Source organism: Paenibacillus sp. FSL H3-0333 (genome assembly GCF_038002805.1).
Lineage (GTDB): Bacteria > Bacillota > Bacilli > Paenibacillales > Paenibacillaceae > Paenibacillus_AQ > Paenibacillus_AQ silagei.
Window position 1 is genome coordinate 7599707 of the sequence record NZ_JBBODG010000001.1, and the last position, 57671, is coordinate 7657377.

The window sequence follows — 57671 nt, forward strand, 5'->3', positions numbered from 1 at the left end:
GATCAAACCATCTGGAGTGAACACCGGATCTTGGCCAGAAGCCTTCTACATCTATATTATCAAATACGATGTTCTGTGCTGCTGGAGTCCCATAGAGATGACCTACCGCTAAAGCGCGCCAGCATCGGTATACAAAAGAGTTTTTAACCACGATGCCATCCTGAAGCTGTTTCACTCCATCTCCAACCTTGAATGCTCCGCATCTGCTCCAAGCCAAAGCATCATCCACAACTACATTGGACTGGTTTTCAGGAGTTCCAGGCCAGTTGGCAGCTATATCCGTAGTTGCTACATCCCAGGTCTTAAAGGAGTAGGTGTCATCCTCCGATACTGCAACAGTGTGCTTGATGAGTACATTCTGGCTCTCTTGGATGTCTATTGCATCATTTTCATAATCAAGTTCATTGTTGTTGAAGTGCTTGGTATTCTGGAAGGTTACGTTATTGGATCTGGTAACGATTGTAGCCCAGCCACCGCTGTCTCTTATGGTTATGCCGTCAACCGTGAAGTTGCTGCACTGCAAGGGTACAAGAATATTGTTCAGATAATTGTTTGTATTTCTCATATAATGGCCATTACCGTCAATCGTTCCCCTGCCGTATATCTTAATATTGTTGGCATTGGTTTCGGTATAAATAAACCAGGTCCCATCCTTATTCAGAGAATTCTTATGAAAATGGGTGGTGTAATCGCTTGGATTTCCTGAACCCCTTATAACAGAACCACCCTCCAGATAAACCGAAACATTGCTTTTTAGAACAATGTTACCGCTCTTGTACACGCCGGCTGGAACGTATACGATACCGCCGCCTGCTGCGTTAGCCGCATTGATGGCATTCTGTATGGCAGGTGTAGCCAAAGTGGCACCGGTACTGTCAGCACCGTACCCGGTTTTAACATTGTATATCCCTGTACCGGATGACGCCGGAACATTGGTTTCAAGAGCATCTGCCGCGATAACCAGATCCTTCAGGTTATTAATTTTAACGATAAGATAGGTTGGTGATGAAAGTGCAAAGGTAAGTGTATTTCCGCTCTTTGTAGCCGTGATTCCCAAAGCTTTGGGAGAAATATTATAGGTATTGATGGGCTCGCTTGCTGTTATTGTGATTGTAGTCGTGCCTGAAAAAGAGAAATTACAATAATTATAGTTTACAAATACCGCCGAAGTGTCGATTACCGGTATATTCGTAGAGTCTGCTGTTACCGTGTATTGACTGGTCGTGTTATAGATCGACGGTAATGGATAGCTTACAATTGTACCCGCCGCGCTTGCTGTCAAAGGAAAGACAGGTAACAGATTGGCCATACAAAAAATTAATAATGCACTTAATAACTTTAACTTCCTTAACATAAATAAACACCTCTTTCATCTTTTTTAGAAAATACTATATATCCCTTCTGTATTCGCTTACAACCTGATTATAGTTTGATAGGCGTATCCGGATAAGGCGGGTAATCCCACATTAAGGGCAGATTTCTGCAGCAGCTTTATACAGAAAAGAGAGGCTGCTGAACAACATCATCACAGAATAGCAAGCAAAAGCGCAAAAATAAAGACGCTGCGGGGAGTAATTCCCGAGCGCCTTCTTGCTTTCTTTTATGTCGAATTATCACCTACTTCAGCTCCAGCACCGCCACACTTTCCACATGCACCGTATGCGGGAACATATCCACCGGCGTAACCTCCACCGTCCGGTAGCCCCCGTCCTCCAGCACCCGCAGGTCGCGGGCCAGGGTGGATGGGTTGCATGACACATACACGACACGCTCCGGCTGCATCAGCAGGATGGTCTCCAGCAGGCGCGGGTCGCAGCCCTTGCGCGGGGGATCGACGACGATGACGTCCGGGGTGATGCCCTGCTCTTTCCAGGCCGGGATGACATCCTCCGAAGCGCCGACTTCGAACTTCACGTTGTTCATGCCGTTCAGCTTCGCGTTGGCGCGGGCGTCCTCGATGGCTTCGGGCACGATTTCTACACCATACACCTGATCCGCATGCTGGGCAAGGAATAGGGAGATGGTACCAATGCCGCAATACGCATCAATCACAGTCTCTTTGCCGGTGAGGGCAGCGTATTCCAGAGTTCTGCCATAAAGCACCTCGGTCTGCGCCGGGTTCACCTGGTAAAAGGACCGTGCCGAGATCGCGAACTGCACCTCGCCAATGTAGTCGTAAATGACCTCGCTGCCCCACAATACGCGGGTATCGTTGCCGAAGATGACATTGGTGCGCTGGGTGTTGATGTTCTGGCAGATGCTGACCACTGCCGGAAGCTGCTCGCGGATACTGCCGAGCCAAGCGTCCAGATGCGGGATATCCCGGCCGTTCGTGACCAGCACCAGCATCATCTGGCCGGTGCGGAACGCCTTCTTCACCACTACATGGCGGAGCAGGCCGCGGCCGGTCTCTTCGTCATAGGCGGTGATGCCCAGCTCACGGCCGAGGCTCTTGACAGCAGCAACGACCTTGTCGTTGTCCTCATGCTGGATCAGACAAGTCTCCATGTCGATGATCCGGTGACTGCCTCGTGCATAGAAGCCGCCGACCAGACCGCCTTCGGTCACCCCGATAGGCACCTGGGCCTTATTGCGGTAGCGCCAGGGCTCGTCCATGCCGAGGGTGGGCAGCACGCGGATGCCTTCGCCTTGAGTCCCTGATGCACTTGCCGCATCTGCACCCGCCGCACCCGCCACTTCCAGCTTTCCGATCCGCTGCAGGTTGTCCACCACCAGCTGTCGCTTCCATGCGAGCTGCGCGGTGTAGTCCATATGCTGCAGCTGGCAGCCGCCACACTGATCATAGATCGGGCAGGGCGGCGCGATGCGGTCGCTGCTGGCCTGCACCAGCTCCAGCAGCTTGGCGTAGCCATACTGCTTCTTGGTCTTGAGCACTCTGGCCCGGACTCTCTCACCGGGAAGAGCGCCCTGCACAAATAGGGTAAAGCCCTCTACGCGGCCTACCCCTTCACCTTCATGGGTCATGCCGATAATATCGAGCAGGACCTCATCATTCTTATTCACCGGCAGTCCGGCGACAGGGGCCGCCCCTTGCTCCCGGCGGCTTGCGCTGCGCCTGCTGCGTTGTTTATTCATGTGTATAGGTTCACTTCTTTCATGTTCTTCACGATTAATTCTGCGCAAAAATCTGCAGATGCTGCGGCAGGATGCTGAAGTTGCCCGGCAAGGTGCCGCCCAGCTCGCCGTCCAGGTTCAGCTGTACGTAGCCGGGAGAGGTTACCTCCATGGCATCGGTGCGGAAATGGATAACCTTCTTGTCATTCAGGTGATCTCCGCGAATGGTTAGACGCACCAGCCGGATGAACTCGGCCAGGTTGCATTTCTTAACGGCAATAACATCGAGCAAGCCGTCATCGATGCGCGCACCCGGAGCCAGCTTCTCGAAGCCGCCGACCGAATTCGTATTGGCAATCAGGAAGAGCATGAACTCGTCATGGATCATCTCCTGGCCGTTCGCGCGGATGTACAGCTCTTGCGGAGCAAGGCTGGCCATCTTCTCGATCCCCTTCAGGTAATAGGCAAGCTGACCCATCATGGTCTTCAGCTTGCTGGGGACCTCATAGGTCAGCTCCGTCAGTTGTCCGCCGCCTGCTATATTAATGAAGTAACGGTCATTGGCTTTGCCGAGATCGATCAGGCGCGCTTCCTGACGCAGAATCAGGTCGCAGGCTTCCTCCCAATTCTTCGGAATGCCCATGGCCCGCGCGAAATCATTCGTCGTTCCCAGCGGCAATATGCCGAGCGGGGGAAGGTTCGGCTTCTCTGCCATCCCGTTAATCACTTCATTAAGCGTACCGTCGCCTCCGGCAGCTATGATCAGATCATAAGTGCCGCGTTCCACAGCTTGGGCTGCAGCCGCAGTAGCATCGCCCTCTCCCGTTGTTGCATGGCAGGTAGCTTCGATACCGCCCATATCCAGCCGGTCTAGAATATCGGCGAGTCTTCTTTTCATTTCTTCCCGACCAGAAGTGGGATTATAAATCAATCTCGCAGTTTTCATTACCGGAACGCCACCTGTTTATATAATGGATAACTTTACTGATTATACCCAATTCTGTACCCCACAAGCAATGTCAGGGGCCAGCTACATTACCCGCTTACGAATTAACGCTGACCCTCAAGACGCTGGAGCGCTGCTTCCACCTGCCGCTGAATCCAGCGCGGCAGCAGCGGATGCGGCAGCAGCGTCTGGCCGGAGTAGGCATAATCGAGCCCCTCCAGCCGCTGCGGAATAACCACTTTGGTGAAGTACCCCTCACTCAAAAAAAGCGGAGCCACCAGTACATCATAGCCCTGCTCCTGCCAATGCTCCACCCGGCTTCTTACACTGTCCGGGTTCAACAGCCCGTAATCAGCTGCAGCCAGCCCGCTTATCTCCCGTACCCGCGCGGCAAGTGAAGAGATGCCCTGCTCCCAGCGCTGCCGAAAGCCGTCATGCCTGCTGCCGTGTCCGACCAGCAGCACCATCTCCCGCCCGGGATGCTGCGACAGTTCCCGGAGCTTATCCCACAGCATCTGTGCAATATCGGGATCGTCATCGACCGGATATCCGTAATGAACCTTCGCGGCAACCCTGAACGGCGCAAGGTCGGTCTCCCGCTCAGGAACCGGCTTAGCGCCCAGCGCATACTCTATCTCATCGACATGCGTACTGCCGGAAGACACAAACAAGGGGATCACAATAATATCTGTGACCCCTGCATGTTCCAGCTTATCAATTCCATCTTGTATCAATCGTCCTTCTACCAGCTCAAGGAAAGCCACTGCCACCGGCAGCTCCTCCCGGAGCGTGAGATGGCTCACTGCCTCATCTACCATCGACACCCAGGCCTGATCACGGGAGCCGTGACTGATTAACAATACACCCGGAACCATAAATTATCGGCCCAAACGTTCCAGCGTAAGCTTATAACCGTCATTGCCGTAGTTCAGGCAGCGCTTCACACGGGAAATTGTGGCCGTACTGGCCCCCGTCTCGGCTTCGATCTGATTATATGTAGACCCCTTGCCCAGCATCCGCGCAACCTCAAGGCGCTGTGAGAGCGATTGAATTTCGTTCACTGTGCACAGATCATCAAAGAATACATAACATTCTTCCATATTTTTCAATGTTAAAATAGCCTCAAATAATTGATCGATACTTTTATCGTTTAGCTTCTTTAGCTGCATCGCCCTATCATCCCCTAAACATTAACTTAATGTGACTATCTTGCCTCTACTATATTGTACTGGAGCACATTTTTCAAGCATTAACGGTTTCACGCTGTAAAGAGTGAAATCGATGGACAAACGTCCACCCCAGGCGCACACCATAACCAGGGTTAACCCGTCTCTACTTCCGGCTCCCAGGTTAGACCGCCTTACTCATAGTACTACAAAACCGTGCGAAATCAAGCATGGACACGGTTTCTTCACTTCCGCCTGCCGCTCTATAGGCATCCGCCCTTTTCCGCTAGTATCCCGGTTACCCGGGCATTCGTCTATACCGTCTGTTCGCCCATGACATACAGTATAGCAAACCACTAACGAAGGAATGTGATCCTATGCCTCAGCATTACTATAATCATTCCCGCCAGCAAGGCCGTTCACTGGCTGAACCTTACAATCCGTCACCTTACCCGGGACTATCTGCTTATACACCTGCCCCGCTTCCCGGAGAACCTGAACTGCTGCCTGCTTACGGCGCTGAAGTCACCGATACGGCACTCGCGCTCCCTGCTGCAGAAGCCTCTACCGCGAAGGCCGGAGGCCTGCTTGGCGGACTCGGCAATCTTGGAAGTCTGGCGAATATGGAACAGATCAAGGGCATCGTTGACCGGATGGGCGGAATTGACGGAATCGTCAATACCATGGGCAAGGTGCAGAAGGTGATGCAGGGCTTCTCACAGATGGCTCCGATGGTGAAGCTTATGATGGGCGGGTTCGGCAAAGGCAAGGGAAGCGGAGCGGGAGAGCTCGCCGCCGCAGAGGATGCAGCCCTCTATAGCCCCAAACGGCGCAAAAAAAGACGCCCCGCCGCGAAGCGCCGCAATACCACCTCCAAGAAGCGTAAATCCGGTGGGCCTTCCTCCGTTAAGCGCCGCCGTTCCTAAGCGGCGGCGTTTAACGCGCTTTTCTTCTACTTAAACCAGCCGCTCCGCCGGAACCAGCCGAACATCCCGATCCCCAGCACCAACATAAGCAGCAGCACTGCGAAATAGCTGTATTTCCATTCCAGCTCCGGCATCACCCTGAAGTTCATTCCATAGATTCCGGCGATCAGCGTCAGCGGCATGAATACCGTGGTAATCACCGTGAGAGTCTTCATAATGGAGTTCATCCGGTTGGAGTTGAGCGAGATATAGCTGTCACGCAGGTCGGCGGTCATTTCCCGGTCAACTTCAATCATGTCGGTCAGCTTCAGCAGATGATCGTAGATATCGCCGAAGTAGACCCGCTCCTCGCCGTTACTCTGCACATGCTGCGAATTGACGATCCGGTACATCAGATCACGCATCGGCACAATCGTCCGCCGCAGCTTCAGCAGCCTTCCGCGCACATTGAAGACCTGGCTCATCAGCTCTTCCACCGATTCGTTGCCGCCCTGGCTCTCCAGATCCGCGAGTTCATCCTCCAGCGTATACAGGGACGGGAAATACCTGTCGACCAGCTTGTCCATCACGGTGTAAGCAGCAGCCATCGGCCCGCCTGACCAGCCCTTGCGGCTATGAATCTCAGCTTTGACCATCTGCCACGCTTCCTCCATCTCCGGCTTGTCCTGATGATGGTAGGAGACGAGAAATTTCGGGCTGAGGAACAGGTCGATCTCTTCGGCCTCCAATGTCCGCTCATTCAGCGAATGCAGCACGAAGAACTGCACATCCTCGTAATAATCCAGCTTCGGCCGCTGCAAAACATGCATACAGTCTTCAATCGCCAGCGGGTGAAAATGAAAATACGTGTCCAGCCTCAAGGTTTCTTCCTCCGTCGGCATAGCGAAATCCGCCCAGATCCAGGCATAATCATCCAGGACAATATCCTGAAGCAGCAGATCGGTCAGTATCTCGCCCGCATGCGTAACGGCAAGTGTTCGTATCATAATATAAGTCCTCCGCCCTATGTAGGCAATCCGCAGCAGAGCCGCGCTGTTCTAGTTGCTTCCTCCTATTGTACAGCATGTCTGCGCAAAAAAATAACCGCCAGCCCGCTGACCAGCGCTCCGGAGGTTTCTTGGTCTTGTCTTTATAGTTGACGGCGCCATTTACGGCGAACGGCCCGGTCCGATTTTCCAATATATATAGCTTATCGGCCCAAGCCCTCCAGCACCTCCAGATGCAGCACCTGCAGGAATTTCTTAATATTCACCTTCACCTTGCCGCTATCTCTGCCCTGTTCAATCTCCTTCATCTTCAGGCGCACCTCTTCGAAGTCGAAATACAGCGGCGCATAATGCTCGAACTTCGGATTCCCGTAATCCGTCAGACCAATGGACGCGAGACTTGTCAGACCTGCCGCCAGTGCGCGGCGCAGACGCTGTTCGATGGCCTTGACCTCTTTGGCTGCTTCCGCAGGCACCGGTCTGTACTTGGCAGCGGTCCGCTCGTACAGCTCCTTGAGGGATGGAAGACTTCCGCTGTTCCCTTCGGCTATCGCCAGCTCCATGATCGTGATAATATCACGGCTGCCATTCTCCGAGATCATGCCCATATTCATCAGAATTGGCTGGACAATCTCCTTGACGGTACGCTTGCCAGGCGGCAGCTGCGGCAGTCCGAACTGCAGACCCTCCAGCTTACCCAGCGTCAGCTTGATCTCATCCAGATAACGGCCCATGGCGTAACGTTCATTCACTTTATATAGTACAGATTCCACTTCAATCTTGTTGATCGGCTTGCGGATGAAGAATTCAATTCCGCTCTTGTAGGCGCGGCTCACCATGTCCCCGTTCTCAATCTGCGAGATCATTACGAATTTGGAGCGGCAGCCCTGTGCCTGAAGAGAGAGGATGGTCTCAATCCCGTCCTGGTCCGGCATCAGCAGATCCATCAGCACAATGTCCGGGGTCTCGCTCAGGATCAGGGCTATCCCCTCCTGTCCGCTCTCAGCAGTACCCGTCACCTCACCAAGCCCGCTGTCCTCAATAATATGCTGCAGCATTCTTCTCGCCGACGCGTCGTCATCTACAATACAGAATGATAGCGGCATCCTCTATTCCTCCTTCCGCAGCTTAATGCTCGGCACTGTAATCTGGAACATGGCTCCACCGATATGCGATACCGGCTGAACCGTAATGCTTCCCTCGAACATATTCACTATATCCCGTACATGAGAGAGCCCGATCCCTGTGGCAGCGATGCCCTCTTCATCGAATTTCGTGGTGAAGCCCGGCTCGAACAGCAGATCGAGGTCACGCTTCCCGATGCCTGTCCCGTTATCGTTCACTGTCAGAATCGTCATGCCGTCCTGCTCATAAGCGTTCAGATGGATACTGCCTGTCCCTTGGATGACTTCTACCGCATTGGCGGTGAGATTGTTAAGCAGGGTCAATAGAGGAATGTAGCTGTCGGTTGTGTAATCGGAGGTGATGTGAATATGGAATTTGATCTCTTTACCTAGCATTTCTGCATATTTGGCATTGCTCTTAACCGCGAACCGCAGAATATCCGATAACGGCATGTCCCCGTTCACCTCACGCTCCACCAGCTTCACCAGCCCTGCCAGAATCCGCTGCGAATCCTTCTTCACCTCATGGAGCTGCTGGGTGATATCCAGCACCTGCCGGCTGTAACGCCCCGTGCCTTCCCCGTCCTTCAGCTTGGTGTACAGCTCGAAGCTGTTCAGCGTTACCTGCTCCAGGGTGCCTATGGACTTCTTCAGATAGAACACTTCCCCGTACAGGCCGGAGCCGAATCCGAGCATCTGCTGGGTCCGCTCCTGCTGCTCTCGCTCCCGGATACGCAACTGGCTGACAGAGATACTGCTATATACCCCGGTGGTGAAATACGTACGCAGGACGGCAATCGCCATTAGGTACGTCCACTCGTTCAGCCGGAAGGTAGCCGAATCCAGTACGATCAGCCGGGTCAGCAGCTCCATTTCATTCGACAGGAGATCGATCAGCGCGGCAACCGCGCCCAGCACCAGCGGATGAAACGTATCGATCCGGCTCTTGATGACACGCATCAGTGCGCCGAACACCATGTAATAGATCATTGCCGAGCAGTGGCTGCTGAGGCTCTGCTCTACCGTCAGTCCGCTTCCCTCCACCATATCCATCGCAGTCCGGAACAGCAGCACGACCACCCCGGTAACACAGCCTGTGCGGATATACGGCAGCTGCCTCATTAACAGCAGGAAGAGGAGAAAGGCGCTGCTGCCCATGGCAATCCGGAAGATATCTCCGTCAAACGGGTTGATCTTGAATTCCCCGGCTACCGCAGTAACGGCGGCCACCAGCAGAATCTGTACCGCCTTCATTCTCAGAATCGATTGTCCCATCGCCACTGCTCCTGCCTAGAGAGGTTGACAACTATAGTATCATAGCCGCACTGGCTTGAATATGGCTTAATCCTCATTGCTCTTAGTTTATACCACTCTGTGCTCAAGCCTTCTGGACAGCAGCGACAGCAGGTAATTGACGACAAAATAAATCAAGGCAACCAGCGCCAGCGTAGGGATGGCATAGCTGTAGCTGTGACCGATGACAATGTTGGCATTATGCATCAGCTCCGGCAGGGAAATCACAACGGCGAGTGATGTATCCTTCAGCAGGGAGATGAACTGGCTGACCAGTGGCGGAACCATCCGCCGCAGGCCCTGGGGAAGCACGATATGCCATAAGGTCTGTACACTGCTGAGACCAGAGGAACGCGCCGCCTCAATCTGTCCCTTATCGATCGACATTAAGCCGCCGCGGACAATCTCGGCAATCATCGCCGCTTCGAAGATGGTTAGGGCTGCAATGGCTGCAGTAATCAGTCCGAGCTTGATCCCGACCTCCGGCAAGGCGAAGCGGATGAAGAAGATGATCAGCAGCAGCGGCAGATTACGGATCAGCTCCACCAGGTAGAACATGACCGGAGACAGCACCGGCACCTCCGAATAGCGGATGACGCCAATAACACAGCCGATAATGAAGCTCAGGAAGATCGATACAAAAGCAACGATCAGCGTCACATACAATCCGTCCAGCAGAAACTTCAGATTATCGGCAGAGTATGCACCTATGAAATCCATAATAGCCCTCCTTTAGCTTCAGATGTCCTTTTATGATGCTTCTTAATATTTGCGCTGCAGTCTGCGCTCCCAGATCCGCACGCCGTAGCTGAGCGGAAGCGTAAGCACCAGATAGAATACCGCTACGAAAATGTAGGTGTCGAAGGTACGGTAAGTCTCAGTAGAGATCCCGTCGGCGAAGTACATCAGATCAAGACCGGCCACCAGAGTCAGTACCGAGGAGTTCTTAATCAGGTTAATGAACTGGTTGCCAAGCGGCGGGATCACCAGCTTGATCGCCTGCGGCAGAATGATATGCAGCATCGTCTGTATGTAGCTGAGACCGGAGGAACGTGCCGCCTCCATCTGTCCCTTGGGCACGGCCATAATTCCGGCACGGATCGCTTCGGCGATGAAGGCCGAGGTATATACGGCGAGTCCGATCGTTCCTGCCTTGAAGCCGTCCAGCGTGAAGCCCAGGGCGGAAGGCCCGTAATAGAAAATATACACAACCAGCAGCAGCGGGATGTTGCGGATGAACTCCACATACAACGCGCCGAACCAGCGCAGACCCTTGACTGAAGTCATGCGGAAGACGGCAACGACCGCGCCGATCAGGAAGCTGCCGATCAGGGCCAGCACACTGGACAGCAGCGTACCGTAGAAGCCTTCCATATACAGTCCGAAGTATCTCGTTAATATTGAGAAATCCATCAATGTTCACCTGCCTTTACCTGTAGATGAGTTCGTTCCTGCCCGGCATGACCGCCGTTCCTACAAACAAGTAGAAACGGCGTTGCCCTCCTTGGAAAAGGCGGTACCGTTTCTACGAGAATTTCGTGTGAAACCCGTTTATACGTTCTTACCTTGAGGGAAGCAAGCTCTTGCTTGGAACAGGCTTATTTAGCCGGAGCTTTACCAATCCACTTCGTATAGATGGCATCATACTCCCCGTTCGCCTTCAGTTCAGCCAGTGTATCATTAATCGCCTTAACTACATCCGCGTTGCCTTTCTGGACCGCAATGCCGTAAGGCTCATCGGTGAATGGCTTCCCTACTACCTCAAATCCGGGGTCTTGTGAGGCCATTCCGTACAAAATTGCATCATCGGTAGTGAGCGCGTCGCCCTGACCCGCCTTGAGCGCACTGAAGGCATCCTGATAGTTATCGAATTCAAGCACGGTTACGCCCGGCACCTTCTCTTTGATATTCTTGATCGAGGTCGCCCCCTTGGAGCCGAGGATCTTCGTATCCTTCGTAACGCTCTCCAGGCCTGTAATCGCGCTGCCCTTCTTCACCAGCAGGGACTGGCCGGCCTGGAAATAGACGTCAGAGAAATCGACTTCCTTCTTGCGGTCCTCCGTAATGGTCATGGTAGCCACCACCATATCGATCTCGCCGTTATTCAGCATCGGAATACGTGTCTTGGAGGTGACCTCCTTCAGCTCGATGGCATTCTCGTCACCGAGAATTTTCTTAGCGATGGCCTTGGAGATATCGATGTCGAAGCCTTCCACATTGCCGGAGGCCGGGTCCTTCAGGCCGAACAGGCGGGTATCGAACTTCACGCCGACGAGCAGCTTGCCGCGCTCCTTGATCTTGGCAATGGCCGCAGAGTCAGCGGCTGCTCCTCCGGCAGCGTTGCCGCCTGCCGCATTGTCGTTCTTGCCCTTGTTGTTGCCGCACCCGGCAATGACCAGCATGGCCGCAATCATCAGCACACTTAACACCTTGAAGCTCTTGGACATTTTCATTTCGTTTCCTCCCCGGATTCCTATATATTTAGTTTAGTGGCTTAATACACGGCTGAGAAAAGTACGCGTCCGCTCTTCCTTCGGACTGGCGAAGAAGGCTTCCGGCTCCGCCTCTTCCACGATCTGCCCCTGATCCATGAAGATGACCCGGTCCGCCACCTCGCGGGCGAAGCCCATCTCATGGGTCACAACGACCATCGTCATGCCCTCGCGGGCCAGGGCGCGCATGACATCCAGCACCTCTCCGACCATCTCCGGGTCCAACGCCGAGGTCGGCTCGTCGAACAGCATAATCTTCGGCTTCATCGCCAGCCCCCGGGCAATCGCCACCCGCTGCTGCTGTCCGCCGGATAGCTGGGAAGGATAGGACTCTGCCTTGTCGGCAATGCCGACCTTCTCCAGATAATACATTGCGGTCTTCTCCGCTTCCGCTTTGCTTAAGCCCAGCACCTTGACCGGGGCCAGCGTGATATTATCTATGACTTTTTTGTGCGGGTAGAGGTTGAAGTGCTGGAAGACCATTCCGATCTCTTTGCGCAGGGTATTGATATCTGTCTTGCGTTCGTTTACAGTTATACCGTCCACGGTTAATCCGCCGCTCGTGATCGTCTCCAGACGGTTAATGCAGCGCAGCATCGTGCTCTTGCCGGAGCCGGAAGGACCGACTACAACAACGACTTCCCCTTCCTGAACATGCAGATCAATGCCCTTCAGTACATGGAATTGTCCGTAATGTTTGTCTACCTGATGAAAGTCGATCAATGGCTAGGCCTCCTTTGTCTATTCGGGTGTTTGTCAGCAATGGTAACACTTAAAACAAACCTTACTTCAGAGACTACCAAATCCTACATAATACTACGCAAAATTCATTTCTCATATGTTATTTTCTTTTAATTATGTGATGTATTTCATTTTCTTTTTATGCCTATTAACATTTTTTATCAGTTTCGTGTAGCCTTTTGTGACATTCCTCTCTTGAAAAATCAAATAACCTCCGCTTAGGCCGAGGCTTACCGCTGAACGCAAAAAAAGATGTCCTAAAGCCATCCATGGCTTCTGCGACATCTTGTCCAGGCAATCTATTCTATTCCAGCCCTAGAAGAAGAGCTTGAAGATCACTCCAGCCAGCAAGGCGCTGATCGGAATCGTAATGAACCAGGTAACCACGATCCGTCCGGCTACTCCCCATTTGACAGCAGAGAAGCGCTTGGCTGAACCTACACCGAGAATCGATGAGGTGATCGCGTGGGTTGTACTTACCGGCAGATGCAGCAGCGTAGCCGTGAAAATAACAGAGGCCGCCGAAATATCCGCTGCGAAGCCGTTGATCGGCTCGATTTTGAAAATCTTCGTGCCCATCGTCTTAATAATCTTCCAGCCGCCGATCGACGTTCCGAGTGCCATGGATGTAGCCGCTGCAATCTTAACCCAGAGCGGAACCTCCATCGTATCCAGCCGTCCCGAGGTGACGAGGGCAAAGGTAATGATCCCCATCGCCTTCTGCGCGTCATTCGTACCATGGGTGAAGGATTGCAGTGCGGCCGTCACGATCTGCATCGAACGGAAGCCCTTGTTGACCGTGTGCGGACTCTTCTTCGCGAAGATCCACTTCAGAATCGTCATCACAATATACCCGATTACAAAAGCGATCAGCGGGGAGAAAATCAGCCCCTCTACGATCTCAATGAACCCGCTCCATTTGATATGCTCTGTACCTGCCCCGACATAGACCGCCCCGGCTAACGCACCGATAAGCGCATGGGAGGAGGACGAAGGAATACCCAGCCACCAGGTCACAAGATTCCAGATAATTGCCGCAATGAGCGTCGCTGTGACAATGTCTATCCCGTTGTCCAGCAGGGTCGGATCGGTAATGCTGCCCCCGATCTTCTTCGCCACGCCGGTGAACATCAAGGCGCCGATAAAGTTCATCGAAGCGGCCAGCATGATGGCTGTACGCGGCTTCAGCGCACGGGTTGAGACAGAGGTAGCAATCGCATTGGCGGTATCATGAAAGCCGTTGATGAAGTCGAACGCCAGCGCAAGAAAGATAACAAAAGCTAGTACATATATAGATGTATCCATATTTGAGGCCCCTTATGAGTTACGCATGATGATCGATTCCAGCATGTTGGCTACGTCTTCACATTTATCCGTGGTGGTCTCGAGCCGCTCATACAATTCTTTGCGCTTAATCAGCTCAATCGGGTCCTTCACAGTCTCGAACAGGGCCTTGGTGCAGATACGCAGGACTTCGTCGCCCTGGTTCTCCAGATCATTCAGACGGATGGTGTATTCGCGGATCGCCAGCAGCTTCTTCTGGGAGAGCAAATGAACCGCCTTCTGGATCTCGTATGCACTCTGGCGGAGAATCTCTGCGAACTGGACAATATACTCATCCGCATCCAGCAGGTTATACATATAGAAACGCGAGGCAGAAGCCTCCAGCCCATCAATGACATCGTCCATGCTTGTAATCAGATCCATGATGTCGTCCCGTTCCAGCGGCGTAATGAACGTCTTGTTCAATTCCTTGATGACAGTATGTGTGTAAGTATCGCACTGGGATTCGTATTTCTTCATCTCCCCGGCGAAGTTCTCCACATTGCCCTGGAGAGTCGAGATATTCTGAGCGAAATAATCCGCCGCCTGAACAATGGTGTCAGCCATGTTTTCCAGCGTCTCAAAGAATATATCCTTTTTTCTGAGCCTCATTAGCTTTATACCCCTTTACATGAAATTGCCGTAAAAAAATGCAGCCATCCAAATGTAAACGCATGAAAATGAATGACAACCCTTGTTATCTTATCATATCGACAGAAGGGATAGAAGACAAAAAACCGAACTTTTTTACACTATAATAACAATTCCCTGCAACTTACGAAAATAATCATCCGAACATTCAATCTCCAGCCGGAATTAGGGGGATGCAGGCGCCTGCGCGTATTCGAGATGACTGCTGAACGAAGGACTGTTCGGAACGATCAGAATATGGGTAATCCCCGGGAACATCAGCGCCTCTTTGCCGTCCTTCTTCACGAACCGGATGACGTCTCCGGGGCTGCGCGACCACTTGCCGTTCATCGCTACACCGCGCTGTAACAGCACTGCTTCTCCCCCCAACTCCGTATCCACCTGCAGCCGGCCGACATCGTCCAGCACCTTATGATCCGAACCCATCACGATGATGTTTGCCGCTTCCACCGGACGGTTATTATTCAGATCGAGATGCGGCTTGCCGTTCACCCAGCGGGCGTATGTGCGCTGCTCTGCGTTATAATGGTACCCGACATTGTAGCTCTTCAGCAGGAAGTTCACACCCAGCGCAAGCGCCGGGGTGCCCTCCACAGGAATGTACTCCGGATCATGGAAAAGAAAACCCGGTACCTTCACGCTCTCCGCATAACCCAGCTTCACTGCCCCCTCCCGCAGCTTGGCGGCATTGCTGTACAGGTTATGCGGGGCCTTGCGTTCCTTGTCCCGCCAGAAGTAGGCCCCCGCGCGGCCGATTTCGTCCATATCCGCCTTCTTCTGCCGTTGCAGAATGGCATAGGCATCCGGACTGCCTCCGGCATGCACCGTTATGCCGCCATAGCTCTCGCCGATATCCAGCAGGTAAGGGCGGATACTGCGGATCGGCCCAATCTTCACCACCCCGGCATGACTCTGAAAGATACCGATCAGCCGGGTAATTCCGCCTTCGGCCAGCACCTCGTACAGAATATCCGCCTCGCTGATCCCGGACTGCGGGCGGGCCGCCGGGGCATTATTGATCATGACCGCGAGCGGCCGGGGCAGGCTCTCCTCCTCAACCGGCAGGCCTGTTAAGCCGGAGACTGCTCCGGCGGCAGGCTCAGGAGAGGGGGACTGTACCACCTCTGTCGGCTGTGGCTCCAGGGTAGGCGCTGCTGTTGGTGCAGACGTGGGTACGGGCACAGGGCTGGCCTGCTCGTTACTGCAGGCAGAGAGCAGCACGGCGGCAAGGACCAGAGCAGATACAGGACGGGATACATAACGGTTCACCGATATAGACACGTTGTTCCTCCTAATCGTAAGTTACAGCTTGCTTCTCTCGATTCTCTTCTATGAAACTCGCTTCCTTTATTTAATCATAGCTGGCAGAGTTTGTCTTGAGTCAAGTGGAAACGGCAGCACAAAAAGAGTACAGCCCTTATAGCAGCTGTACCCTCTATTCATTCCTATATTAATCAAACGACCAGCAGTTCAGGCTGAGCGTACCGTATTGGTAGGCCTGAATCATTAACTGTGCCGCTCTGCCTTCATCGGCTGCACCCATTACGTAGAAGAGCGGGATGAAATGTTCCTTGCCGTAGGTTGGTACGGCCTCCCTCACATGCGGAGCTTGCTTCTCATACGCATATAGGGAGGGAAGATCCCAGGCCGCAAGCCGCTCTGCAATCCACCCGTCGAAGTCAAGCGCCCATTGCTCCGGCTGATCCTTCTGCTTCAGCAGCCTGAGGTTATGCACCAGACCGCCGCTGCCGATCAGGAGGACACCTTCCTCACGCAGCGGAGCAAGCATCCGTCCGATGTTGTACTGCTCCTCAGGCGAGCGGAGCGAATCCACGGATAAGGCCACGACCGGAATATCCGCCTGCGGGAACATGGTCCTCAGGATGACCCAGGCACCATGATCCAGCCCACGGCCCAGCACGGGCTGATGGGGCAGATTACTATCCTTGAACAGCTCCGAAATACGGCTGCTGAGTGCGGGATCACCTGGAGCAGGATAACTCAGCTGATACATCTCTTCCGGGAACCCGTAGAAATCATGCTGCGTTTCATGCTGTGCGTCCACTGTGATCAGCTGCTCGGGACTGTCCCAATGAGCTGAGAAGATCACAATGCCGCGGGGCTTCCCCAGATCCGAACCCAGCCGCTGCAAGAAACGCGTATAGTCGTTATCCTCAAGTACCAGCAGCGGGGAGCCATGCGCAATGAAAAAGGCTGGTAATTTCATAGGGTAAGAGCCTCCATTTCCGGTATGGTCTTCCCCTTTATTTTACAGCTAATTCCCAGCCATTGCGAGTGCCGTTACCGCTCCTATATCATCCAGTTCTGCCATTCCTCCTGCAGATGCTCCTGCTGGTTCATCCAATCCCGGGTACGCTTCAGCACCTGCTCCTGCGCCGGACCCGAAGAGAAGGTATGATCGCCCTGGAAAATAATCTCCTTGTCGCACCGTCCTTCCGGCCGGGTCCAGAACAGCTTCTGGTAGAGAAACGCATAATCTACAGGAATCACATCATCGGAGGTTCCGTGGATGACCAGCACATCGCCGCTGAACTTCCCGGCTTCCTGGAACGGCTGGAAGGCAGCCAGGGAATTGAAGTATACCGGCGTGAACGAATAGCCGGCGTAATCTGCTGAACCGCTCTTCACCGACCGGTCGAAGGCATCTCTGCCAACAATCTTGACGATATCATTGAAGGGATAACCGACAGCTGACCACAGTACAAGGTTCTTCACCCGCCGGTCACGGACACCGGTCAGCAGCGCCACCGCACCTCCCAGACTGTGTCCGATCAGCGTTACACGCTGCGGGTCCACATCGGCCGAGCTGATGCCGTAATCCAGCACCGCCCGGGTCTGCCCGATCATCGATTCCATATCCTCGCTGCCGTAATCACCGCTGCTCTCCCCGCAGCCCGCATAATCAAAGCGGATTACCATATAGCCATCCTGTGCCAGCTCACGGGCTGCCTTGACGAAGATCCGGTCGACACCGATCCGGCTGCCCACGAAGCCATGGCAGATCACTGCAAGCGGCACCCGGTTCTTGCACCGACCTGTCCCTGCCCGGTCTGCGGCCGGATAATGTATGCTCGCTGTCAGTTCCTCTCCGTTATGCCGGATGATGATATTCCGTTCCATTGCGGCGTCCTCCCCTGAATGGCTGATTTATTTTAAATTATAATAATTCCGATTAACTTAGTATGATTAATATCTCTATTATAATATCTGTGCTAATTTGTTGTCAATACGCATGAAGCCCGCCGCTTACGTCAGCCCTACCGGAGAAAAGGCCCCTTCCACTCCCGCAGGAGCAAAAGAGGCCCATACCCGCTTAGGCATCACTCAGTCATAGCTGTCGTGAAACATGTCGTGTGTCTCCTGCCGGCCTTCCCAATCCCCGAGCCCGTTCTCCTGGCCCTGCCCCGCAGCATCCCATAGGCTGAAGCCGTCAGAATTGCCCCAGTCCCCCACATCATTAGTCGGTACAGGCGTGGTGCCGTCGTTCACAGCCTTGCCGGGTTCCTGCTTGTTTTCCTGTTCCATAACGCTCCCTGCCTTCCCTCTAGCTATAGTTGGTGAAGCCACCACCTCTTCAGTGTTTACTCTTCCAAAAGGATTATTCAGACCTTCGTGAACGAACGTTGTCCTTGCACACGGCTGGTGCACAAACGTATACTCTAGGTTGAAGGTATCCTGATCACTCAATGCTGGAGGTATAGGTCCACACTATGAAAGTCAAAGCTATGATTAAGCAGAACAACCTGCTGCGGGAGCAGATGACGCCGTCTAACCGCTCTTATTACGAAGATATGATTCTGGCGATGCGCGCCAGTTCAGTAGATGCTGTACGTGCAGAGGAGCTGCTGCTGGAGGCGGCTGAGCTGCTGCTGAAGGGACAAGCCAAGGGCAAGAATGCCAAGCAGATTTTTGGCGAGAAGCCCGGTGATTATTTCAAGGACGTGATGGACAGTGTCCCGCCGCGCATACCGCGCAGCCGGCTGAAGAACTCTATGATGATCTCCTGGTCCGCTCTGACCCTGCTGTTCGGGACAATGGGCATTGCCGGCCTGATTACACAGTGGAGCGGCGGTCCGCACGAACTCTTCGGCCAGCTCAGCCTGTTCACGCTGGTCGTTGTCGGCGCAGGCTCCATCCTGCTGGTTGAGCTGATTATGAAATGGATGGCCTCCCTGTCAGAGGATGACAGTCCGAAGCCCAAGACCTTCGACATTAAGGCCCTGGGCATCTACATCGGAATTGCTGTGATTGCGGTATTCGCCGGCATATTCCTCGATAATCTGTTCCCGGTGATTCCGGTCTCGCCCTGGGTCAGTCTGGCTCTGGCCGCTGCCGGAGGGCTGGGGCTGAAATTCATATTCTTCCCATCTTAGAGGCTGAAACCCACATCTATTCCACACAGGAGGAGACTCGAATGAAAAAGCATGCCGTTCTATCCGCCGCAATCGCCCTGCTCATAGGGCTTCAGGCAGGCGCAGCCGTCCCGGCCGGTGCCGAAGGCAGCGGAAGCAGCCGGACAGGCACTTCCGGTGCAACTGCAAGCGCTAAGACTGCCAGCCATGCAGAAGCGGTCTATAAGGGCGCGCTGCCGCTGCTGTCCAGCGGTAACCTGCCGGGCGCCGTTGCCTATATGAAGACGAAGCTATACGCAGTCACTCCTTATCAGGCGACTGTATTGACGCTGAAGCTGGAGAACCTGCATAAGGCGCTGCTGCCCTCCTGGGAGAAGAAATTCAGCAGCAGCGAGGTCCAGCGGAAGCTCCTCACCGTCTACAGAGGGGGAGTCAGCATGGAGAAGCTGGCTGAGAGTACGGATAACGCCGCCTTGCGCGCCCTGCTGCAAAGTGCGGGAGAGAGCGGGTACAAGCTGGATACCGCCGAGGGCAGCTTTTACCCGGTGATTGATTATGCGGCTTACCGCAAATATAAGCCTTATGTAACGGAGGATATCAGCAGTTATATTTCCATTATGGCGGCTGAATCAGATCTGCCTTCTTCCAAGGATAACGGGCTGATCATTGCTTGGGGCGAGGTAGCCGACCGTGCGCTGACCCAGGAGAAATTCATCCAGACCTATCCCACATCCAACCGGGTACAGGCCGTCAAGAAGCTGTATAACCAGTATGCTGTGAACACCTTCTACGGCCAGAATAACACCCCGCTCTTCCATTACGATAATCTGGAGATGGATCTGGAGGCGCAGAAGGCCTACACCAGCATCCTGGCCAAGAACAGCAGCTCTAGTGCCTTCCTGCAGAAGCTTGACGGCTTCATGAAGCTGATGAAGAGTAACGGCTACCTGCTGGACGATGCGGCGGAGCAGTATCTGAAGACTGAGGTGCCTCAGCCGTAGGCGGTTCAATTACATCCCATACAACGTGAAACAGCCCCGTCCAGACTTTGCTGGGCGGGGCTTACTTTGTCTATATGCAGCTACTCGCCGCAACTCAGATTAGCATACTGAACAGATTAACATCCTTGTTAATCTCCACGTAATCGACGCCCTTCTGCTTCATCCGCTCAATCAGCGGGGCGTAGGCATCGGTAGACATCAGCTCAATGCCGACCAGGGCCGGGCCGTTCTCCTTCTCATTCTTCTTCGTGTACTCGAACCGGGTAATATCATCATCCGGTCCGACCACCTCGGTCAGGAACTCGCGCAGGGCACCCGCGCGCTGCGGGAAGTTGACCATGAAGTAATGCTTAAGACCCTCATAGATCAAGGAACGCTCCTTGATCTCCTGCATCCGGTCAATATCGTTGTTGCCGCCGCTGACGATGCAGACCACGCTTTTGCCCCGGATCTGGTCACGGTACATGTCCAGTGCAGCAATGGGGAGGGAACCGGCAGGCTCCACCACAATGGCATTCTCATTATACAGCTCCAGAATAGTGGTACACGCCTTGCCCTCCGGCACCTTCACCACATCATCCAGCAGCTTCGAGCAGATATCGAAGGTCAGGCCGCCGACACGCTTCACCGCCGCGCCGTCCACGAATTTGTTGATCTCCTTCAGGGTGATGACCTCACCGCTCTGCATGGCCTCACTCATCGAAGCCGCGCCGCTGGGCTCCACACCAATAACCTTGGTTGCCGGACTCACCGTCTTGATATAGGTGGCTACACCGGCTGCCAGCCCGCCGCCGCCGATGGTGACGAACACGAAGTCCGCTGGCTTGTCCAGATTCTCCATCACCTCCATGGCAATGGTTCCGTTGCCGGCAATAATACGCGGCTCATCGAACGGGTGAATCAGGGTCATGCTATAGTCAATGCAAGCCTGCAGCGCTTCATCATAAGCATCATCGAAGGTATCCCCCTTCAGAATCACCTCAACGAATTCGCCGCCGAAGCGCCGGACCTGCTTAATCTTCTGATTAGGGGTAGTGCTCGGCATGAATATCTTGCCTTTGATGCCTAGTGCCTTGCAGGAATAAGCCACGCCCTGGGCATGATTTCCCGCGCTGGCGCAGACGATGCCCTTGGCTCTGTCTTCGTCAGACAGACTGCGGATCATATTATAGGCTCCCCGGATTTTGAAGGAGCGTACAATCTGCAGATCCTCACGTTTCAAGTATACATTACAGCCGTATTTGGCCGACAATACCGCATCCAGCTGGAGCGGCGTACGGACGATAACCTCCCGCAGCACATGGTGTGCGCGTACAATATCTTCCATTCCTACGATCCGGTTTTCGCCTTCTCTCATGTTTTCCCCGCCTCACTGTCTCTTTCTTATCGTTTCGCTTCTTGTAACATACTCTTCCAAGGACTTTTTTTCAACCCTTGTCCTCTCCACACACCATAACATCCACTGAGAGTGGAATTGTAGAAGCCTATACCTTAAACCTCGACACCGCACTCAGCAGCTGCGCCGAGCTGAGCTTGATCTCCTCCATCTCCGCTACGATGCTGCCGGACCGCCCGATGATCTGCTCTGCTCCGGCAGCAATGACTCCCGCTCCTTCCGCTCCCTCATTCGTCGCACTGCCTGTCTCGCTGATCGCAGTAAGCATGCTCTGGATGGAAGCCAGCAGCTCTTCCGAGGTGGCGCTGAAGTCCGTCACCAGCTCCTCAATATACCGGGCATCCTCACTGTACCGCTCTCCGGTCTCCTGCATAGCATCGTAGTCCTTCTTCACCTGGCTGTCCATGAAGCCAAGCATACTCTCCGCAGCCTCCACCAAATTGGACACCGCCTGGACTACCGCCCCGGTCACTCCCTGGATCTCAGTTACCGTCTCACGCGAGTTGTCGGCTAGCTTACGGATCTCCTCTGCCACTACAGCGAACCCCCGGCCCGCTTCCCCTGCCCTTGCCGCCTCAATGGAAGCATTCAGCGATAACAGGTTGGTCTGGGCAGCGATCTCTAGAATGGCGCCCGTAAGCGCGCTAATCTGCGAGATTGATCCCGACTGTTCGATGGCCGTGCGCAGCTTCTCTTCGCTAAGCCCGTACACGGTATCCGCCTGTGTGCGGGATTCCCAGGCTCTCTCCTTCAGCTGCTCCGCCCGTACGTTAATTTCTCCAGCGGCTTCCGCCCCCTCCTGAGCTTTGCGGGCAATCCCGTGGATCGCAGCCTCGATCTGGGTCGTGCTGGCATTCATCTCCTCCATCGAGGCGGCGGTCTGCTGCAAGCCTGCCGACAGCTCCTCCGTAACCCCCGAGATATCGGTGATGCTGCCATCGAGCACGAATACGTTCTGCTCTGTATTCTCCACCGCGCCCGAGATACTCTGCGAGCTGTGCAGGATCTCCTGAATCAGCGACTGCTGCGAGGCGATCATATCGTTGAAGCCCTCAGCCAACACCCCGATCTCGCCTCCAGCGGTTACCCTTGCCCTTACCGACAGGTCCCCCGCCTTCGCCTGCCCGAACGCAGCCGTGAGGAGCGGAAACTGCTTCAGGATACTGCCAGAGACCAGATACAGCAGGACAGACAGCACCGCAATCGAAACCATAATGGAGAGGAAGAAAATCAGCTCGAAGCGCTTCAACTCCAGCTCCGCATGCTTCTGTGGTACGATCAGCGCGACTGACCACTGGTTAGCCACAGCCGGTGAATAGGATACATAGCTGGGCTCGCCGTCTATGTCCGCCCGGATGACATTTGAGCCCCACTGCAGCATTTTATCGCCGACAGTCTTCCACGATCCGCCCAGATCAGCCATCTTCTTCAGCAGAATATAATCCGGATTGGGATGGTAGATGAAGGTCCCCGTCTCATCAATCAGCACGGCATAGCCGCTGCCTTTATAATGAAAAGCGCCCAGCGCAGCTGTAATCTGCTCAATCGAAATATCTGCACTCGCCACACCGATCAGCTTGCCTGAATCATCAAGCAGCGGGGTGCTGACACTGACGACCATTTTGCCTGACCCGGCATCAATATAAGGATTGGTAATCGTTACACGCTTGTTCGCAGCCGCAGCGGAATACCAGCTTCGCTCCTTCAGCACGTAGTCTGCCGGAGGCTCGAATTCATCCTGGGTAATCACCTTATTCACCGCATCCAGACCTATGTATACATTGAGCAAATTCTTATTGTTGTTCTTGATCAGGTTCAGCGTCTCGATCAGCTCCGTGTACCCGTCCGTAGTCTTCAGCGTCTGCGCATCCTTCACCCTCAGAATGAAGTCGCGGAGGTAGGCGTTGGCATTGAGCAGTGCCACACTGTCTACAGCAGGCTGCAGCAGGTCGTTGACCTGCACACCGATCGCCCCTTTCTCATACGTCAGCGAGCTCTTCAGCCCGTCCACGATAAGCTCCTTGGCATTGCTGTAGATCACTACAGACACCGTCATGAAAATAACCACCACAGACAGAATCACTGACAAAAACAGCTTGCCGCGAATCCCCATATTACGAAGTGAGCCGATAAGCCCCCTCTCCCTGACCTTCTTACTCTTTCCCAGTGCCATAGACCCTCCCACCTTCCATGTATAAAGACCCGGGGAGCTGTCCCGGATCTTCTCTGTCTTTTCGACTTATTTCTGCAAAAAATCCCTTTATCCCTGTACCGTTTTCCCATAGGCTGTGAAATAAGTGTGTCCATGTAAGGTATTTTCTCATAATTATCGAGTTAAGCCTCTTATTTACCCTTATCACCGCTTATTCATGTCAGGTTATTTGCAAAAAAAATACTCCCTTGTATCTGCTGTATTCAGCAAAGCGCTCTGACATTATTCATCATCGACTTTGCAGTATCGTAGATCCTGTATATCGTCCGTCTGCAATGAATACTTGGCCATCAGCGCTTTGAAATGCTCGTCGCCCTGTGATGTAATTACGTAGATGTATTGCTCAGGATAGTTGTTAACGCTAACGACCGCCACCAGCACCATCGCCCATTGTGTTCGGTTTTTCGACTACATCGGCATAGGCCTGCGTCCAGTGAAATCAGCGAGGTCACTCCTATTTACTTATCCATAAAAAAACACAGCCCCGGAGGACTGTGTCTGGTATTCATCTATAGCGTCTATTGCTTCAGCATCCACTTCAGCAGATCCGGCAGGCTCGCCCACAAGCGCGAGTGCATAATTACATATTCAATCGCTTCATTGGGATCACCCATACCGACATAATCCGGAAGATTATGCGGCAACCGCTTCATACCCAGCAGGTAATCCGGCACATGCTTGTTCACTCCGCGGGCTATGCGGTAGAGCATTTTGAGCTGCGAGGTAATGCCGTTCTTCTTGAACTCCAGTACAATCCGGTCATAGGCAAAAGCCGCCGCCGCATCCTCTTCACCGTAGTTCTTAATGATCCGCTCTGCTTCTTCAAGCTGGTTGCTATACAGATATACAGCAGTCAGCAGATAGCGGGCACCCGTATTATCATCCTTATTAAGCTCCAGAATATGCTCCAGCATCTCTGTTGCTTCCTCCGCCTTACCGCCGAACCAGCAGGATTCCGCGTAGCTCTGGCAGATCCGGATATAAGGGCGGGTCTCATAGAGCCCCCAGAAGAACCCTTTATGCTTCGTAAAATAAGACTCGCCCAGCTCCCGTCTGCCTGCGGCGATTCCCGCCTTCAGCAGCTCACGGGCGTCCTCCTCATTCTCCGTTTCCTCGGCCAGAATAAGGTAGGCTTCCGGGCTGTCAGGATAGAGCTCCAGCGCCTTCTCCGCCAGCTGGACCCGGCGCTTCGCAGAGGTTGCCTCCATGGCTTGGGCCAGAAGGGTCTGCGCCTTCTCCTGCGGAGTTTCCGCTCCGTTCAGCGCCATCAAATCGTCCGCTTCCCCGGTCATGCCGTATTCCTCGACATAGTTATATATTTCTTTAACCTTGCGGGAGATCGTGGCCGTGGTAATCGCGTATTTGTCCGCCAGCTCCGCCTGCGACAGCATGAAGCCGTACTCCTCGGACAGCAGGTATTCGATCGCCGCACAGAATGAGCCTGTCTTCTTCACGGCCGGCTTGGTCTGGCGGGAGAAGCCGTTCCACAGCAGCAGTGCTTCCAGGATCAGCTCACGGTCATACTGGTCTCTCATGTGCTCGATCAGCTCCAGCGCCAGCTGTTCATGGGCCGGATGCTCCCAGTTCAGCTCCTTTGCCACCATCTTCTTCAGCTTGGGCAGCGTAAGCTTGCCCGCAGCAGGGGCGGCACTTACCGTAGCCGGCTGTTCCTCGTGCACAATTACGCCGGGTATGGTTACAGGTGCTTGCGCCGCTGCATCCCCTGCGTTAACCAGCCGCAGCATCGACTGGGCCGCCGCTCTGTCTTTCTCCATGCAGCATTTCTTATATTTGTTCCCGCTTCCACACGGGCATAAGTCATTTCTTCCTACCTTACTCAAAACTAATTCCCCCTTAAATCAGTAACTGTACATCCGCATAAGCAACGCTGTCATTGTACTATTATAGCATTCGTTATGAAATTGTTAAAAAAGGCCTTTCCTTAGAAAGGAAAGACCCTTTATCTGTATATATCCGCACATTTTCCCCCGTACGAGTTGTATTATAGCACTTCTCCTACAACTTGTCAGTCCTTTTTTTGGGACTTTCTCCTCAGACCAGTGCCTTCATTGCGATATCACTGCGGTTCTGTTTACCCGCAAACGTGATACTCTCCGCACTGGCATAGGCCGATGTACGTGCTTCAGCAATGGTTGCCCCTAGGCCTACCACCCCAAGCACACGGCCGCCGGCGGTCACCCAGCCTCCGTCTTCGCTGCGTGCGGTACCGGCATGGAAGACGAGCGCCGAGCCGCTGTCTTCCAGCCCGCTGATCGGCACCCCCTTCGGGTAAGGCCCGGGATACCCCTCCGAGGCCAGGACCACGCAGACTGCGGCCTCTTCGCTCCACTCGATCGGAATATCGGCGAGTCTGCCTTCGGTCACAGCCAGGAAAATCTCCAGCAGATCGCTTCGCAGCCGGGGAAGAACCACCTGTGTCTCCGGGTCCCCGAAGCGGGCATTGAACTCGATCGTCTTCGGTCTGCCGTCCGGCGAGATCATCAGTCCTGCGAACAGCACTCCGCTGAAGGGACGGCCCTCAGCCACCATCGCTCTGGCTGTCGGCTCAATAATCGTCTCGACCGCTTCACGGATGATAGCTTCATCGATATGCGGCAGCGGGGAATACGTCCCCATGCCTCCCGTATTAGGTCCTTTATCGCCGTCGAATACAGGCTTATGGTCCTGGGCCGCAGCCATCGGCCGCACCGTTTCCCCATCCACGAACGCCAGAATCGACATTTCCTGCCCGGCAAGGAACTCTTCAATGACGACCTGCGCCCCTGCTTCCCCGAAAACCTTGTCGACCATGATCTCCTGAAGGGCCTGCTCCGCTTCCTCACGGGAATACGCCACGGTTACCCCTTTGCCTGCGGCCAGGCCGTCCGCCTTGATGACAATCGGCAGTTCTTGGCTCCGCAGATAAGACAAGGCTGTCTCATAATCGCTGAATTTCTCGTAAGCGGCTGTCGGAATGCTGTATTTATGCAGCAGATCCTTCATGAAGGTCTTGCTGCCCTCAATCTCTGCGGCATTCTTCCGCGGGCCGAATACAGGGATTTCCTGAGCTTCGAAGGCATCCACAATGCCTGCAGCGAGCGGATCATCCGGTCCGATGACCACCAGTCCTACCTTCTTCTCCTTGGCAAAAGCGGTCAGCTTATCGAACTCGAAGACGCCGATCGGCACACATTCCGCAAGCTGCGCAATCCCGGCATTGCCGGGGGCGCAGTAGATTTTACCGGCACGGGGACTGCGGGACAAGCTCCAGATGATCGCATGCTCGCGTCCGCCGCCGCCGACTACTAAAATATCCATAAGGCTCTGATCCTCCCCAGCGTGCTAGTGTTTGAAATGGCGTACGCCGGTGAAGACCATGGCAATGCCGTATTCATTGGCAACCTTAATCGATTCCTCGTCCTTGATCGAGCCTCCCGGCTGAATAACTGCCGTAATGCCCGCCTTCGCAGCCATTTCCAGTGTATCGCCCATCGGGAAGAAGGCATCTGATGCCAGCACAGCACCCTTCGCTTTCTCGCCTGCTTGTTCAATGGCAATCTTGGCCGCACCGACACGGTTCATCTGTCCTGCACCTACACCGACCGTCATATCGTCAGCCGCCAGCACGATGGCGTTGGACTTCACATGCTTCACAACCTTCCAGCCGAACAACAGCTGCTTCAGCTCTTCTTCGGTAGGCTTGCGGTCGGTTACCACTTGCAATTCCTCAGGATTCACAGAGTGTACATCGCTCTCCTGCACCACCATTCCCCCTTCAACGGAGGTGACCACAAAGCTGCTCTTGCGGGATGCAGCGGTGCTGAGGTTGCCCAGCTTAAGCAGGCGGATATTCTTTTTCTTCGTCAGGATCTCCAGCGCTTCATCCGTGAAGCCTGGGGCCAAGACGATTTCGAGGAAAATATCCTTCAGCAGATTAGCCGTGTCCGCATCAATAATCCGGTTGGCCGCAACAATGCCGCCGAAGATGGAGGTAGGGTCCGCATTGTACGCTTTTTGATACGCTTCATAGACACTCGTGCCCACGCCCACACCGCAAGGATTCATATGCTTCACGGCTACAACGGCAGGCTCTTCGAATTCTTTGACAATCTGGAGCGCTGCGTTCGCGTCATTGATATTGTTGTAGGACAACTCTTTGCCGTGCAGCTGCTCAGCAGCCGTCAGGGTATCCTGCGCAGCCAGCGGCTTGCGGTAGAACGCAGCCTTCTGGTGCGGGTTCTCCCCATAGCGCAGATCCTGGATTTTCTCATAAGTGACCGTATAGCGCTCCGGCAGCGGTTCACCGGTGACATTCGCCAGATAATCGGCAATCAGGGCGTCGTAAGCCGCCGTATGGCGGAAGACTTTGGCCGCAAGACGTTTGCGGGTTGCAAGGGTTGTATCTCCACCGGCGCGTACTTCTTCAAGCACATTCGCATAGTCGGCCGCATCGACCACTACACTGACAAACGCATGGTTCTTCGCCGCAGAACGCAGCATCGTCGGCCCGCCGATATCAATGTTCTCGATAGCCTCTTCATAAGACACATCCGGCTTGGCAATCGTCTCCGCGAACGGATACAGATTCACCACGACGAGGTCGATGTAATCAAGGCCAAGCTCATTCATCTGCCGGGTATGCTCTTCGTTGTCACGAACGGCCAGGAGGCCGCTGTGTACGGCTGGATGTAAGGTTTTGACGCGTCCGTCCATGATCTCAGGGAAGCCGGTAACATCAGAGATGCCAATGACCGGAACGCCTTCCTTCGCGAGAAGTGTGCTGGTGCCGCCTGTGGAGATAATTTCTACGCCTAATGCAGACAACTCGCGGCAAAAATCCACGATGCCCTGTTTGTCCGATACGCTGACCAGCGCTCTCTTGATACTCACTTTGAATAGTCCTCCTCTGGATTCACGCTAGATTATTGGGGTGTTGTAAGAGTTACTTGATGAATATGCTGCTCTTGAAGACGGCTTGCATCCACTCATTGCCGCAGCTGATTTAGTTGGATTTTTGTCATCTATTTCCGGCGGGGAAGCACGTAGCGAGGCAATAGTTGGAAAATGTACACTTAAATGACGCCAGATAAGGTCAGTCATTCGATTAGGGCCGGATTAGTTGTACTTTTTCCACTTACGCTCCGTTCACCGCATATATCAGCCAGATTAGATGGAGAAAATCCACCTGTTCCAGCAGCTTAGCTTATCCCCGTGCCTATGAATGTTTGCCGGATGAACTCCGGATGATTACATCAACGAATCCTGTAGAACAAACTATTAATTTAGAATTTCCTGGTGTTTCTGTCCTGCTATTTGTGCTTCTGTCCTTATGCCAGCAAACCTGTATTTTCGCAATTTCCGGCTATGCCGCCAGATCTTCCGTCAATTCCTGACGCTCCTGCACTATTTCCCGAGAAATATACAGCTACTTCTATTAATCGCCAATGGTCGCCATTCTTCCGTTCAATTCTACTTTTCCGGCGGCAAAAGCACTTACCACCTCAGGATATAGCGCATATTCCACCTGATGGATGCGTGCAGCCAGCGATTCGGCGGTATCTCCAGACTGGACCTCCACGCTGCGCTGAGCAATCACCGGTCCGGTATCCATGCCTCCATCGACAAAATGCACGGTCACGCCCGTCAGCTTCACGCCATACTCCAGCGCCTGCCCGATCGCGTCCTTCCCGGCAAACGCCGGCAGCAGCGAAGGATGAATGTTGATGATCCGTCCGGCATACGGTGCGAGCAAAACGGGGGAGATCAGCCGCATATAGCCGGCCAGCACCACCAGTCCGATGTTCCGTCGCTGCAATTCAGCCACAATCGCGGCCTCGTACTGCTCCCGGCCCGCGAAGTCCTTCGGCCGCAGCAGCAGAGCAGGAATTCCTGCCTCCTCTGCCCGCTGTGCTACAGGCGCTTCCGGTTTATCCGAGACCAGCAGCTCTATGCTGCCTCCGCCCAGCCTGCCCTCCCGCTGTGCCTGGACCAGTGCAGCGAAATTGCTGCCTGTTCCGGAGGCAAAGACAGCGATTCGGCTCCACTCCATCAGACTTCAGCTCCCGTGAAGGTAACGATGCGCTCTCCTTCAGTAACCTTGCCGATGCGGTAGGCCTCTTCCCCGCTCGCCTTAAGCAGCTCCAGCGCACGCTCTCCGTCCGCTTCCGCCACTACCAGCACCAGCCCCACGCCCATATTGAACGTGGTGAACATGTCACGGTTGCTGACCTGCCCCTTACTCTGCATCAGGCTGAAGACCGGCTGAATCGGCCAGGAGCCGTAGTTGATCTCTACATTTACATTCTCCGGCAATACACGCGGAATGTTCTCGATGAACCCGCCGCCGGTAATATGGGCCATACCCTTGACCGGAAGCTGTTCGAGCAGAGCAAGCAGCGGCTTCACGTAGATCCGGGTCGGGGCCAGCAGAACATCCGCCAGCGGCGCTCCCAGCTCCGGCACAACCTCATCCAGGCCGTAACCGTCTTCCTCCAGCAGCAGCTTGCGCACCAGCGAGAAGCCGTTGCTGTGAATCCCGCTCGAAGCCAGTCCAATAACTGTGTCTCCTGGAGCAATGTCTGCTCCGGTGACCAGCTTCGCCTTATCGGCTACGCCGACAGTGAATCCGGCGATATCATATTCGCCAGCCGCATACATACCCGGCATCTCGGCAGTCTCGCCGCCGATCAGCGCACAGCCCGCCTGATGGCAGCCTTCGGCGATCCCGGATACGATGGCCTCGATCTTCTCCGGCACAACCTTATCGCAGGCCAGATAATCGAGGAAGAACAGCGGCTCCGCGCCCTGTACCACGATGTCATTTACGCACATGGCGACCGCATCGATGCCAATCGTGTCGTGGCGGTCAGCCGCGAACGCGATTTTCAGCTTCGTGCCCACACCATCTGTTCCCGATACAAGGACCGGCTCTTCGTACTTGTCCTTATTCAGGCCGAACAGGGCGCCGAAGCCTCCCAGCTCCGTCATCACTTCCGGACGGTATGTGCGCTTCACATGCTTCTTCATGCGTTCTACTGCTTCATTGCCAGCCGCAATATCCACTCCGGCTTTCTTGTACGCTTCTGACACTTCTCAACACCTCATTTAGATTAGTTTAGAGCGCGGGTTCGGGGCGGCAGGGATTTGAACCCTTCACTTCTGGGGTGGTTATAGTCGTCACTCCGAGGAACATTTGGACTTCCGGCCGCTGTTATGGCCCGATTTCCTGATTGATACCGCTATTTGCGGTAGAAATCCAAATAGCGTATGCTTCCGAAGCGAGCTTTCCTGCGGAAAGCTTTCAGGCGGACGCTACCGCTCCTACAGTTCCAAATTTCCTCTCCATGACTCCAACCACCAGGTTTAAATCCCTGCCGCAAGCCGAAGCTTCGCGCCTTGCACAGCGGCAGGGGGCCGGCGCTGGGCTTCGCACAGCGCCTCTTTAGGCGACCGTCACCCCGACTTTGCGCAGCAAACAGGACGGGGACGGGAGGCAGTTCACGCACGGGGCGCAGCCGTGCGCTCTCTTAAGCGACCGTCACCCCGACTTTGCGTTAAGCAAACAGGACGGGGGCGGGAGCTCTTCTCCGCACGAGGCGAAGCCGTGCGGGCCTCTTAGGCGACAGAATCTCCGGATTTGCGCAGCAAACAGGACAGATTCTGGAGCCGGTGGGCCCGGCGGACCGCAGGCCGCCGGGGGTGCAGCGCCGTGAAGCGTGTCCCGTCCGTGCGCAGCACACAGGGACAAAGCGGGGACGCCCACCCAAGCCTACTTAGCAAGTTTAGAGCAAGCTCCTTCCACCAAACTTTCGGGTGGCCGGAGGGCAGCGCCCTCCGGAATCCCCCTTCGCAAGGGGGACTTAGGGGGATGAGCCCCACAGACTTAGGGGGATGTTAACAACTGCATCCGTCCTTCTCTTCCCCGCCGAAATCCACCTGCGTCGGGTAATCATTGTCGAAGCAGGACAGGCATAAGCCGCCCTTGTAGTCGTCACTATTATAGCCGCCGATGGACTGGATCAGTCCGTCAGGGGAGAGGAACGCCAGGGAATCGGCGTTGATCTCCTCGCACATCTCGGCGATGGTCTTATACGAGGCAATCAGCTCGCGGCGGTCCGGGGTATCGATGCCATAGAAGCATGGATTCTTGAACGGCGGCGAGGTAATCCGCACGTGGACCTCTACGGCTCCGGCTTCGCGCAGCAGGTTGACGATCCGGCGCGAGGTCGTGCCGCGCACGATGGAATCGTCGATCATCACTACGCGCTGGCCTTCCACGACGCGGCGTACCGCGCTGAGCTTCATCTTCACGCCCTGCTCACGCAGCTCCTGGCTGGGCTGGATGAACGTGCGGCCGGTATACTTGTTCTTGATCAGCCCCAGCTCGTACGGGATGCCCGTCTGCTCGGCATAGCCGATGGCGGCGGAGATACTGGAATCCGGCACGCCGGTGACAATATCCGCATCCACGAAGGCTTCGAGCGCCATGCGGCTACCCATGCGCTTGCGCGCGGAGTGCAGGTTGGAGCCGTTCAGATCACTGTCCGGGCGGGCGAAGTAGATGTACTCCATCGCGCATAGCGCTTTGCGCTTAGGCTCGGCGAAGCGTTCTTCACGGAAGCCGTTCTGGTCCAGCACCAACAGTTCACCCGGTTCAATATCACGCACCAGCTGGGCACCGATGACTTCAAGCGCACACGACTCGGAAGCGAAGACATAGGCTTCGCCCAGACGGCCCATCACAAGCGGACGGAGTCCGTGGGTGTCTGATGCGACAATCAGCTTATCATTGGTCATCAAGAGGAAGGCGAAGCCGCCGACCAGCTGCGACAAGGCATCCTTCGTCGCTTCGACAAAATCCTTCTGCGAACGTGCAATCAGATGCGCCAGCACCTCGGTATCACTGGTCGTCTGGAAGATCGAGCCGCCCTGCTCCAGCTGCTTGCGGATCAGCGGTTCGTTAACGATATTGCCGTTCGTGGCAATCGCCAGATCGCCGTCACGGTATTTGAAGACCAGCGGCTGCGCATTGGTCAGCCGGCTGTCTCCGCTGGTGGAGTAACGCACATGGCCGATGGACATGTCTCCCACCAGCGATGCGATCTTGTCTTTGTCGAAGACTTCCTTCACCAGGCCCATGCCGCGGTGATAGTTGAAGTCGCGTCCATCCGCCACGCAGATGCCCGCGCTCTCTTCCCCGCGATGCTGCAGAGCATGCAGGCCGTAGTAGGACATTGAAGCGGCTTCCGGGTGTCCGAAGACCCCGAAGACGCCGCATTCCTCTTTTAATGTGTCAAAAATATCTCCCGAGCCCGTTCCTTCGTTGTAAAAGTCGCCGGTCCACAGGATAGGGGCTTCCTGCTTGTTCCCGGTCTTTATTTCATAAGACATGGAATAGCATCCTCCCAAATGGTCTTGAGTTCAGTAACGACTTCATCCAGTGCAGCCGCGCCGTCCAGCGCCACACGCAGGCGGTCCCCGCCAACGGTTCCAATAATCTCAACAGGTACGCCGTAGGCGGCAACTGCAGCCTTCAGCTCTTCTGCACGATCAGGTGCCGAAGTCAGGAGGATACGGGACTGGCTCTCGCTGAACAGTGCTACATCCTGGCGAAGTCCGCCGGCAGACAGCTCAATATTCGCTCCAATGCTTCCGCTGATGCAGCTCTCAGCAAGTGCTCCGGCAAGGCCGCCTTCCGACAAGTCATGCGCCGAACGGACCAGACCGCTGCGGATCACAGCAAGCACAGCATCCAGCAGCTTGCGCTCTGTCGCCAGATCAAGCTCCGGCGGACGGCCTTCAGTCAAGCCGTGAACGGCATACTGGAATTCACTGCCGCCCAGCTCTGCCTTCGTAACGCCCAGCAGTAGTACAGCATCGCCTTCCTGCTTGAAGGCCTGGGTTGTAATATGATCGGTATCTTCAATGAGACCTACCATACCGACAACCGGTGTCGGGTAGATAGCTCCCGAAGCATTCTCATTGTACAAGCTGACATTTCCGCCGATGACAGGCGTATCCAGCACCCGGCAGGCTTCCGCCATACCGTCTACCGCACGCTCCATCTGCCAGAAGATCTCCGGCTTCTCCGGGCTGCCGAAGTTCAGGTTGTCCGTTATCGCCAGCGGCTGGGCACCGGAGCAGACGATGTTGCGGGCAGCTTCGCTAACAGCAATGCGTCCGCCCACTTCTGGGTCGAGATAGACGTAACGGCCATTACAGTCCGTAGTCATCGCCAGCCCCTTACGTGTACCGTGGATAGTTACTACAGCCGCATCGGAACCGGGACGAACCGCCGTGCTGGTGCGGACCATATAATCGTATTGATTGTATACCCATGCTTTGCTTGCTACGGTAGGCGATCCCAGTACGGTGCGCAGCGCGCCGCCCAGATCAGTCACTTCCTCATAACGCAGTGTATCAATCGCTGCATTCTCCTCGTAGTAAGCAGGAACCGCAGACGGTTTGTTATAGATTGGGCATTCATCCACCAACGCCTTGACCGGCATATCGCCGACCACTTCGCCGTGATGGAACAGCTTCAGGCGGCCATCATCGGTCACCTTCCCCACCTTGCGGCAGATCACGCCCCAGCGGTCAAAAATCTCCTGCGCCTGCGCCTCATCCTTAGGCTCCACCACGAACAGCATCCGCTCCTGGGATTCCGAGAGCATCATTTCATACGGGGTCATCCCGTCTTCACGCTGCGGCACCTGATCCAGATACAGCTCCAGACCATTCCCCGCCTTGCTCGCCATTTCCGCGCTGGAGCAGGTCAGTCCGGCTGCGCCCATATCCTGAATACCGAGGACAATGCCGCTGTCGATCAGCTCCAGGCAAGATTCCATGACCAGCTTCTCCATGAACGGATCGCCGACCTGAACCGCTGTCTTCTTGGCTTCCGATTCTTCACTCAGCTCCACAGAGGCGAAGGTTGCACCGTGAATACCGTCACGCCCTGTAGGCGGACCTACGTAGAACACGGGGTTACCTACCCCTTTGGCGACGCCGCGCTGGATTTTGTCATGATCGATTAGTCCGACACACATCGCGTTCACCAGCGGATTGCCGTCATAGCTGTTGTCGAACATAATCTCCCCGCCGACAGTAGGGATGCCGATACAGTTGCCGTAGCCTGCGATCCCGGACACAACATGCTCGAACAGATATTTGACCCGGTCGCTCTCAAGCTTCCCGAACCGCAGGGAGTTCAGCAGCGCCACCGGTCTTGCGCCCATGGAGAAAATATCACGGATAATCCCGCCCACCCCGGTCGCCGCGCCCTGATAAGGCTCTACCGCCGACGGATGGTTGTGGCTTTCAATTTTGAAGACAACGGCCTGGTTATCCCCGATGTCCACGATGCCCGCGCCTTCGCCCGGTCCCATCAGCACCTTAGGCCCGCTTGTCGGGAAGCGGCTCAGCAGCGGCTTGGAGTTTTTATATGCACAGTGCTCAGACCACATGACGCTGAACACACCGATTTCTGTATAGTTGGGTTTACGTCCCATGAAGGAGGTAATGAGCTCATATTCGCTGTCTGATACACCGAACTGACTGTAGATTTTCTGCTCCGCGATCTGCTCTGCGGTCGGCTCCTTAGCGGATACTTGCTGCGTCATAACGATCCCTCCATGTCTTGAGAATGGATGTGAACATCCGTTTGCCGTCTTCCGAGCCCAGCAGGCTATTCGCTGCACGCTCCGGGTGAGGCATCATGCCGACTACATTGCCCGCCCTATTACTGACTCCGGCAATATCGGCCACCGAACCGTTCGGGTTGTCACTGTAGGTGAATACGATCTGATTATTCGCGTGCAGCTCTGCGAGCGTCTCTTCATCACAATAATAATTGCCTTCGCCATGCGCGATCGGAATGACGATCTCTTCATCCTTCGCATAGTCAATAGTAAACGGGGTTGTGTTATTAACGACCTTAAGCACCGTGTCATGACAACGGAACTTCATCGACATGTTGCGGCGCAGCGCGCCCGGCAGGAGACCCGCTTCGGTCAGAATCTGGAACCCGTTGCAGATGCCAAGCACGAATTTGCCCTGCTCTGCCGCCTTAGCCACTTCAGCCATTACCGGAGCGAACCGGGAGATTGCGCCGCAGCGCAGATAGTCACCATAAGAGAAGCCGCCAGGCACGAGAATGCAGTCATACGCCGACAGGTCTGTCGCTGTATGCCATACATAATCTACTGGTTCGCCGAGGCTGTCTTCTACTGCTTTGTAGCAGTCAATGTCACAATTGGAGCCTGGAAAGACAAGTACCGCAAATTTCATGACGTTTAGTCCTCCAATTCGTAGCGGTAATCCTCGATCACCGTGTTGGCCAGCAGCTTCTCGCACATTTCCTTCAGGCGTCCTTCCGCTTCTGCGCGGTTATCGGTATCCAAGGTCAGCTCCATATATTTGCCGATCCGCAGGCTTTCAACTTCCTGGAATCCAACGGAATGCAGGGCACCCTGCACGGCAACTCCCTGAGGGTCGAGCACGCTTTTCTTGATGGTGACGTAGACTGTCGCTTTTAACATACGCTTGTAGTTCCTCCTAGAGTTTAATGAACTGAATTAGGCTTAATGGCAGCTTGCTTAACTGCATAATGTACAACTATATTCTCAATATTCCCAGCAAAATTAGCTTTAGTTGCATTTCATACAGCTATTTCTACGGAGATCTGCGTTTCAGGTCATCCCGCTAATTATTAGTTGTACCAAATACATTTAAACAGCAAATGACCTCTTTTTCGGGCAAAATAACTGTAGAGAATGCAATTAAAGTTGGCTGTATCTCTTTAGAATAGGATAATACGATAATCTATAATGCCTTCCCGGTCAGGCGGTGATAGATATCCAGATACCGGCGCGACGTCTCTTCAACCACCTCAGGCGGCAACGGGTCCGGCTTACTGTTTTTGTCCCAGGAGGAGGCTGACAGGTACGTGCGAACCGGCTCCTTATCCATGCTGTCGATCTCAATATCCAGTGCGTACTTGTCCTTGGCCCAGAAGCGGGAAGCATCCGGTGTGAAAATCTCGTCGATCAGAATCACCTTGCCGTCCAGCAGCCCGAACTCGAACTTGCAATCGGCCAGGATGATGCCGCGATCGTTACAATATTCTCTGGCAAAAGCGAACAGCTTCAGGCTCTTCTCCTTCAGCTCAAGTGCAAGCTCTGCACCAATCAGCTCCTGCATCTGCTCAAAAGGGATATCCTCGTCATGGCCGACATCATTCTTGGCTGCCGGTGTGAAAATCGGTTCGGCCAGCACTGCATTCTTGTGCAGTCCCTTAGGAAGCACGATTCCGTTCACCTTGCCGGTCTCCTGATACTGCCGCCAGCCGCCGCCAGTAATACAGCCGCGCACGACACATTCGATATCAATCCGCTGGGCTTTGCGGACGACCATGATGCGGTTCTTCAACGCTTCACGGTCCTTCACAATATCCCCGAGCTTGTCCACCTCGATATGCACCACATGGTTCTCGATCAGCTCCCGGGTCTGGCCGAACCAGAAGGCGCTGAGCCGGTTGAGCACATTGCCCTTATCCGGCACCGCCGGGTCCAGCACATAGTCGAAGGCAGAGATGCGGTCTGTCACCACGATCAGTACCTCATCCCCCAAATCATACAGCTCACGAACCTTGCCTTTGTAGAGCAGCGGCGCATTTACAAGTTCCACGGCAGTGGATACGGCCGATGATGTCATGACCTTTCCTCCCTTGAACAAATGATCTTGCTACATAATTATTCCTTCGGGTTAATAGGGGCACTGCGGGAAGTTTTGGACTTCCGATCGCTGTTATCCTCAGATTTCCTGATTTGAACCGCTATTTGCGGTAGAAATCCGAAGATAAAGGCGAACGCTGACGCTTCTCCAGTTCCAAAATCCCCTCCGCTCCTCCTTTAACCCCAATATCTAAATTCTCTCCAGCTCATCAGTTCACCACTGACTTACTATTTTTATAAAAATTAGATTAGCTCCAGCTTGCGGAAGATGGTGTCCACATGCTTCAGATGCCAGGAAGGATTGAACGCATCCTCAATCTCTTCTGTGCTAAGCACGGCCGTGATCTCCGGGGTTGCTTCCACGATGTCACGGAACTGGGTCTGCTCCTCCCAGGCCTGCATTGCACGCGGCTGCACAGTGTCGTACGCCTGCTCGCGGCTGAAGCCCTTGTCGATCAGCTTCGTCAGAATACGGCCGGAGAACGGAACGCCGAAGGTACGGTTCATGTTGCGCTTCATATTCTCAGGGAATACGGTCAGGTTCTTCACGATATTGCCGAAGCGGTTCAGCATATAGTTCAGCAGCATGGTCGCATCCGGCAGGATGATCCGTTCTACGGAAGAATGCGAAATATCGCGCTCATGCCACAGCGGCACGTTCTCGTAAGCTGTCATCATATGGCCGCGGATGACGCGCGACAGGCCGGAGATGTTCTCGCAGCCGATCGGATTGCGCTTGTGCGGCATAGCGGACGAACCCTTTTGACCCTTGGCAAAAGCCTCCTCTACCTCGCGGATCTCACTCTTCTGCAAAGCGCGGATCTCGGTGGCGAACTTGTCGAGGGAAGTAGCAACCAATGCCAGCGCCGCCATATACTCTGCATGACGGTCACGCTGTAAGGTCTGGGTGGAGATTGGTGCCGGGCTTGTGCCCAGCTTGCGGCAGACGAATTCTTCCACGAACGGGTCGATGTTGGCATAGGTGCCGACCGCCCCGGAGATTTTGCCGAATTGTACGCCTTTGGCCGCATGACGGAAACGCTCCAGGTTCCGCTTCATTTCCTCATACCACAGCGCCATCTTCAGGCCGAATGTTGTTGGCTCTGCATGTACGCCATGGGTACGGCCCATCATCGGGGTATCCTTGTAGGCGATGGCTTTGTCTTTTAGAATCTCAATGAACCGGATAATATCCTGCTCCAGAATCTCGTTGGCCTGACGCAGCAGGTAACCCAGCGCCGTATCGACCACATCTGTCGAGGTTAGTCCGTAATGCACCCATTTGCGCTCTGCGCCAAGGCTCTCGGATACTGCACGGGTAAAAGCAATCACGTCATGGCGCGTCTCCAGTTCAATCTCATCAATCCGCGCAATGTCGAATTTGGCATCCTTGCGCAGCTTCGCGGCATCCTCATGCGGGATCACTCCCAGCTCGGCCCACGCCTCACAGGCGCAAATCTCAACCTCCAGCCACGCGTTGAATTTATTCTCTTCGGTCCATATGGCCCGCATCTCAGGTCTGCTGTAACGTTCAATCATAGCTTGTCAGTTCCTCCAAAGGTTAGTTTGCTCTACCCAGGACAATCCGTCGCCGGTATCCTTGCAGAGCAGGTTGATATGGCCCATTTTACGGCCGGTTTTGCTCTCGGTCTTACCATATATATGAAGCTTGGGCGATATCCCAAGCCGGGTTGCCTCTTCATTCGCACAGCAGGCTGCCTGAACGGCTCCGTCCAGATGTTGGCCGAGTACATTCACCATCACCACAGGAGTCAGCAGCTTCGTATCGCCCAGGGGCAGATTGCAGATCGCCCGCACATGCTGCTCGAACTGCGAGGTCACGCAGGCATCCATCGTGTAATGGCCGGAGTTATGCGGACGCGGGGCCAGCTCATTGACGAACAGCTCTCCATCCTCCGTCACGAACATCTCAACCGCCAGCAGCCCGACCGCCTTCATACCGGAGACAATCCGCTCGGCCAGCTCGCAGGCCCGCCGCTGAATCTCCTCCGGCACCCGCGCAGGGACAATGGAGAGATGCAGGATATTATCCACATGAATGTTCTCGGCAGGCGGGAAGCTCTTAACCTCCCCCGAGGCGCTGCGGGCGGCGATGACCGAAATCTCGCACTGGAAGGTGATGAATTTCTCCAGCACCAGCTCCGGCACTTGCGCCCCGGGCGCGACCTGCCGGAACGCTGCGGCCAGCTCTTCCGGTCTGCGGATGACGGCTTGTCCCTTGCCGTCATACCCCCCTGTGGCTGTCTTCAGCACACAGGGCAGGCCCAGGTCGGCAGCCGCCGCTTCCAGCTCCGCCAGGCTGCCAACCTTGCGGTACGGGGCAACGGGCACGCCCGCTGCCTCAATGGCCGCCTTCTCGCGCAGCCGGTGCTGCGTCGTATACAACAGCGCGCTGCCCTGCGGCACGTACGATTCCTCCGTCAGCAGCGCGGCTACGCCCGCGTCCACGTTCTCGAACTCGTACGTGATGACGTCGGAGCGCCGCGCCAGCTCGCGCGCGGCGTCCCGGTCATTGTACGCCGCAGTGATCTGCGGCGTCACCTGCCCGCACGGAGCATCCTTTGCCGGGTCCAGCGCCACGAAGCGGTAGCCCATGGCGCTGCCGGACAACGCCATCATGCGCCCGAGCTGCCCGCCGCCGAGCACGCCGATCGTTGCGCCGGGCAGCAGCGTCCGTGGCGGCTGCGCCCCGGTCTCTTCCCGCTGTGCCTCAGCCCCGGCAGCTATCGCTTCGCCTTCAGCCTTCACCATTCGCCCAGCTCCGGCACCTTCCGCTTCGCCTTCAGCCTTTACCGCGCGCTCCGCTCCGGCCAGCTCAGCGCCGTCCTCCAGCCGTCCGGCCTTCAGCTCCTCCGGGCTCATAGGCTCTCGCTGCTTTCCAGCACCTCGCGCTGAGTGGCCTCGCGCCGCAGCTGCACCCTTCTCGCCACCTCCGGCTCGAAGGCGCCGATGATCTGCGCCGCCAGCAGTCCCGCATTGATAGCTCCGGCGCGTCCGATCGCTACCGTCGCTACTGGGATGCCCGCAGGCATCTGCACAATAGACAGCAGCGAATCCATGCCGTTCAAAGCCTTCGACTGTACGGGAACCCCGATAACAGGCAGCGTGGTCTTCGCAGCCACCATACCCGGCAGATGCGCCGCGCCGCCCGCTCCGGCGATAATGACCCGCAGGCCGCGCTCCGCCGCCTCCTCGGCATAACGGAACATCAGATCCGGTGTGCGGTGTGCGGAGACAACCTTTTTCTCATAAGCTATGCCTAGCTCCTCCAACACCGCACAGGTATGCTCCATCGTTTCATAGTCCGATTTGCTGCCCATAATGACACCTACTTGCACAGACATCGTTCACCCAGCCTTCCATTTCCGTTATAGAGATTTCTCTGATTTCAGTGTGTCCCGTTTCCTGCCAATTCCCGCATGAACCGTGAAAAATAGCCCGGACTCCAGACGCATTCTGCTGCGGGTGGACCCGGACTACTAAGGAATCAGGTGATAACCGCCCGGCAGCTGCATACTCCCCGTCTCTACAGGCAGGAGAATGCAGGAACACCGCCCCGGGCTGCGGGGAGGCTATCTGCTGTCGTTCCAGTTATCCTATTTCCTCGTAGTCCGGCAATTTACGGTTACCGGGTAGAAACTTCCGGGCCTTATCCCCGGTTTTATACGAGCTCTTCATAGATTCAGTTTAACAACGCCCTACACATCATGTCAACTTAAACACGAACATTGTCATATCATGTCTGTAAAATGTTCGCTTTTGGGCTTGATTGAAAATCTTATTCCCGCTAATCCGCCCATCTGCACATTAAAAAAAGGGGAACGCCTCAGCGTTCCTCTACTAAAGTTACTATTATTTAACAACCAGCACCGGAATGCGCGCACTTTGAACTACATTATGGCTGACGCTGCCCAGAACAAATTCCCGGATACCGCCCAGCCCCCGGCTGCCGATTACGATCACATCTGCATTCTGCTCCTTGGCATAATTCAGAATAATTTCCGCAGGCGATCCCTGCAGCAATTCTACCGTAGCATTCAGACCTTCGGCTTCCAAGCGGCTTTTCACTTCATCCGTAGTCTGGACCGCGAGGTCATAATAATCCTTGTTCACCGATGCCGGCAGAGGCGCGAGAGCTTCCCCGATGAAGAATCGCGGGAATTCAAATGCGTGTACGACGTACAGGGAGGACCCCGGCGTTACCTTAGCCAGCTCAATCGCCCGTTCCAGAGCCTGATTCGAAGCCTTTGAACCGTCATAGGCAAGCAGAATTTTAGAGAATAACATATACGCCACCTCTTTCTATTATTTACATCATTACCAAGCCTGCAAAGGTCTTACCTCAAAAAATATCCATACAGCACCATATTCAGCAGCAGCAGCAGCGGAATTCCGAGTCTGAAGGAAGTATGCCTTGTCTTGTGGCGTTTGCGGTACATGGCAATCAGCACACCCAGCGCACCGCCCATGAACGCCAGCAGGAACAGTGTTTTCTCCGGCACCCGATCCCGTCTTTTCCGGGCCTTGTTCTTGTCTTCCGACATCACTACATACCCGATAATGTTGATCAGCGCGAACCACAGCAATACAACCTTGACCATCCTTCCGGCCCCTCCTCCTAGCATCCTATCTGCTCTCTATTATATTACCCAATCCGGCAAAACACCAATAACCTCACATCACCGGCCCTGCAACCGCCGCTCTTTCTTGCTCTGCTTGCCTGCGAATCCGGCCTCCCTGATCCAGAACCAGGACAGCACCGCCGCAAGCACCGCAGCAATAGCGCCCAGCCAGAAGCCTCCGCGCAGACCGTACGCCGCACTCATCCATCCCGCTACAAAAGGACCGCCGGACATGCCGATCGCATACACCGCCTGATAGAACCCCATCGCTGTCGCCCGCTTGAACGGAGCTACCCCGGAGACGGATTTACCCAGCAGCAGCGGGAAGATCAGGCCTTGCATGAACCCGTTTCCGATCTGTGTGGCACATAAGGCGGCAAGCGTTGGCATCGAAGGAATGAGCAGCGTGAACACCGCACTTCCGGCAAAACCGAGCATCAGCGTCCCCCGGTCCCCCAGCCACCGGCCGAACAGGCGCGCTCCATAGAGGGTCGCTACCGCATGAGGCAGCATAAAAGCCAGCGTCAGCCAGCCGAGACTCCCCTTGCTCGCGCCAATATAGAGCGCCTGGTTCGGCGTGTAGCCGAACATTGTAATGAACAGCACACAATGGGCCAGCACCGATAACAGCGATACTTTTACCAGCAGCGGCTCCTTCACGACACCGGCCAGATCCTTGAGCTTAATCGCCGTGCGCTTCTCCAGCTGTTGCTCCGGAAGACGGACGACCAGCAGCATCGCGGCCACCGCCACAATCCCACCGATGATGAACGGGGTATTCCAGCCGAAGTGGTCTACGATATAGCCGCTGATCATCATGCTGGTCAACTGGGCAATCACCGTGGTGAACTGGAGCATACCCATAGCCCTGCCCGCCTCTTCTTTCGGAAAATACCCCGCGAACATCACCGAGTACACGACCCACGCCGATGCTGCTATCCCCGAAACCGCCCGCGCCGCCAGCGCCCAGCCCGGATGTGCCCCTGCCAGGAACAGCAGACAGCTCGCTCCGCTTGCGATCAGCCCCAGATAAATGAACGGCCGCCGCCGGTTAAGCACATCTGAACCCATCCCTATAGGCAGCCGGAACAGAATCTGCATCAGGCCGTAGATCCCCAGCACCGCTCCCACCATGACATAAGAAGCTCCCAGATGCTCCACATACGGCGAGAGCACCGGAACATAGATATAAGAAGAGAACCAGAACATAAAGACGATCACCAGAAAATACAACCGGCTGCTCCCCTTCGTACCCGGAGCCTCTGCCGCTTTCGCCACACCCGCTAAACCTTCAGCCGCCGCCACTTCTCCACCTGCCCCACTCTATTTACCGGAGCCCTAACGCTGACCCCGTATCAATCTTCTACAGTAAAGCATATCTGCCGTCCCTTGGACAGCCTTACTTTGGCTTCTTGCGGCTACTTGCCCTTCTGTTTCGCTTCCATCGCAGCCTTCAGCAGGTCACCAAGATTGTTGCCGGCACTTTCCGTCTTGCTGTACTGCTGTACCAGCTTCTGCTGCTCGCGTTTGTTGATATGCTTGCGGTCCTTATCCATCGTCTCTGTAATTCCGCAGCCGAGGCACTGCACATACTTCCCGGCCTTGCCTTCCTTCATCTCCATCTTCTTATGGCACTGCGGGCAGCGGCGGTTCGACAACTGCTTCTCGCCCGCCCGGGTGTAGCCGCAGTCCTCCTTCGGACAGACCAGCAGCTTGCCGCGTTTGGTCTTCTTTTCTAACATCCTTGTTCCACACTCCGGACAATGGCTGTTAGAGACATTATGCGGCTTGTATTCCGCTCCGCTGTTCTTCACCCCGGACACCAGCTCCTGGGCCATACTCCGGATACCCTGCAGGAAAGGCTCCGGGCGCCCCTGCCCGCGCGCAATTCTCTCCAGCTCCGCTTCCCAGCGTGCCGTCAGCTCCGGTGTACGCAGCTGTCCCGAGACCAGCTCAATCAACTGCTTGCCCTTGCCAGTCGGATGCAGCAGATTGCCCTGCCGTTCAATCGTATCCGAGCTGACCAGCTTCTCAATAATATCCGCACGGGTGGCTGGTGTCCCCAGCCCATGCTTCTCCATCTGCGTCAGCAGCGTGGCTTCATTATAACGCTTAGGCGGCTGTGTCCGTCCCGGCTTGATGATGCAGCGCTCCACCTTCACAGGGTCGCCTTCCCGCAGCTCCGGCAGCTTCAAACTGCCTGCTGCGGGTTCATCCCCCGCATCCTCCTCGTCGTCATCCGAGCTCATATCTCCGCCGTATACCTCACGCCAGCCTGCATCCTTGATGGTAGTTCCCTTGACATAGAAGCTTTCCCCATCTACAGTTACCGTCACAGCTACGGCGTCATAACGGGCCTGAGGATAGAACAGGCTGATGAACCGCCTTACGATCAGATCGTAGAGCTTCCGCTCTTCCGCACTCAGCAGATTGAGCAGCACCGTCTGCTCTGTCGGAATAATCGCGTGGTGATCGCTGACCTTGCTGTCATCGACAATCCGCTTCGTAATCGGCAGCGGCTTCCGCAGCAGTGGTCTGGCGAGGGCTGCATACGGCCCGACAGCCACGCTGTCGAGCCTTTCTTTTAGCGTGCCCGTCATATCAGCGGTCAGATAACGGCTGTCTGTACGCGGATAGGTGACCAGCTTATGCTGTTCATACAGCTTCTGGAGCACACTTGAGGTCTGTTTGGCCGAGAAGCCGAATTTGCGGTTGGCATCCCGCTGCAGTTCTGTCAGATCATAAGCCAGCGGATGCGGCTCGCTTTTCTCACTCTTCTGCACCTTAGTAATCCGTCCGCTGCGGCCCGTGAGCTTCTCCTTGAGGACCCCCGTCTTCTCCCTGTCAAAAATCCGGCCATCCCCGCCCTGCGCACGCCACCCCGCCTGGAAATTCCCGAAATCCCCAGTCAGCAGGTCATATTCCTGGGAACGGAAGCCGGTAATCTCATTCTCCCGGTCCATAATCATTCCCAGGGTAGGTGTCTGCACACGCCCCGCAGAGAGCGGCGCGCCGAACTTGCAGGTTAAGGCCCGCGTCACATTCAGCCCGATCATCCAATCCGCCTCAGCACGGCAGCGGGCAGATTCATACAGCCGGTCGAAATCCCGTCCAGGCCGCAGCGAAGCGAAGCCCTCCTTAATGGCCTTATCCGTCTGCGAAGAGATCCACAGCCGCCGGAACGGCTTTTTCCAGCCTGCCATATTCATTATCCAACGGGCCAGCAGCTCACCCTCACGCGCCGCATCCGTTGCTACGATCAGCTCCTCTACATCCTGCCGCTTCATCAACTGCTGCACAGCCTTATACTGCTGGCTGGTCTCGCGCAGCACCTTCAGCTTGGCCTTCTCTGGAAGAATCGGCAGATCCTCCAGCGCCCACGTTGCATATTTATTGTTATAGTCCTCAGGCTCAGCCAGGCCCACTAGATGCCCAAGCGCCCAGGTCACCACATATTTCGGACCTTCCATATAACTCTTCTGTTTATTCCCACAGCCCAGCACCCGCGCAATCTCACGGGCCACCGACGGCTTCTCTGCCAATACCAATACCTTCATCGTCCAAACCCCTCCCTGTCATCAACAACCTATTATACCATGACATACAAGTCCGCAATTATCATCAGGCCGAATTCCCTTTCCTTCCGATAAACTAGAATCATCCCCCAGCCGAAAGGAGTCACAGCCAATGCCCGCCTCAGAATTGTATAATATTATACCAGTAGGAGTAGTAACGGGAACACAGCAGAACCTGCGACTTGAGATTAGACCCGAATACAGACCTGCCTTGAAGGGGTTAGATGCTTTCAGCCACTGCCAGATCTTGTGGTGGATTCATGAGTTTGCAGATGATAGCTTCCGGGGGACTACTCAGATTGAGCCTCCCTATAATGCGCCGGTAAGCGGTGTTTTTGCGACCCGGTCTCCAGTCCGCCCTAATCCGCTTGGACTCACGGTTGCCCGTATTATATCCGTCGATCTTGATCAGGGAATTGTGGAGGTCAGCGGACTGGATGCCTATCCGGGAACACCCGTAATTGATATCAAAGCTTATTTCCCTTCCACCGACCGTGTTCGTCAGGTTAGAGTGCCCGCATGGGCCGCATCATGGGGAGAATGGACTGTAGAGTAGACCGTAGAGGAGAGGACTTTATGAAGAACAGCCAGCTTATTCTGCAGGCGACCCAATATATCGAAGCGAATCTGAAGCAGCCGCTGTCTGTTCTGACCCTCTCCAGAGAGAGCGGCTATTCCATGTTCCACTTCATCCGACTGTTTCAGGGAGTTACCGGACTCACACCGGGCGACTATATAGCAAGACGGAGGATTTCCGAGGCAGCCCGTGATATTCTAAGCAGACCCGGGCGGACCTTTCACGAGATCTCACTGGACTATGCTTATAATGATTACGAGACCTTCACCCGGGCCTTCAAAAGACTGCTGCGCACTACCCCCACCCATATCCGCCATAAGTCTACCCCGGATATCCCTCTGCTGCTCCATCCCTTGCAGCCAAAAGATTTGCCGCACTGGTCAGACCAGAAGGGCGTCTCTCCTGACCTGATTGAGCTTGGTGCAATCAGGCTTCAGGGGCCATTCATTACCGTTACGCAAGATCATTCGGTCATCGGAGCAGCTTGGGAGCAGCTATTCAGCAGTCTTCCGGCTATCCCGGACCGCAAGCTTCCAGTGCAGTATTACCAGCTAGGCTATTGGCCGGATAACTATGAGGATAACGGAATCTCCTTTCACATCGCCTGTGAGCTAAACTCCATAGCATCTGTACATACCGGCACTAGCGTTCAGGCAAGCTGCGGACAAGCAGTCAACCACCTCCCTATCCACACACTGCCGCCAGCACGTTATCTCAGATTTAAGCATACAGGGCCATCCGCAGAAGTTTCTGCCACCTACAAATATATCTATGGCGTTTTTCTGCCGAGAACCGATTACCGCCTCAATCTGTCTTATGAATTCGAATACTACGGCAAAGACTATCTGGGCCCCTACCATCCTAACTCTATAAGTGAAATCTACATTCCGTTAACACTGCTCTAATCAGCAAAATAACCCCACAAAGTGAGGCTTTAGCTTCGATGATGACTCAGGTATTTTTCAAAAAAGCCCGCATCTGCACAGCAGACGCGGACAAGGGCTCAGCCTATCTTACCCATTCCCGTTTTCACGGTTCGCGGGTTCATGGAATCACTATAGTGCTCTCAAGGTCCTTATGATAAGTTCTCACCGGTTTCCCATTGTCATCCAACAAGAGCTTCAGATCATTATCCAAAGTCATGGTATACGGTCTGACCGTAATCGTCTTAGGGGTTTGCGGGAAGGTATTGTATAGGCTATCTACAATAGGATGCTGAACAGCCTTCATCAAGGCATATCCTTGCTTGGAAGCAGCAACATTACCCGCATCATCCACAAGCTCATAGAATACCGCAGTTGGACCATATTCCCCTGTCTGCTCCGGTGATGCAGGCACTTCCCCTTCACTGGTGATGATCATCCTCATGGCAGCAGGCGTGATGTCCAGACTCTTTACTTTATAATGGAAGGAGTCTTTGCTCGCCCCCTGGCCCGGGGTAAGGTTGATGATTCCCTCCGCAAGCTTCTTCGCTGTTACCTCGAACTCAAACGGCTCGGCGATCTGGGCAACCGGTACGCGGATATTCACCTTGAATTCGTCTCCGAGAGCCGAAGCATTGTGCAGTTCTCTAAGCTCCAATAAGAGGGTGTTCGGTTGTCCTTTTACGTCACCTGTGATAGAAGAACCGAAGCCGATAGGCTCTCCTGTCGCCAGAGTAACCTCTGGCAGACCCAGCAGTCCTTTAGTTGATTGATCGAATTCATGGGTTTTAAAATCAGTAATCTCCGCAAGCACCCGCTCATCTGCTACTCCGGTTCTTTCGAAGCCGATGGCCAACTGGATTCCGTCATAAAATACCTCCGTAACACTTAAAGTCACTCCATCTTTGGTAACGCTCATATTAGGTGAAGTAGTCAGGCCCTGTTCCGCCGCCAATTTCAAACCCGGGTTCTCCGTATGCTTGAATATACTGCTGAACACGGGGAGCTGACTCAAGGTATCTGCCCAGGCCGGGGAGATGAATCCTGCAGTTATCGTACCTAATCCTATCACTGCAGCTATACTTGCGGCTGCTAACGTCTTCTTAAGCAATTTGCTTCCTCCTCTGGTCTCCAAATGTTCGATCCGGTTCATAATCTGCTCATTATAGCTATCTACAGGAAGCTCTACTCTTCCGACGCTGCTGCGAATACGTTCCAACATTTGCTTCTCAGTTTGATTCTGCCACTTCTCCATGAGCACACCCTCCCCTTTCATCCGCTTTTTGCTGAATCAGTTTTTTACGGAGCCGTTCATATTTTTTGCGCAGCGCCGCTGAACTGCTTCCGGTAATCATTGAGATCTCTTCGAAGCTGTATTGTTCAATGACACGAAGGATTAATAGCCCCCGCTCTTCCGAAGTGAGATTTTCAAAAATCCGGTCTACCGGCGACTCCTCCGACAACGCTTGTTGATTCGTCATCAGTTGCAGCTTATAAAGGGACAGCAACCGGCTGCGGCGCTTACGCCTGCGAAGCTCGTCCAGACAATGATGATAAGCCACCTTATATAGCCAAGCCGAAAAAGAAACCCGCCGTTCATAACGCCCAAGCTGCTGATACACCTTAACGAATATATCCTGCACAGCATCCTCCGCTTCTTCACGGCTCCTTAGGAGATAGTAGCAATACGTGTAAATCTTTCTTTCATACTCCTTAATTATTGTTGAGAACGCTTGCCTGTCTCCTGCGTGTACCTGATGAATGGCTTCTTCAATCTTATTTGGATTCATTGGGCCCCCGGGGTTGCCTTGCTCCAAAGGAATCACCTCCACTTTCCTTTTACACCTGTATAACGAATGCCAATTGTGTATTTGTGACATATAAGGAAATAGCAAATATGACAAAAGACAGTTCCCCTGAAATTCGAGCAACTGTCTAGATTTAACGCTATGCAAGTCTCTCTCTCTCAGACATCAACCTTTCTTCTAAGCTTCAGGCAAGCTTCAAAAAAGATCCGCTCCCCGCCTTGCCCGCGCACATATATACCTTCTTCAGTTAGAGAAGATCGCATAACACTAATCTCCTCAGCATATTTGGCTTCCTGGGCATAGGTGATATGAAGCCCCGTAAGCTCTAACTCCTCCCACTCCTCCAGCGCCAGAGCATCACAACATAAATCTGCATACCGCGCGTTGTTAAGATGTTTGTTGTTATCCAGCCCGCTATATCTTACCTGATAACGGTAAGCCTCCTGCAAGGGGAGTTCGTATGGAATAATTACTTTATCCGGCAGACTTCCTACGGAATCCTCTAAATACGGCTCAACAACAATAGGCAAGGCTGACGGACGCAAAATCTTCCGCTTCCCGATATCCACAAGGGCCCAGATCGAGCGCGTCGAAGCAAGCTCTACACCTTGGGCGTCATAGATCCGGTAATCCCGCTGCCAGAGCGGTCCTTTGTTTCCTTTACTCCAGGTATGTACCTCAAGAAGCTCTCCCGGGGACGGGAGTCGCTGCAGATTCAGATCAAGGGTGATGACCATCCAGCCCATTCCCGCCCTGAGCATACTCTCCATACTTAGCCCCAGGCTGCTTACAGCCGAATCCGCAGCACGCTGCATAATATCCAGCAGGAAGGAAAGCTTGCCCCTTGACCGGTAATCCGTGTCACTTGCCTGAACCCTGAACTGCTCTGTCCACAAAAAGCTGCTATGCTTGTCCATAACTTTTGGCTCCTTCACCTATCTATCCCCAATTCTCGGTACCTATCCACATTATTCTAACGGATATCCACATCATTTGGGGAGAAGTATCAAAAAAACTAAATCTATCCACATGTGTATAACTATGCGTCACTTGTAAGAAGACCTGAAATCTACTCACAAGCTGTCCACAAGGCTTCCCCGAAAATACAAAAAGACCACTGTCTGAGAATCAACAGTGGTCTTGTGTGCTTGGCAACGTCCTACTCTCCCAGGACCCTTCGGTCCAAGTACCATCGGCGCTGGAGGGCTTAACGGTCGTGTTCGGGATGGGTACGTGTGGAACCCCTCCGCTATCGCCACCAAACGGGCATTTACAGCGTAAATGCTTCAGGAATTTGATTCCTGAAAACTGAATCCGAAACGAATCTGCGAATTATTTTTTGGATAAGCCCTCGACCGATTAGTATTGGTCAGCTCCATGCATTGCTGCACTTCCACCTCCAACCTATCTACCTCGTCGTCTTCAAGGGGTCTTACATGTTGGGAAATCTCATCTTGAGGGGGGCTTCACGCTTAGATGCTTTCAGCGCTTATCCCGTCCGTACGTAGCTACTCAGCCATGCTCCTGGCGGAACAACTGATGCACCAGCGGTACGTCCATCCCGGTCCTCTCGTACTAAGGACAGCTCCTCTCAAATTTCCTGCGCCCACGACAGATAGGGACCGAACTGTCTCACGACGTTCTGAACCCAGCTCGCGTACCGCTTTAATGGGCGAACAGCCCAACCCTTGGGACCTACTTCAGCCCCAGGATGCGATGAGCCGACATCGAGGTGCCAAACCTCCCCGTCGATGTGGACTCTTGGGGGAGATAAGCCTGTTATCCCCAGGGTAGCTTTTATCCGTTGAGCGATGGCCCTTCCATGCGGTACCACCGGATCACTAAGTCCGACTTTCGTCCCTGCTCGACTTGTAGGTCTCGCAGTCAAGCTCCCTTATGCCTTTGCACTCTGCGAATGATTTCCAACCATTCTGAGGGAACCTTTGAACGCCTCCGTTACTCTTTAGGAGGCGACCGCCCCAGTCAAACTGCCCGCCTGACACGGTCCCCGTACCCGATGAGGGCACTAGGTTAGAACCTAGATACGATCAGGGTGGTATCCCAACGGCGCCTCCAGCGAAGCTTGCGCTCCGCTCTCACCGGCTCCCACCTATCCTGTACAGATCGTACCCAAATTCAATATCAAGCTGCAGTAAAGCTCCATGGGGTCTTTCCGTCTTGTCGCGGGTAACCTGCATCTTCACAGGTATTAAAATTTCACCGGATCTCTCGTTGAGACAGCGCCCAAGTCGTTACGCCATTCGTGCGGGTCAGAATTTACCTGACAAGGAATTTCGCTACCTTAGGACCGTTATAGTTACGGCCGCCGTTTACTGGGGCTTCGGTTCACAGCTTCGGGTTTAACCCCTAACCGCTCCCCTTAACCTTCCAGCACCGGGCAGGCGTCAGCCCGTATACTTCGCCTTACGGCTTCGCACAGACCTGTGTTTTTGCTAAACAGTCGCTTGGGCCTTTTCACTGCGGCCCCCTCGGGCTATTCACCCTACCGAGGCACCCCTTCTCCCGAAGTTACGGGGTCATTTTGCCGAGTTCCTTAACGAGAGTTCTTCCGCGCGCCTTAGAATTCTCTTCTCGCCTACCTGTGTCGGTTTGCGGTACGGGCACCTTCTCCTGGCTAGAGGCTTTTCTTGGCAGTGTGAGATCATGACCTTCGCTACTGTAATTTTCGCTCCCCATCACAGCCCAGCCTTACGATGTGCGGATTTGCCTACACACCAGCCTCACTGCTTAGACGGACATCCATCAGTCCGCGTCACTACCCTCCTGCGTCACCCCATCGCTCATAGCGGATTACGGTGGTACAGTAATTTCAAACTGTTGTCCTTCGACTACGCCTGTCGGCCTCGCCTTAGGTCCCGACTTACCCTGAGCGGACGAGCCTTCCTCAGGAAACCTTGGGCTTTCGGCGGATCAGATTCTCACTGATCTTTTCGTTACTCATACCGGCATTCTCACTTGTATACTCTCCAGCGCTCCTTACGGTACACCTTCAACGTATATACAACGCTCCCCTACCCCAGATGCAAAGCATCTAGCCATAGCTTCGGTGGTGTGTTTAGCCCCGTTACATTTTCGGCGCAGAGTCACTCGACCAGTGAGCTATTACGCACTCTTTCAATGGTGGCTGCTTCTAAGCCAACATCCTGGTTGTCTGTGCAACTCCACATCCTTTCCCACTTAACACACACTTGGGGACCTTAGCTGATGGTCTGGGCTGTTTCCCTTTTGACAATGGATCTTAGCACTCACTGTCTGACTCCCGGCAAGAAGTAAATGGCATTCGGAGTTTGACTGAGCTTGGTAACCCTTGCGGGCCCCGCACCCAATCAGTGCTCTACCTCCACCACTCCATTCACCGAGGCTAGCCCTAAAGCTATTTCGGGGAGAACCAGCTATCTCCGAGTTCGATTGGAATTTCTCCGCTACCCCCACCTCATCCCCGCATTTTTCAACATGCGTGGGTTCGGGCCTCCAGTGCGTGTTACCGCACCTTCACCCTGGACAGGGGTAGATCACACGGTTTCGGGTCTACGTCCACATACTTAGTCGCCCTATTCAGACTCGCTTTCGCTGCGGCTCCGGCTTCTCACCTTAACCTTGCATGTTAAACGTAACTCGCCGGTTCATTCTACAAAAGGCACGCCATCACCCATAAAGAGGGCTCTGACTTTTTGTAAGCACACGGTTTCAGGTTCTATTTCACTCCCCTTCCGGGGTGCTTTTCACCTTTCCCTCACGGTACTGTTTCACTATCGGTCGCCAGGTAGTATTTAGCCTTAGCAGATGGTCCTGCTGGATTCATACGGGGTTTCACGTGCCCCGCACTACTCGGGATCCGTCTCGGAGAGAACACAGTTTGGGCTACAGGGCTTTTACCTCTATCGCGGGCCTTTCCAGACCTCTTCACCTACCATATTCCTTTGTAACTCCATGTGAGACGTCCCACAACCCCAAGAGGCAAGCCCCTTGGTTTAGGCTGTTCCGCGTTCGCTCGCCGCTACTGACGGAATCACTATTGTTTTCTCTTCCTCAGGGTACTTAGATGTTTCAGTTCCCCTGGTCTGCCTCTGCGTATCCTATGTATTCAGATACGAGTAACTGCGAATTACCACAGCTGGGTTTCCCCATTCGGACACCCCCGGATCAAAGCTTGCTTACAGCTCCCCGAGGCAGTTTCGTTGTTCGCCACGTCCTTCGTCGGCTCCTGGCGCCTAGGCATCCTCCGTGTGCTCTTAGTAGCTTAACCAATGCGTTTTCCGTTAGGAAAACCGCTTAGCATCGCCATTAATTCAAAACTTGTTTACACAAGTTCAGCTTAAAGGAATGTTCTAAAACGCAAATTCGTTTCGGTATCCAGTTTTCAAGGATCAAGTTTCTTACTTGAGAGCTTAAACTCTCAAAACTGACCAACGAGTGAGTATTCGAACCCAAGGGTTCTATTATGGAAGCTAAGCTTCCGATTTGAATGTCTTCGTTGCAGAAGACGATTCTCCATAGAAAGGAGGTGATCCAGCCGCACCTTCCGATACGGCTACCTTGTTACGACTTCACCCCAATCATCTACCCCACCTTCGGCGGCTGGCTCCCTTGCGGGTTACCCCACCGACTTCGGGTGTTGTAAACTCTCGTGGTGTGACGGGCGGTGTGTACAAGACCCGGGAACGTATTCACCGCGGCATGCTGATCCGCGATTACTAGCAATTCCGACTTCATGCAGGCGAGTTGCAGCCTGCAATCCGAACTGAGACCGGCTTTGCTGGGATTGGCTCCACCTCGCGGCTTCGCTTCCCGTTGTACCGGCCATTGTAGTACGTGTGTAGCCCAGGTCATAAGGGGCATGATGATTTGACGTCATCCCCACCTTCCTCCGGTTTGTCACCGGCAGTCACTCTAGAGTGCCCAGCTCAACCTGCTGGCAACTAAAGTCAAGGGTTGCGCTCGTTGCGGGACTTAACCCAACATCTCACGACACGAGCTGACGACAACCATGCACCACCTGTCTCAACTTTCCCCGAAGGGCACCTGATGCATCTCTGCTTCGTTAGTTGGATGTCAAGACCTGGTAAGGTTCTTCGCGTTGCTTCGAATTAAACCACATACTCCACTGCTTGTGCGGGTCCCCGTCAATTCCTTTGAGTTTCAGTCTTGCGACCGTACTCCCCAGGCGGAGTGCTTACTGTGTTAACTTCGGCACCAAGGGTATCGAAACCCCTAACACCTAGCACTCATCGTTTACGGCGTGGACTACCAGGGTATCTAATCCTGTTTGCTCCCCACGCTTTCGCGCCTCAGCGTCAGTTACAGCCCAGAAAGTCGCCTTCGCCACTGGTGTTCCTCCACATATCTACGCATTTCACCGCTACACGTGGAATTCCACTTTCCTCTTCTGTACTCAAGTCACCCAGTTTCCAGTGCGACCTCAGGTTGAGCCCAAGGTTTAAACACCAGACTTAAATAACCGCCTGCGCGCGCTTTACGCCCAATAATTCCGGACAACGCTTGCCCCCTACGTATTACCGCGGCTGCTGGCACGTAGTTAGCCGGGGCTTTCTTCTCAGGTACCGTCACTCCGGTAGCAGTTACTCTACCGGACGTTCTTCCCTGGCAACAGAGCTTTACGATCCGAAAACCTTCATCACTCACGCGGCATTGCTCCGTCAGGCTTGCGCCCATTGCGGAAGATTCCCTACTGCTGCCTCCCGTAGGAGTCTGGGCCGTGTCTCAGTCCCAGTGTGGCCGTTCACCCTCTCAGGTCGGCTACGCATCGTCGCCTTGGTGGGCCGTTACCCCACCAACTAGCTAATGCGCCGCAGGCCCATCCCCAAGCAGCAGATTGCTCCGCCTTTCATTCTCTCCTCAGGAGAAAAAAGAAATTATCCGGTATTAGCTACCGTTTCCGGTAGTTATCCCAGGCTTGAGGGCAGGTTGCCTACGTGTTACTCACCCGTCCGCCGCTAAGTCTGAAAGGAAGCAAGCTTCCTCTCAAACTCCGCTCGACTTGCATGTATTAGGCATGCCGCCAGCGTTCGTCCTGAGCCAGGATCAAACTCTCCAAATTGGTATTTAGAAAGAGCGATTGCTCATTTTGAAACATCTGACGAGAATTTACATTCTCATTTTTGGATCTCACCGAAGTGATTTCCAGATACTCACTCGTTGTTCAGTTTTCAAAGATCAAGCTCGTTGTTAGTGTCGATGTCATCGTCACCAGCAACTCTTATAATATATCACGTCCATCTGAGCAATGCAAGCTTTATTTTTGAAATCACTTATTTAAGTAATCTCTCATTTCCTTTGCCGCTCCAACAACGCTTATTTATAATAACCTATCCTTCTATTAAAAAGCAACCTTTATATAAATAAAAATAACCCGCTTAATGACTAAGCGGGTTATTCTCAGATAATGCTATAGTTACAGCTATTCTTAGTAGAATTTCGCTGCAGTATATTTGCTTGCTGATTTGATCAGTTCAGTTGATGCTGTTTTCTTACCCAGACCTGCATCCACTGTAGTATCAATCGTCACCCATTTGCCATTCAGGAACACTTCGTTCCAGGCATGGTATGAAGTTACATAGCTTGTATTCCCCATAACCAACTTGGTTGGAATCCCTTCACTGCGGAGCATAGTAGCGAACAAGGAAGCGTAATCGTAGCAGATACCCTTATTGGTAGCCAGTGTGTTGTCGTTGTTCGGAATATAATCTGTGCTTACGCTGTTGGCCAGAGAGTAGTCATATTTCACGTTAGCTACGATGTAATTGTAGATAGCCTTAACTTTGTCTGCATCTGTGGTCAGACCCTTTGTAAGCTGTGCTGCCTTTTGAACGGATTTATCGGAAGAACTCCACTTTACATTCTGTACAGAGCTCAAATATACGGCATTCACATTGCTCATTGAGAGAGATACAGTCTCGGAAGATAGTACCTTGTATTTGTTACCGGTAGTATTCTCAAGAACGGAGACCTTGTAAGAGCCATTACCTTGTTGCAGCGGGAACGTCTCGGTCGGTTTGGAAGTGTATAAGTTGTAAGTATAGCTGTTATTGTCCTTGGTAATCATGAGCTTCATCTTCTTGTCTTTAGGAACATCGTACGAAACCCCGATAACCCCTTGATCAAGTTGTCCAACATTTAACCAGCTTGAATCTGCATTAGCAGCTTGAGCAGTGCCTGTCTGCACGGAAGTGACGATCACAAAAAGTGTAATCAGCATTAAATAAAACTTCTTCATGGATAAAACCCCTTTCGGTAGCTGGCTGCCATTCTTACGGGAAGGCCCTTTAGCTTTGCGTCCCTACCTTTCGATAGGTTTGCCGTTATCGTATAAGCTTTATCTGTCCAATCTACTGCCACATAATGACAGATTCAGAATGAAAACAAACAAAAAAAGCCTCTTCATTCGGTAACTGGCTGCCATCCATGACGGGAAGGCCCTGTAGCTTTGCGTCCCTACCTTTCGATAGGTTTGCCGTTATCGTGTATTAGCTTTCATAGTTATAGCTTACCATATCTCAATCTATTAGCAAGACCCAAATCACTAGATTCCCGCAAAAATAGACTAAAATTTTATGTTTTTTGACCTTTCTCAGCATTGTCCTATGACAATCAGGTCAACTTTGCATGAATGATGAGTCTGTGGGTAGGGTTGACAAGCGGATCACAGGTAATGAGGGTCAGAATCTTATCATCATCCTTACCCTTCAGTACTGAAATATCGGTAGGCTCTACAATAGATACATCATATACAACATATTTGTATTCCTGTCCGCTTGTAATAACAGTAATGGCATCCCCTTTACCGACCTCATCCAGTCTGTTGAACAGCCGCCCTGCCGTTCTTGACCGATGTGCCGCAATCGCTGCATTGCCTACCGCGCCAATCGGAGCTGTCTCCTTCATATGCGCGGCTGCATGCTTCATATTGGTCTTGGTGGCGCCCTCCAGTACAGGCAGCTTCAGATCGATTTTATCGATTTCAATAATAGCGGTGATTTTGCCTCCCACTTCAAGCTCGGGCGCTGTAGTGGGAACCGGCTCTTCCGCACCAGACTCTTCAGCCAGCAGCTGGGTGACTTCCGCATAAGGCTTGCTCAGATCCTGGCTGGCAGGAGCCGTAGCCGAAGGAACGATTTCACTATAGGCCTGTTCAGCCTCTTCCAGCAGCTTCTGCTGCTGACGGTCCTCGTACCATTCGCTTCCTTTGGGGTAGAGCATAATCAGGACCCCGGCAAGTATAATCAAATAGGATAACTTCCGCATGACAATCGCCTCCGCAATATAGAATAAGTGCTTTCCTCCGAAGAATACGGGCAAGATATACGCTCTCTTTAAAATACCCACTTCCGGCTTCCAAAAAAATTAATGATTACTGTAACAAAGGTAACCAGCACCTTGGCCATCAGCACCTGGACGCCCAGCCGATCAGTCAGCAGATGAATCAGCAGCACCGAAATGCCCAGCACCAGCAGATTCAGCACAATAAATCTCACCAGCTGCATCCGGTCAAAGCGGCCATCCCCGCCTCTGTCCCTTCCCTTGAAGGTCACCTTTTTATTCCAGAAAAAGCTATTGGCCGTCCCGGCACTGTAGGAAATAATCTGTGCAGGGGTGTTAAGCATGCCCAGGGAATGCAGCAGGGTAAATACTGCAAAATCAATGAACGTGTTAAGCAGGCCCACCGCAT

50 protein-coding genes, 3 rRNA genes and 3 riboswitches (2 of these 56 running past the window's edge) are annotated in these 57671 nt (G+C 54.0%); of the genes, 5 read left to right on the forward strand and 48 right to left on the reverse strand.

Going from position 1 to position 57671, the window contains the following annotated elements; all coding sequences use genetic code 11:
• The 5 genes from MHH78_RS33040 to MHH78_RS33060 form a co-directional block, all read right to left on the reverse strand.
• Window positions 1–1354 carry the 5' portion of a carbohydrate-binding protein gene (locus MHH78_RS33040; protein ID WP_341170214.1) on the reverse strand. It extends 608 nt beyond the left edge of the window, so the window shows 1354 of its 1962 coding nt (coding positions 1–1354); it begins with the start codon at window positions 1352–1354; its stop codon lies off the left edge, out of view.
• 263 nt (window positions 1355–1617) lie between these two features.
• On the reverse strand, window positions 1618–3096 hold the full coding sequence (gene rlmD / locus MHH78_RS33045; RefSeq protein ID WP_341170215.1) for a 23S rRNA (uracil(1939)-C(5))-methyltransferase RlmD: 1479 nt from the start codon (window positions 3094–3096) through the stop codon (window positions 1618–1620).
• Window positions 3097–3130: 34 nt separating this feature from the next.
• Window positions 3131–4021, reverse strand: coding sequence for a diacylglycerol kinase (locus MHH78_RS33050; protein ID WP_341170216.1), 891 nt, complete (start codon window positions 4019–4021; stop codon window positions 3131–3133).
• Window positions 4022–4125: 104 nt separating this feature from the next.
• A complete protein-coding gene (locus MHH78_RS33055; RefSeq protein ID WP_076080212.1) occupies window positions 4126–4896 on the reverse strand; it encodes a sirohydrochlorin chelatase in 771 nt (256 codons plus the stop codon).
• A gap of 3 nt (window positions 4897–4899) precedes the next feature.
• On the reverse strand, window positions 4900–5190 hold the full coding sequence (locus MHH78_RS33060) for a YerC/YecD family TrpR-related protein (protein ID WP_019913624.1): 291 nt from the start codon (window positions 5188–5190) through the stop codon (window positions 4900–4902).
• Window positions 5191–5564: 374 nt separating this feature from the next.
• Between MHH78_RS33060 and MHH78_RS33065 the strand changes: the two genes are divergently transcribed.
• Window positions 5565–6113, forward strand: a complete 549-nt coding sequence (locus tag MHH78_RS33065) for a hypothetical protein (RefSeq protein ID WP_036730899.1) — start codon at window positions 5565–5567, stop codon at window positions 6111–6113.
• A gap of 26 nt (window positions 6114–6139) precedes the next feature.
• Here MHH78_RS33065 and corA read toward each other — a convergent pair whose 3' ends face one another.
• The 13 genes from corA to MHH78_RS33130 form a co-directional block, all read right to left on the reverse strand.
• Window positions 6140–7099, reverse strand: a complete 960-nt coding sequence (gene corA / locus MHH78_RS33070) for a magnesium/cobalt transporter CorA (protein ID WP_036730901.1) — start codon at window positions 7097–7099, stop codon at window positions 6140–6142.
• A 203-nt stretch (window positions 7100–7302) separates the two neighbouring features.
• Entirely contained in the window at window positions 7303–8205 is a 903-nt protein-coding gene (locus tag MHH78_RS33075) for a response regulator (RefSeq protein WP_341170217.1), read from the reverse strand.
• 3 nt (window positions 8206–8208) lie between these two features.
• Window positions 8209–9498: an ATP-binding protein gene (locus MHH78_RS33080; protein WP_341170218.1), complete on the reverse strand. Its 1290-nt coding sequence runs from the start codon at window positions 9496–9498 to the stop codon at window positions 8209–8211.
• A gap of 87 nt (window positions 9499–9585) precedes the next feature.
• The gene (locus MHH78_RS33085) at window positions 9586–10236 is read right to left on the reverse strand and encodes an amino acid ABC transporter permease (protein ID WP_341170219.1); all 651 of its coding nucleotides are present in this window, start codon (window positions 10234–10236) and stop codon (window positions 9586–9588) included.
• 42 nt (window positions 10237–10278) lie between these two features.
• Window positions 10279–10929: an amino acid ABC transporter permease gene (locus tag MHH78_RS33090; protein WP_341170220.1), complete on the reverse strand. Its 651-nt coding sequence runs from the start codon at window positions 10927–10929 to the stop codon at window positions 10279–10281.
• A gap of 185 nt (window positions 10930–11114) precedes the next feature.
• Complete coding sequence (locus MHH78_RS33095; RefSeq protein ID WP_340944348.1) at window positions 11115–11969, reverse strand: glutamate ABC transporter substrate-binding protein; 855 nt, start codon at window positions 11967–11969, stop codon at window positions 11115–11117.
• A gap of 33 nt (window positions 11970–12002) precedes the next feature.
• On the reverse strand, window positions 12003–12731 hold the full coding sequence (locus tag MHH78_RS33100) for an amino acid ABC transporter ATP-binding protein (protein WP_036693252.1): 729 nt from the start codon (window positions 12729–12731) through the stop codon (window positions 12003–12005).
• Window positions 12732–13064: 333 nt separating this feature from the next.
• Window positions 13065–14054 (reverse strand): inorganic phosphate transporter, encoded by a 990-nt coding sequence (locus MHH78_RS33105; RefSeq protein WP_036730908.1) that lies wholly within the window; start codon window positions 14052–14054, stop codon window positions 13065–13067.
• 12 nt (window positions 14055–14066) lie between these two features.
• Complete coding sequence (locus MHH78_RS33110) at window positions 14067–14684, reverse strand: DUF47 domain-containing protein (RefSeq protein ID WP_036730910.1); 618 nt, start codon at window positions 14682–14684, stop codon at window positions 14067–14069.
• A gap of 204 nt (window positions 14685–14888) precedes the next feature.
• A complete protein-coding gene (locus tag MHH78_RS33115; protein WP_340825846.1) occupies window positions 14889–16004 on the reverse strand; it encodes a DUF3048 domain-containing protein in 1116 nt (371 codons plus the stop codon).
• A 169-nt stretch (window positions 16005–16173) separates the two neighbouring features.
• Window positions 16174–16950 carry a DODA-type extradiol aromatic ring-opening family dioxygenase gene (locus MHH78_RS33120; RefSeq protein ID WP_341170221.1) on the reverse strand — a complete coding sequence of 259 codons (777 nt, stop codon included), beginning with the start codon at window positions 16948–16950 and terminating at the stop codon, window positions 16174–16176.
• A gap of 83 nt (window positions 16951–17033) precedes the next feature.
• The gene (locus MHH78_RS33125) at window positions 17034–17864 is read right to left on the reverse strand and encodes an alpha/beta hydrolase family protein (protein ID WP_036730916.1); all 831 of its coding nucleotides are present in this window, start codon (window positions 17862–17864) and stop codon (window positions 17034–17036) included.
• Between the two features lie 204 nt (window positions 17865–18068).
• Window positions 18069–18269 carry a hypothetical protein gene (locus MHH78_RS33130; protein WP_076080196.1) on the reverse strand — a complete coding sequence of 67 codons (201 nt, stop codon included), beginning with the start codon at window positions 18267–18269 and terminating at the stop codon, window positions 18069–18071.
• Between the two features lie 185 nt (window positions 18270–18454).
• On the opposite strand from MHH78_RS33130, the gene MHH78_RS33135 reads away from it, so the two are divergent.
• Window positions 18455–19117, forward strand: a complete 663-nt coding sequence (locus MHH78_RS33135) for a DUF1129 family protein (protein ID WP_341170222.1) — start codon at window positions 18455–18457, stop codon at window positions 19115–19117.
• Window positions 19118–19158: 41 nt separating this feature from the next.
• Complete coding sequence (locus MHH78_RS33140) at window positions 19159–20097, forward strand: hypothetical protein (protein ID WP_341170223.1); 939 nt, start codon at window positions 19159–19161, stop codon at window positions 20095–20097.
• Between the two features lie 94 nt (window positions 20098–20191).
• On the opposite strand, the gene ilvA is transcribed toward MHH78_RS33140, so the two are convergent.
• From ilvA to MHH78_RS33245, 21 genes are all read right to left on the reverse strand, one after another.
• Window positions 20192–21454, reverse strand: a complete 1263-nt coding sequence (gene ilvA, locus MHH78_RS33145) for a threonine ammonia-lyase IlvA (RefSeq protein ID WP_036693275.1) — start codon at window positions 21452–21454, stop codon at window positions 20192–20194.
• Window positions 21455–21581: 127 nt separating this feature from the next.
• On the reverse strand, window positions 21582–23666 hold the full coding sequence (locus MHH78_RS33150; protein ID WP_341170224.1) for a methyl-accepting chemotaxis protein: 2085 nt from the start codon (window positions 23664–23666) through the stop codon (window positions 21582–21584).
• A gap of 261 nt (window positions 23667–23927) precedes the next feature.
• The gene (locus MHH78_RS33155) at window positions 23928–24080 is read right to left on the reverse strand and encodes a hypothetical protein (protein ID WP_341170225.1); all 153 of its coding nucleotides are present in this window, start codon (window positions 24078–24080) and stop codon (window positions 23928–23930) included.
• Between the two features lie 143 nt (window positions 24081–24223).
• Window positions 24224–25546 carry an SEC-C metal-binding domain-containing protein gene (locus tag MHH78_RS33160; RefSeq protein WP_339253448.1) on the reverse strand — a complete coding sequence of 441 codons (1323 nt, stop codon included), beginning with the start codon at window positions 25544–25546 and terminating at the stop codon, window positions 24224–24226.
• 211 nt (window positions 25547–25757) lie between these two features.
• Window positions 25758–27023, reverse strand: coding sequence for a phosphoribosylamine--glycine ligase (gene purD, locus MHH78_RS33165; RefSeq protein WP_341170226.1), 1266 nt, complete (start codon window positions 27021–27023; stop codon window positions 25758–25760).
• 24 nt (window positions 27024–27047) lie between these two features.
• Window positions 27048–28595, reverse strand: coding sequence for a bifunctional phosphoribosylaminoimidazolecarboxamide formyltransferase/IMP cyclohydrolase (gene purH, locus MHH78_RS33170; RefSeq protein ID WP_076080180.1), 1548 nt, complete (start codon window positions 28593–28595; stop codon window positions 27048–27050).
• Between the two features lie 544 nt (window positions 28596–29139).
• Window positions 29140–29754, reverse strand: a complete 615-nt coding sequence (gene purN, locus MHH78_RS33175; protein ID WP_341170227.1) for a phosphoribosylglycinamide formyltransferase — start codon at window positions 29752–29754, stop codon at window positions 29140–29142.
• Entirely contained in the window at window positions 29754–30794 is a 1041-nt protein-coding gene (gene purM / locus MHH78_RS33180) for a phosphoribosylformylglycinamidine cyclo-ligase (RefSeq protein ID WP_341170228.1), read from the reverse strand. The genes purN and purM overlap by 1 nt, the downstream gene beginning before the upstream one ends.
• A gap of 525 nt (window positions 30795–31319) precedes the next feature.
• Window positions 31320–31484 (reverse strand): hypothetical protein, encoded by a 165-nt coding sequence (locus MHH78_RS33185; RefSeq protein ID WP_341170229.1) that lies wholly within the window; start codon window positions 31482–31484, stop codon window positions 31320–31322.
• 114 nt (window positions 31485–31598) lie between these two features.
• Window positions 31599–33095: an amidophosphoribosyltransferase gene (gene purF, locus MHH78_RS33190; RefSeq protein ID WP_209875520.1), complete on the reverse strand. Its 1497-nt coding sequence runs from the start codon at window positions 33093–33095 to the stop codon at window positions 31599–31601.
• A complete protein-coding gene (gene purL, locus MHH78_RS33195) occupies window positions 33080–35326 on the reverse strand; it encodes a phosphoribosylformylglycinamidine synthase subunit PurL (RefSeq protein ID WP_076080176.1) in 2247 nt (748 codons plus the stop codon). Before purL ends, purF begins: the two co-directional genes overlap by 16 nt.
• Complete coding sequence (purQ, locus tag MHH78_RS33200; RefSeq protein WP_036730944.1) at window positions 35304–35993, reverse strand: phosphoribosylformylglycinamidine synthase subunit PurQ; 690 nt, start codon at window positions 35991–35993, stop codon at window positions 35304–35306. The genes purL and purQ overlap by 23 nt, the downstream gene beginning before the upstream one ends.
• A gap of 5 nt (window positions 35994–35998) precedes the next feature.
• The gene (purS, locus tag MHH78_RS33205; RefSeq protein ID WP_019913657.1) at window positions 35999–36244 is read right to left on the reverse strand and encodes a phosphoribosylformylglycinamidine synthase subunit PurS; all 246 of its coding nucleotides are present in this window, start codon (window positions 36242–36244) and stop codon (window positions 35999–36001) included.
• A gap of 283 nt (window positions 36245–36527) precedes the next feature.
• Window positions 36528–37418, reverse strand: a complete 891-nt coding sequence (locus MHH78_RS33210) for a phosphoribosylaminoimidazolesuccinocarboxamide synthase (RefSeq protein ID WP_341170230.1) — start codon at window positions 37416–37418, stop codon at window positions 36528–36530.
• A 263-nt stretch (window positions 37419–37681) separates the two neighbouring features.
• Window positions 37682–38977: an adenylosuccinate lyase gene (gene purB, locus MHH78_RS33215; RefSeq protein ID WP_341170231.1), complete on the reverse strand. Its 1296-nt coding sequence runs from the start codon at window positions 38975–38977 to the stop codon at window positions 37682–37684.
• A gap of 6 nt (window positions 38978–38983) precedes the next feature.
• On the reverse strand, window positions 38984–40210 hold the full coding sequence (gene purK, locus MHH78_RS33220; RefSeq protein WP_445668114.1) for a 5-(carboxyamino)imidazole ribonucleotide synthase: 1227 nt from the start codon (window positions 40208–40210) through the stop codon (window positions 38984–38986).
• Window positions 40211–40317: 107 nt separating this feature from the next.
• Window positions 40318–40803 carry a 5-(carboxyamino)imidazole ribonucleotide mutase gene (gene purE / locus MHH78_RS33225; RefSeq protein WP_076080169.1) on the reverse strand — a complete coding sequence of 162 codons (486 nt, stop codon included), beginning with the start codon at window positions 40801–40803 and terminating at the stop codon, window positions 40318–40320.
• 243 nt (window positions 40804–41046) lie between these two features.
• A riboswitch (purine riboswitch) is annotated at window positions 41047–41148 on the reverse strand.
• 163 nt (window positions 41149–41311) lie between these two features.
• Window positions 41312–41746: a universal stress protein gene (locus tag MHH78_RS33230; RefSeq protein WP_340944376.1), complete on the reverse strand. Its 435-nt coding sequence runs from the start codon at window positions 41744–41746 to the stop codon at window positions 41312–41314.
• Window positions 41747–41796: 50 nt separating this feature from the next.
• The gene (locus MHH78_RS33235; protein ID WP_036693313.1) at window positions 41797–42060 is read right to left on the reverse strand and encodes a DUF1294 domain-containing protein; all 264 of its coding nucleotides are present in this window, start codon (window positions 42058–42060) and stop codon (window positions 41797–41799) included.
• 78 nt (window positions 42061–42138) lie between these two features.
• A complete protein-coding gene (locus MHH78_RS33240; protein WP_341170233.1) occupies window positions 42139–43386 on the reverse strand; it encodes an MFS transporter in 1248 nt (415 codons plus the stop codon).
• Between the two features lie 113 nt (window positions 43387–43499).
• Window positions 43500–45638: a DNA topoisomerase III gene (locus tag MHH78_RS33245; protein ID WP_341170234.1), complete on the reverse strand. Its 2139-nt coding sequence runs from the start codon at window positions 45636–45638 to the stop codon at window positions 43500–43502.
• Window positions 45639–45768: 130 nt separating this feature from the next.
• Between MHH78_RS33245 and tsaA the strand changes: the two genes are divergently transcribed.
• Complete coding sequence (gene tsaA, locus MHH78_RS33250; protein WP_341170235.1) at window positions 45769–46212, forward strand: tRNA (N6-threonylcarbamoyladenosine(37)-N6)-methyltransferase TrmO; 444 nt, start codon at window positions 45769–45771, stop codon at window positions 46210–46212.
• 20 nt (window positions 46213–46232) lie between these two features.
• On the forward strand, window positions 46233–47138 hold the full coding sequence (locus MHH78_RS33255; protein WP_341170236.1) for an AraC family transcriptional regulator: 906 nt from the start codon (window positions 46233–46235) through the stop codon (window positions 47136–47138).
• Between the two features lie 139 nt (window positions 47139–47277).
• Here the strand turns inward: MHH78_RS33255 and MHH78_RS33260 are convergent, their stop codons facing one another.
• The 9 genes from MHH78_RS33260 to MHH78_RS33300 form a co-directional block, all read right to left on the reverse strand.
• Window positions 47278–48411, reverse strand: a complete 1134-nt coding sequence (locus MHH78_RS33260) for a DUF4179 domain-containing protein (protein WP_341170237.1) — start codon at window positions 48409–48411, stop codon at window positions 47278–47280.
• Window positions 48386–48946: an RNA polymerase sigma factor gene (locus MHH78_RS33265; protein ID WP_341170238.1), complete on the reverse strand. Its 561-nt coding sequence runs from the start codon at window positions 48944–48946 to the stop codon at window positions 48386–48388. The genes MHH78_RS33260 and MHH78_RS33265 overlap by 26 nt, the downstream gene beginning before the upstream one ends.
• Before the next feature lie 176 nt (window positions 48947–49122).
• Window positions 49123–49881 (reverse strand): acyl-[acyl-carrier-protein] thioesterase, encoded by a 759-nt coding sequence (locus MHH78_RS33270; RefSeq protein WP_341170239.1) that lies wholly within the window; start codon window positions 49879–49881, stop codon window positions 49123–49125.
• 229 nt (window positions 49882–50110) lie between these two features.
• A 5S ribosomal RNA gene (gene rrf / locus MHH78_RS33275) occupies window positions 50111–50227 on the reverse strand.
• Between the two features lie 76 nt (window positions 50228–50303).
• Window positions 50304–53231: ribosomal RNA gene (locus MHH78_RS33280) — 23S ribosomal RNA — on the reverse strand.
• Between the two features lie 251 nt (window positions 53232–53482).
• Window positions 53483–55043 (reverse strand): 16S ribosomal RNA (locus MHH78_RS33285).
• Together the 16S, 23S and 5S rRNA genes form the textbook arrangement of a ribosomal RNA operon.
• A gap of 366 nt (window positions 55044–55409) precedes the next feature.
• The gene (locus MHH78_RS33290; protein ID WP_209877807.1) at window positions 55410–56219 is read right to left on the reverse strand and encodes a transglutaminase-like domain-containing protein; all 810 of its coding nucleotides are present in this window, start codon (window positions 56217–56219) and stop codon (window positions 55410–55412) included.
• A 13-nt stretch (window positions 56220–56232) separates the two neighbouring features.
• Window positions 56233–56313, reverse strand: a riboswitch (cyclic di-GMP riboswitch).
• Between the two features lie 73 nt (window positions 56314–56386).
• Window positions 56387–56468, reverse strand: a riboswitch (cyclic di-GMP riboswitch).
• 125 nt (window positions 56469–56593) lie between these two features.
• Complete coding sequence (locus MHH78_RS33295) at window positions 56594–57247, reverse strand: class D sortase (protein WP_341170240.1); 654 nt, start codon at window positions 57245–57247, stop codon at window positions 56594–56596.
• A gap of 68 nt (window positions 57248–57315) precedes the next feature.
• A protein-coding gene (locus MHH78_RS33300) for a GtrA family protein (protein ID WP_340956266.1) crosses the window boundary here: on the reverse strand, window positions 57316–57671 show its 3' portion. Its footprint extends 49 nt past the window's final position; 356 of the gene's 405 nt are visible here — the last part of the coding sequence; the start codon falls outside the window, past its right edge; its stop codon occupies window positions 57316–57318.

Excerpts from the sequence above, each read along its gene's own strand:
- MHH78_RS33265 (WP_341170238.1), bottom strand. The coding sequence starts at position 48,946 with ATGAATCCAAATAAGATTGAAGAAGCCATTCATCAGGTACACGCAGGA.
- purE (WP_076080169.1), bottom strand. The coding sequence starts at position 40,803 with ATGTCTGTGCAAGTAGGTGTCATTATGGGCAGCAAATCGGACTATGAA.
- purN (WP_341170227.1), bottom strand. The coding sequence starts at position 29,754 with ATGGAGTGGAGCCGAATCGCTGTCTTTGCCTCCGGAACAGGCAGCAAT.
- MHH78_RS33105 (WP_036730908.1), bottom strand. The coding sequence starts at position 14,054 with ATGGATACATCTATATATGTACTAGCTTTTGTTATCTTTCTTGCGCTG.
- MHH78_RS33150 (WP_341170224.1), bottom strand. The coding sequence starts at position 23,666 with ATGGCACTGGGAAAGAGTAAGAAGGTCAGGGAGAGGGGGCTTATCGGC.
- MHH78_RS33075 (WP_341170217.1), bottom strand. The coding sequence starts at position 8,205 with ATGCCGCTATCATTCTGTATTGTAGATGACGACGCGTCGGCGAGAAGA.
- MHH78_RS33255 (WP_341170236.1), top strand. The coding sequence starts at position 46,233 with ATGAAGAACAGCCAGCTTATTCTGCAGGCGACCCAATATATCGAAGCG.
- ilvA (WP_036693275.1), bottom strand. The coding sequence starts at position 21,454 with ATGAGAGAAGGCGAAAACCGGATCGTAGGAATGGAAGATATTGTACGC.
- MHH78_RS33235 (WP_036693313.1), bottom strand. The coding sequence starts at position 42,060 with ATGGTCAAGGTTGTATTGCTGTGGTTCGCGCTGATCAACATTATCGGG.
- MHH78_RS33110 (WP_036730910.1), bottom strand. The coding sequence starts at position 14,684 with ATGAGGCTCAGAAAAAAGGATATATTCTTTGAGACGCTGGAAAACATG.
- corA (WP_036730901.1), bottom strand. The coding sequence starts at position 7,099 with ATGATACGAACACTTGCCGTTACGCATGCGGGCGAGATACTGACCGAT.
- MHH78_RS33130 (WP_076080196.1), bottom strand. The coding sequence starts at position 18,269 with ATGGAACAGGAAAACAAGCAGGAACCCGGCAAGGCTGTGAACGACGGC.
- MHH78_RS33065 (WP_036730899.1), top strand. The coding sequence starts at position 5,565 with ATGCCTCAGCATTACTATAATCATTCCCGCCAGCAAGGCCGTTCACTG.
- rlmD (WP_341170215.1), bottom strand. The coding sequence starts at position 3,096 with ATGAATAAACAACGCAGCAGGCGCAGCGCAAGCCGCCGGGAGCAAGGG.
- tsaA (WP_341170235.1), top strand. The coding sequence starts at position 45,769 with ATGCCCGCCTCAGAATTGTATAATATTATACCAGTAGGAGTAGTAACG.
- MHH78_RS33060 (WP_019913624.1), bottom strand. The coding sequence starts at position 5,190 with ATGCAGCTAAAGAAGCTAAACGATAAAAGTATCGATCAATTATTTGAG.
- MHH78_RS33135 (WP_341170222.1), top strand. The coding sequence starts at position 18,455 with ATGAAAGTCAAAGCTATGATTAAGCAGAACAACCTGCTGCGGGAGCAG.
- MHH78_RS33245 (WP_341170234.1), bottom strand. The coding sequence starts at position 45,638 with ATGAAGGTATTGGTATTGGCAGAGAAGCCGTCGGTGGCCCGTGAGATT.
- purD (WP_341170226.1), bottom strand. The coding sequence starts at position 27,023 with ATGGATATTTTAGTAGTCGGCGGCGGCGGACGCGAGCATGCGATCATC.
- purL (WP_076080176.1), bottom strand. The coding sequence starts at position 35,326 with ATGACGCAGCAAGTATCCGCTAAGGAGCCGACCGCAGAGCAGATCGCG.
- purF (WP_209875520.1), bottom strand. The coding sequence starts at position 33,095 with ATGTCTTATGAAATAAAGACCGGGAACAAGCAGGAAGCCCCTATCCTG.
- purS (WP_019913657.1), bottom strand. The coding sequence starts at position 36,244 with ATGTTAAAAGCGACAGTCTACGTCACCATCAAGAAAAGCGTGCTCGAC.
- MHH78_RS33295 (WP_341170240.1), bottom strand. The coding sequence starts at position 57,247 with ATGCGGAAGTTATCCTATTTGATTATACTTGCCGGGGTCCTGATTATG.
- MHH78_RS33140 (WP_341170223.1), top strand. The coding sequence starts at position 19,159 with ATGAAAAAGCATGCCGTTCTATCCGCCGCAATCGCCCTGCTCATAGGG.
- MHH78_RS33270 (WP_341170239.1), bottom strand. The coding sequence starts at position 49,881 with ATGGACAAGCATAGCAGCTTTTTGTGGACAGAGCAGTTCAGGGTTCAG.
- MHH78_RS33230 (WP_340944376.1), bottom strand. The coding sequence starts at position 41,746 with ATGTTATTCTCTAAAATTCTGCTTGCCTATGACGGTTCAAAGGCTTCG.
- MHH78_RS33290 (WP_209877807.1), bottom strand. The coding sequence starts at position 56,219 with ATGAAGAAGTTTTATTTAATGCTGATTACACTTTTTGTGATCGTCACT.
- purK (WP_445668114.1), bottom strand. The coding sequence starts at position 40,210 with ATGGTGAAGGCTGAAGGCGAAGCGATAGCTGCCGGGGCTGAGGCACAG.
- MHH78_RS33095 (WP_340944348.1), bottom strand. The coding sequence starts at position 11,969 with ATGAAAATGTCCAAGAGCTTCAAGGTGTTAAGTGTGCTGATGATTGCG.
- purQ (WP_036730944.1), bottom strand. The coding sequence starts at position 35,993 with ATGAAATTTGCGGTACTTGTCTTTCCAGGCTCCAATTGTGACATTGAC.
- MHH78_RS33125 (WP_036730916.1), bottom strand. The coding sequence starts at position 17,864 with ATGGAACGGAATATCATCATCCGGCATAACGGAGAGGAACTGACAGCG.
- MHH78_RS33120 (WP_341170221.1), bottom strand. The coding sequence starts at position 16,950 with ATGAAATTACCAGCCTTTTTCATTGCGCATGGCTCCCCGCTGCTGGTA.
- MHH78_RS33055 (WP_076080212.1), bottom strand. The coding sequence starts at position 4,896 with ATGGTTCCGGGTGTATTGTTAATCAGTCACGGCTCCCGTGATCAGGCC.
- MHH78_RS33050 (WP_341170216.1), bottom strand. The coding sequence starts at position 4,021 with ATGAAAACTGCGAGATTGATTTATAATCCCACTTCTGGTCGGGAAGAA.
- MHH78_RS33260 (WP_341170237.1), bottom strand. The coding sequence starts at position 48,411 with ATGGAGAAGTGGCAGAATCAAACTGAGAAGCAAATGTTGGAACGTATT.
- MHH78_RS33080 (WP_341170218.1), bottom strand. The coding sequence starts at position 9,498 with ATGGGACAATCGATTCTGAGAATGAAGGCGGTACAGATTCTGCTGGTG.
- MHH78_RS33090 (WP_341170220.1), bottom strand. The coding sequence starts at position 10,929 with ATGGATTTCTCAATATTAACGAGATACTTCGGACTGTATATGGAAGGC.
- MHH78_RS33085 (WP_341170219.1), bottom strand. The coding sequence starts at position 10,236 with ATGGATTTCATAGGTGCATACTCTGCCGATAATCTGAAGTTTCTGCTG.
- MHH78_RS33210 (WP_341170230.1), bottom strand. The coding sequence starts at position 37,418 with ATGACATCATCGGCCGTATCCACTGCCGTGGAACTTGTAAATGCGCCG.
- purB (WP_341170231.1), bottom strand. The coding sequence starts at position 38,977 with ATGATTGAACGTTACAGCAGACCTGAGATGCGGGCCATATGGACCGAA.